At 69.2% G+C, this 42,840-nt stretch carries 38 protein-coding genes and 1 tRNA gene; 9 read left to right on the forward strand and 30 right to left on the reverse strand.

The features are described from left to right. The first annotated feature begins 125 nt into the window (after positions 1–125). Positions 126–773 (forward strand): class F sortase, encoded by a 648-nt coding sequence (locus ACZ7IB_RS32840; RefSeq protein WP_266356023.1) that lies wholly within the window; start codon positions 126–128, stop codon positions 771–773. Here ACZ7IB_RS32840 and ACZ7IB_RS32845 read toward each other — a convergent pair. Next, on the reverse strand, positions 748–1,542 hold the full coding sequence (locus tag ACZ7IB_RS32845) for an MMPL family transporter (RefSeq protein ID WP_470917564.1): 795 nt from the start codon (positions 1,540–1,542) through the stop codon (positions 748–750). The genes ACZ7IB_RS32840 and ACZ7IB_RS32845 overlap by 26 nt on opposite strands. 585 nt (positions 1,543–2,127) lie before the next feature. Between ACZ7IB_RS32845 and ACZ7IB_RS32850 the strand changes: the two genes are divergently transcribed. Next, the gene (locus tag ACZ7IB_RS32850; RefSeq protein WP_470917565.1) at positions 2,128–2,481 is read left to right on the forward strand and encodes a UBP-type zinc finger domain-containing protein; all 354 of its coding nucleotides are present in this window, start codon (positions 2,128–2,130) and stop codon (positions 2,479–2,481) included. Here the strand turns inward: ACZ7IB_RS32850 and ACZ7IB_RS32855 are convergent. From ACZ7IB_RS32855 to ACZ7IB_RS32885, 7 genes are all read right to left on the reverse strand, one after another. Then, positions 2,375–3,346 (reverse strand): ATP-grasp domain-containing protein, encoded by a 972-nt coding sequence (locus ACZ7IB_RS32855; RefSeq protein WP_470917566.1) that lies wholly within the window; start codon positions 3,344–3,346, stop codon positions 2,375–2,377. The genes ACZ7IB_RS32850 and ACZ7IB_RS32855 overlap by 107 nt on opposite strands. Continuing rightward, positions 3,343–4,278, reverse strand: a complete 936-nt coding sequence (locus ACZ7IB_RS32860; protein ID WP_470917567.1) for an ATP-grasp domain-containing protein — start codon at positions 4,276–4,278, stop codon at positions 3,343–3,345. Before ACZ7IB_RS32860 ends, ACZ7IB_RS32855 begins: the two co-directional genes overlap by 4 nt. 496 nt (positions 4,279–4,774) lie before the next feature. Then, positions 4,775–5,164 (reverse strand): D-ribose pyranase, encoded by a 390-nt coding sequence (rbsD, locus tag ACZ7IB_RS32865; protein WP_093896175.1) that lies wholly within the window; start codon positions 5,162–5,164, stop codon positions 4,775–4,777. Then, complete coding sequence (locus ACZ7IB_RS32870) at positions 5,161–6,081, reverse strand: ribokinase (RefSeq protein ID WP_470917569.1); 921 nt, start codon at positions 6,079–6,081, stop codon at positions 5,161–5,163. The genes rbsD and ACZ7IB_RS32870 overlap by 4 nt, the downstream gene beginning before the upstream one ends. Positions 6,082–6,121: 40 nt before the next feature. Then, positions 6,122–8,095, reverse strand: a complete 1,974-nt coding sequence (locus ACZ7IB_RS32875) for an ABC transporter permease/substrate-binding protein (protein ID WP_470917570.1) — start codon at positions 8,093–8,095, stop codon at positions 6,122–6,124. Then, positions 8,085–9,647, reverse strand: coding sequence for a sugar ABC transporter ATP-binding protein (locus ACZ7IB_RS32880; protein WP_470917572.1), 1,563 nt, complete (start codon positions 9,645–9,647; stop codon positions 8,085–8,087). The genes ACZ7IB_RS32875 and ACZ7IB_RS32880 overlap by 11 nt, the downstream gene beginning before the upstream one ends. Further along, entirely contained in the window at positions 9,644–10,660 is a 1,017-nt protein-coding gene (locus ACZ7IB_RS32885; protein ID WP_470917574.1) for a LacI family DNA-binding transcriptional regulator, read from the reverse strand. Before ACZ7IB_RS32885 ends, ACZ7IB_RS32880 begins: the two co-directional genes overlap by 4 nt. A 430-nt stretch (positions 10,661–11,090) precedes the next feature. Here ACZ7IB_RS32885 and ACZ7IB_RS32890 point away from each other — a divergent pair, with 430 nt between their 5' ends. Further along, complete coding sequence (locus ACZ7IB_RS32890) at positions 11,091–12,551, forward strand: amino acid permease (RefSeq protein ID WP_470917576.1); 1,461 nt, start codon at positions 11,091–11,093, stop codon at positions 12,549–12,551. A gap of 359 nt (positions 12,552–12,910) precedes the next feature. Here the strand turns inward: ACZ7IB_RS32890 and ACZ7IB_RS32895 are convergent, their stop codons facing one another. Then, positions 12,911–13,915: a helix-turn-helix transcriptional regulator gene (locus ACZ7IB_RS32895; RefSeq protein ID WP_470917577.1), complete on the reverse strand. Its 1,005-nt coding sequence runs from the start codon at positions 13,913–13,915 to the stop codon at positions 12,911–12,913. A 260-nt stretch (positions 13,916–14,175) separates the two neighbouring features. On the opposite strand from ACZ7IB_RS32895, the gene ACZ7IB_RS32900 reads away from it, so the two are divergent. Further along, positions 14,176–15,402, forward strand: a complete 1,227-nt coding sequence (locus tag ACZ7IB_RS32900) for a M48 family metalloprotease (protein ID WP_470917578.1) — start codon at positions 14,176–14,178, stop codon at positions 15,400–15,402. A gap of 211 nt (positions 15,403–15,613) precedes the next feature. Here ACZ7IB_RS32900 and ACZ7IB_RS32905 read toward each other — a convergent pair. From ACZ7IB_RS32905 to ACZ7IB_RS32990, 18 genes are all read right to left on the reverse strand, one after another. Next, positions 15,614–15,698: transfer RNA gene (locus ACZ7IB_RS32905), tRNA-Leu, on the reverse strand. A gap of 547 nt (positions 15,699–16,245) precedes the next feature. Beyond that, positions 16,246–17,397, reverse strand: a complete 1,152-nt coding sequence (locus ACZ7IB_RS32910; protein ID WP_470917580.1) for a sugar phosphate isomerase/epimerase family protein — start codon at positions 17,395–17,397, stop codon at positions 16,246–16,248. Between the two features lie 49 nt (positions 17,398–17,446). Continuing rightward, complete coding sequence (locus ACZ7IB_RS32915) at positions 17,447–18,853, reverse strand: nucleotide pyrophosphatase/phosphodiesterase family protein (protein ID WP_470917581.1); 1,407 nt, start codon at positions 18,851–18,853, stop codon at positions 17,447–17,449. After that, the gene (gene eboE / locus ACZ7IB_RS32920; RefSeq protein ID WP_470917582.1) at positions 18,850–20,025 is read right to left on the reverse strand and encodes a metabolite traffic protein EboE; all 1,176 of its coding nucleotides are present in this window, start codon (positions 20,023–20,025) and stop codon (positions 18,850–18,852) included. Before eboE ends, ACZ7IB_RS32915 begins: the two co-directional genes overlap by 4 nt. A 4-nt stretch (positions 20,026–20,029) precedes the next feature. Then, positions 20,030–20,878 (reverse strand): TatD family hydrolase, encoded by an 849-nt coding sequence (locus ACZ7IB_RS32925; RefSeq protein WP_470917584.1) that lies wholly within the window; start codon positions 20,876–20,878, stop codon positions 20,030–20,032. Next, the gene (locus ACZ7IB_RS32930; RefSeq protein ID WP_470917586.1) at positions 20,878–21,543 is read right to left on the reverse strand and encodes an EboA domain-containing protein; all 666 of its coding nucleotides are present in this window, start codon (positions 21,541–21,543) and stop codon (positions 20,878–20,880) included. The genes ACZ7IB_RS32925 and ACZ7IB_RS32930 overlap by 1 nt, the downstream gene beginning before the upstream one ends. 21 nt (positions 21,544–21,564) lie before the next feature. Further along, positions 21,565–22,422 carry a sugar phosphate isomerase/epimerase family protein gene (locus ACZ7IB_RS32935; protein WP_470917587.1) on the reverse strand — a complete coding sequence of 286 codons (858 nt, stop codon included), beginning with the start codon at positions 22,420–22,422 and terminating at the stop codon, positions 21,565–21,567. Beyond that, positions 22,419–23,456 carry an SCO3242 family prenyltransferase gene (locus ACZ7IB_RS32940; RefSeq protein WP_470917589.1) on the reverse strand — a complete coding sequence of 346 codons (1,038 nt, stop codon included), beginning with the start codon at positions 23,454–23,456 and terminating at the stop codon, positions 22,419–22,421. The genes ACZ7IB_RS32935 and ACZ7IB_RS32940 overlap by 4 nt, the downstream gene beginning before the upstream one ends. Further along, complete coding sequence (locus tag ACZ7IB_RS32945; RefSeq protein WP_470917591.1) at positions 23,453–24,571, reverse strand: inositol-3-phosphate synthase; 1,119 nt, start codon at positions 24,569–24,571, stop codon at positions 23,453–23,455. Before ACZ7IB_RS32945 ends, ACZ7IB_RS32940 begins: the two co-directional genes overlap by 4 nt. 129 nt (positions 24,572–24,700) lie before the next feature. Continuing rightward, positions 24,701–28,423 carry a ThuA domain-containing protein gene (locus ACZ7IB_RS32950; RefSeq protein ID WP_470917592.1) on the reverse strand — a complete coding sequence of 1,241 codons (3,723 nt, stop codon included), beginning with the start codon at positions 28,421–28,423 and terminating at the stop codon, positions 24,701–24,703. 368 nt (positions 28,424–28,791) lie between these two features. Further along, entirely contained in the window at positions 28,792–29,796 is a 1,005-nt protein-coding gene (locus ACZ7IB_RS32955; protein ID WP_470917593.1) for a sugar phosphate isomerase/epimerase family protein, read from the reverse strand. A 12-nt stretch (positions 29,797–29,808) separates the two neighbouring features. Next, on the reverse strand, positions 29,809–31,050 hold the full coding sequence (locus ACZ7IB_RS32960; RefSeq protein WP_470917594.1) for a Gfo/Idh/MocA family protein: 1,242 nt from the start codon (positions 31,048–31,050) through the stop codon (positions 29,809–29,811). A 68-nt stretch (positions 31,051–31,118) separates the two neighbouring features. Then, positions 31,119–32,156, reverse strand: coding sequence for a substrate-binding domain-containing protein (locus ACZ7IB_RS32965; RefSeq protein WP_470917596.1), 1,038 nt, complete (start codon positions 32,154–32,156; stop codon positions 31,119–31,121). A 100-nt stretch (positions 32,157–32,256) separates the two neighbouring features. After that, positions 32,257–33,306 (reverse strand): ABC transporter permease, encoded by a 1,050-nt coding sequence (locus ACZ7IB_RS32970; protein ID WP_266356074.1) that lies wholly within the window; start codon positions 33,304–33,306, stop codon positions 32,257–32,259. Continuing rightward, positions 33,303–34,829, reverse strand: a complete 1,527-nt coding sequence (locus ACZ7IB_RS32975; protein WP_470917597.1) for a sugar ABC transporter ATP-binding protein — start codon at positions 34,827–34,829, stop codon at positions 33,303–33,305. Before ACZ7IB_RS32975 ends, ACZ7IB_RS32970 begins: the two co-directional genes overlap by 4 nt. 141 nt (positions 34,830–34,970) lie before the next feature. Then, on the reverse strand, positions 34,971–36,152 hold the full coding sequence (locus tag ACZ7IB_RS32980; RefSeq protein WP_401995822.1) for an ROK family transcriptional regulator: 1,182 nt from the start codon (positions 36,150–36,152) through the stop codon (positions 34,971–34,973). Between the two features lie 209 nt (positions 36,153–36,361). Then, entirely contained in the window at positions 36,362–37,021 is a 660-nt protein-coding gene (locus tag ACZ7IB_RS32985) for an NUDIX domain-containing protein (protein ID WP_470917599.1), read from the reverse strand. Positions 37,022–37,051: 30 nt separating this feature from the next. Next, entirely contained in the window at positions 37,052–37,837 is a 786-nt protein-coding gene (locus tag ACZ7IB_RS32990) for a DeoR/GlpR family DNA-binding transcription regulator (RefSeq protein WP_470917601.1), read from the reverse strand. 222 nt (positions 37,838–38,059) lie between these two features. On the opposite strand from ACZ7IB_RS32990, the gene ACZ7IB_RS32995 reads away from it, so the two are divergent. Both ACZ7IB_RS32995 and ACZ7IB_RS33000 read left to right on the forward strand, forming a co-directional pair. Further along, complete coding sequence (locus ACZ7IB_RS32995; protein WP_470917602.1) at positions 38,060–38,248, forward strand: hypothetical protein; 189 nt, start codon at positions 38,060–38,062, stop codon at positions 38,246–38,248. A gap of 69 nt (positions 38,249–38,317) precedes the next feature. After that, positions 38,318–38,842, forward strand: a complete 525-nt coding sequence (locus ACZ7IB_RS33000; protein WP_470917604.1) for a GNAT family N-acetyltransferase — start codon at positions 38,318–38,320, stop codon at positions 38,840–38,842. A gap of 1 nt (position 38,843) precedes the next feature. Here the strand turns inward: ACZ7IB_RS33000 and ACZ7IB_RS33005 are convergent, their stop codons facing one another. Then, the gene (locus tag ACZ7IB_RS33005) at positions 38,844–39,245 is read right to left on the reverse strand and encodes a hypothetical protein (protein ID WP_470917606.1); all 402 of its coding nucleotides are present in this window, start codon (positions 39,243–39,245) and stop codon (positions 38,844–38,846) included. A 361-nt stretch (positions 39,246–39,606) separates the two neighbouring features. Here ACZ7IB_RS33005 and ACZ7IB_RS33010 point away from each other — a divergent pair, with 361 nt between their 5' ends. Further along, positions 39,607–39,855, forward strand: a complete 249-nt coding sequence (locus ACZ7IB_RS33010; RefSeq protein WP_470917608.1) for a hypothetical protein — start codon at positions 39,607–39,609, stop codon at positions 39,853–39,855. Positions 39,856–40,097: 242 nt separating this feature from the next. On the opposite strand, the gene ACZ7IB_RS33015 is transcribed toward ACZ7IB_RS33010, so the two are convergent. After that, positions 40,098–40,241, reverse strand: coding sequence for a hypothetical protein (locus ACZ7IB_RS33015; RefSeq protein WP_470917610.1), 144 nt, complete (start codon positions 40,239–40,241; stop codon positions 40,098–40,100). Between the two features lie 64 nt (positions 40,242–40,305). Between ACZ7IB_RS33015 and ACZ7IB_RS33020 the strand changes: the two genes are divergently transcribed. Beyond that, complete coding sequence (locus ACZ7IB_RS33020; RefSeq protein ID WP_470917611.1) at positions 40,306–40,911, forward strand: hypothetical protein; 606 nt, start codon at positions 40,306–40,308, stop codon at positions 40,909–40,911. A gap of 69 nt (positions 40,912–40,980) precedes the next feature. Beyond that, positions 40,981–41,358 carry a transposase family protein gene (locus ACZ7IB_RS33025; RefSeq protein WP_470917690.1) on the forward strand — a complete coding sequence of 126 codons (378 nt, stop codon included), beginning with the start codon at positions 40,981–40,983 and terminating at the stop codon, positions 41,356–41,358. Between the two features lie 9 nt (positions 41,359–41,367). Here the strand turns inward: ACZ7IB_RS33025 and ACZ7IB_RS33030 are convergent, their stop codons facing one another. Then, the gene (locus ACZ7IB_RS33030) at positions 41,368–41,931 is read right to left on the reverse strand and encodes a hypothetical protein (protein ID WP_470917613.1); all 564 of its coding nucleotides are present in this window, start codon (positions 41,929–41,931) and stop codon (positions 41,368–41,370) included. Between the last annotated feature and the right edge of the window lie 909 nt (positions 41,932–42,840).

Here is a 42,840-nt window from a genome sequence, read left to right on the forward strand (position 1 = left end):
CCCCCCCCCCCCCCCCCCCCCCCCCCCCCCCCCCCCCCCCCCCCCCCCCCCCCCCCCCCCCCCCCCCCCCCCCCCCCCCCCCCCCCCCCCCCCACTGCCCATCTCCGTCCCGTTCTGGAGCCCCCATGTCCCGTACGCCCATGCCGCTTTGGCATGTCGCACTTCCGGTGCTCGCCTGTCTCGCTCTCACCGGCTGCTCCTCCGGCGCCGTGGATGCCTCGTCCGCCGCATCACACGCAGGCGGCGGTTCATCCAGCGCCCCGGGCTCTCTCAACTCTCCGAAGGACACGGGGCCCGAGGAGACACAGAAGTCCGGGAAGCCGAAGTCCGCGGCGAGCCCCACCCATGTCAGCATCCCTTCGATCGGGGTGAACAGTTCGCTGATGCGGCTCGGTCTGAACGAGGACGGCACCGTCCAGGTCCCGCCCGCCGAGAAGGGCATGACGGTCGGCTGGTACACCGGTGGCGCCGTCCCCGGCGAGCGTGGCGCCGCAGTCCTCATCGGGCACAACAACACCCGCTTCGGGAAGGCCGTCTTCCACGATCTGAAGAAGATCGGCAAGGGTGCGGACATCGCGATCCGCAACGACCGGGGGGCGGAGATCCACTACAGGGTCACCGGCACGGAGACCGTCAGCAAGAAGGCCTTCCCGACCAAGAGGGTCTACGGCGCCACCAACGAGCGCGTCCTGCGTCTCATCACCTGCGACGGCGCCTTCGACGCACAGGGCCACCCCGTGGACAACCTCATCGTGTACGCCGCCCGGAGCTGACGGCGACCGCGACCGCCTCCCTGGGCGCGTCGTCGACGGTCTGCGCTGCCGTGTCCCGGCCCACCGGGCGGCCCGGCCACCAGAAGGCGGGGCCGACGTCGAGGGCGAGCGCCGGAACGAGGACGGAGCGGACCACGAAGGTGTCGATCAGTACGCCGATCGCCACCACGATGCCGATCTCGATGAACGCCACCTGTGGAGCGCTGGTGAGGGCGGCGAACGTCGCCGCGAGGACCGCGCCCGCGCCGGTGATGACCCCGCCGGTGGAGGTGAGGCCGGACAGGACCCCGCTCCGGTGGCCCTGATGCCCGACGTCCTCACGGATGCGGTGGATGAGGAAGATGTTGTAGTCGACGCCGAGGGCGACCAGGAACAGGAAGCCGATCAGCATGACCTGAATGTCGACGGCGGGGAAGCCGAGGGCGTGCTGGAACAGCTGCCAACTGATGCCGAGTGCGGCGAAGTAGGAGAGCACCACGGTCGCCATCAGCAGTACCGGCGCGACCAGGGCCCTGAGCAGTGCGATCAGGATGACGAAGACCACGACGAGCACCAGCGGGATGACCACCCTGCGGTCGTGTGCCTGCGCCTCGGCCTTCTCCTGGGCCATGGCGGTGGGACCGCCGACCCGTGCGTCGGCTTCGGGGATGTCATGGACGGCGGTGCGGATCCGGTCCACGGTGCGAGCAGCGCCCGAGCTGTCCGCGTCCGCCTTCAACACGGCCTTGGTGTCGGCGAGTTCACCGTCGGTGGAGATGGTGGCGGGCACGACCTCGAAGACCCCGTCGATGTGCTTCAGTGCCTCGGCGACCGCCGGTGCGGCCGCGGCCCTGCTGGTCCGATCAAGGCTGCAACAGCTGGCGGTTCTACTTTGACGGGGAGCTGTAGCACCCCTTCCTGTGGTTCCGCCCCGCTCCCGGCGCTGACCGTGTGCCCCGGGTCTTCGGGGTGAGTCTCGCGGCCCTCTGTCGTTGCGACGGCAGGGGGCCGCTTGCTGCCCCAGTTGTTCAGCGGGGGTTGCTGAACCCGTGTCCGGGCGGTGTCCGGGTGCGTCCGGACAGGGGACGATGGAGCGTGGTGGAATGAGCGTCCGCCCCGTGATCGTGTCCCCGCCGAGTCCGACCGGTGGGGGCCGGGTGCGCGTGGACGGGGAGATCCTCGGCCTCGCGTACGACCTGGGCTTTACCGATCACCTCCCAGTTGTCCGGTTCGCTCGTTAGTAGTGAGATCCGGGTCGATGCGTTCGCTTTTACCGAACGTGGAAGGCTTCTATGCCACCGAGGTGTGTGAGAAAGCGCGGCTCGGTAGCGCCGATCAGGACACGGCGACCTATCTCTACGGCAGAAGGACATTGATGTCGCAGGCCATTGAGGGTATCGACCCGACGGTGCCGCCCAGCGGAACCGTCTGTGTGGAATGTGAAGCGGCGCAGGGCTGGTGGCTGCATCTGCGCCGCTGCGCCCAGTGCGGGCACGTCGGTTGCTGTGACACCTCCCCGGAGCAGCACGCCTCCCGGCACTTCGCCGACACCGGGCATCCGTTCATCCAGAGCTTCGAGCCGGGCGAGGACTGGTTCTGGGACTTCCGCACCAAGGAGATGTTCAGCAAGGGCCCGAACCTGGCGCCGCCGCAGCACCACCCGCAGACGCAGTCGGTGCCCGGCCCGCACGAACGGGTGCCTCTCGACTGGCAGAGGCACACCCACTGAGGCCAGGCCCCACCGGTACACCGCCCCTGGCAGCGAATTGGCTGGGGCTGGGCCGGGGGCGTCGCAGTGCCATGGCCGCCAGCGCCGCGGGGGCGCCCTCCGGTCCGCGGATGCCGGGGAAGGCGTTGATGTCGACGACGACGGGCGCCCCCTCGCGGTCCAGCAGGTCGACACCGTAGACGTCCAGGCCGAAGACCTCACCTGCGTGGAGGGCTGTCTCGGTCCAGGCCGGCGGCAGGTCACGGACCAGGGGCGCGGACTGCGCACTGTCCGGCGGGGCGCCCACCGGTGCGGGGCGCACCGCCGCGAACACCTCCCCCGCGATCACCCACAGCTTGTGGTCCCAGCCGCTGTTCGCGACGAACTCCTGCAGGACGACGGGCTCGTTGGACCACTTGGCGGCGAGGTCCTGGAGCTCGGCCGGGCCGTCCACGCGGGCGACCAGGTCCGCGCGCCGGCTGTGGCGGCTCTTGACCATGAGCGGATAGCCGCTCTCCGGCCGCTTCGCTCCGTGGAGGGCCTCGGACAGCGCGTCCAGGGTTCTGGTCCGGGGCATCGGCAGGCCGGCGCCTTCCGCCACGGCGGCGATCCGGCTCCTGTCCTGGCACAGCTCCGTCGCGGCGGCGGAGTTCACCACCCGGGCGCCGTGTGCTTCGAGGAAACGGGCCAGCACCAGTGCCCGGGGGGTATGAGCCTTGAGGAGGTAGACGTCGGCGAGATCATCCGCGATCACCAGTTCCGACGGGGATCCCGTTCCGGTGTCCGGGTTCAGGAACGTCACCTGGTGCTCCGCCTCGATCAGTGCGGAAGAGGCTGCGGCGAGCAGCGGATGATCCGGCTTGTCGGTCAGTAGACACACCCTCATATCTGGGCGGCTCCCGGTGCGGCCGCCAGCATGTCCGCTTCGGGGTGCGGGTGGGGCTGTCCGTGGGGGATCTGCGGCTGCGCGGGAATGCGCGGAGCGGGGGCGAGCACGCCCGTCCGGGCAGCGCCGCCCGTCCTGGCCAGGTCGAGGACGGCCCCGGCCAACCGGGATACGGCGTCGGGGACCTGACGGAAACTCGGGAAGTCGTTGATGTCGACGATCACGGGACCGTCGGGGCCGAGCACCACGTCGATGCCGTACAGATCGAGGCCGAAGACCGCTCCCACCTTCGCCGCCGCTGCGGCCACCTCGGCGGGCAGGGGGACGGCTCCCTCGTCGACCGGCCCGTCCGGGTGGAGCGGGGAGCGGCGCAAGGTCGCGTGGAACTCGCCCGCGAGACAGTAGACCTTCAGGTCGGAGCCCGGGTTGGACACGTAGGGCTGTGCGATGAGTTGGCCCTCCCCCGCCTGCTCCGCCTCCGCCAGGCGCCCGGGGTCCGGCACGAGCCGCACCCCGCGCCCCGAGCTGCCGTCGGCGGGCTTGACCACCAGGGGGAAGAGCTCCTCGGGGACATCCGCGAACAGCGTGGCCCTCGGTGCCGAATAGGTCACCGGAACCGGTAGCCCGTGCTGTCGCGCGATGACCGATGTGAGGACCTTGTCGCGCACCGCGCGGATCGACCGCGCGTCGTTCACCGTGGTCAGGCCCACAGCCGCTGCGGCCTCCAGCAGGGTGAGCCCGGGGCCGCCGGACACGGTCTTGAGTACCCAGGCGTCATGGGTCCCCGCCCGCACCTCTTCCGAGATCCGCAGTAGTGAGCCGCCGGGGCGCACCACGTCCACCTGGTGTCCCCACGACAGCAGTCGTCGGACCACGTCAAGCGGCATGCCGTCATGCCGGTACAGCTCTTCGACGAGGAAGCAGAGCTTCATCCCAATACCCCTCGGTGCCCCCATGACTGATGAGGGCACAACGGTGCCTCGCGATGCTCTTCCGAACACCACCAAAAGGGCAACGCTACGTCACGCTCGCCCCAAAGCAACCGCCACCGGGTGTTACTGATGATGCGTTCCTCATCCAAACAGATCTCCGTCGGGCGGGTCACGGAGTGGATGGCCCCGCACCGGCCGAGTCCGCCACCGGGTCGCGGAATACGGATCTGTCTTGAGGAGCCGGCATCGTGGGGCGCACGGGCCGACCCGCGGGTGCACCCTGGGTCACGAGAGGGATGGGTCGGGCAAGTGGACCATCAGTACTGTCGACGGTTCACTGGGATCCTCACCATCCGCGGCAGCGCATACACGTGATGGGCCGCTCCCGAAGAGGGATGCGGCCCATCAGCTGCGCGGTGATCGCGCCAGAGACCGCGGTGACCACCGCGCAGACCCGTCGTCCGTGATTCGCACGCCCGGTGTCTGCCGGCCTCTGTCAGAAGAAGACCCCGCACCGCAACAGCACGTTCGCGTACGGCCGCGCCTCCCCCGTCCGCACCACCAGCCGGGCACCCGCCGAAAGCGCCTTGAGCTCCTCGTGCGGTACGTGGGCGAGTTCCGGGAGTCGCTCGTCCAGGAGGCGTGCGGCCTCCGGGTTGGCCTCCCGCACCTCGTGCGCCGCTGTCGCGCCCTCCACCACCAGTTCGTCCAGCAGCCCGTCGAGCACGTCGGCGAACGACGGGACACCGGCCCGGAAGGCCAGGTCGACGACCCGGGGGCCGGCCGGGATGGGCATTCCCACGTCGCAGATCAGTACCCCGTCACCGTGGCCCAGCTCGGCCAGTGCTCCGGCGAGATGGCGGTTGAGGATTCCTGCCTTCTTCACAGCGCGGAGACTTCCTCTGCGGTCGGGAAGGACGCCTGCGCGCCCTGCCTGGTGACGGCCGCCGCACCCACCCTGACGGCGAACGCGGCGGCCTCGGTGAGCTCCTCGCCCAGGCCGAGCCGCCAGGCCAGGGCGGCGGTGAACGCGTCACCCGCCCCGGTCGTGTCGACGGCCTCGACCTTGAGGCTCGGTACGCGTACGACGCCGCCCCTGCGGCTGTCGGCGACAAGTGCGCCCGCCGCCCCCAGCGTGACCACTACCGACTGCGGGCCGAGCTCGAGGAGTGCTCGCGCCCACTCCTCGGGCGTGGTGCCTGCGGCTTCGCCCAGGATGTAGCGCGCCTCGTGCTCGTTGACCACCAAGGGGTCGCATGCGGCCAGCACATGGTCCGGCAGGGGTGCGGGCGGGGACGGATTCAGAACCAGTCGGGTGCCGGGTGACATTGCACCGGCCACCTCGGCGACCGTCTCCAGCGGGATCTCCAGCTGTACGGAGACGACCCGGGCCGCCCCGAACAGGGCTCCGGCGCCCCGGATGTCCTCCGGGGTCAGCCGGGCATTGGCCCCCGGCGACACCACGATGCTGTTGTCACCCGAGGGGTCCACGGTGATCAGCGCGACTCCGGTCGGTGCCCCGCCCACGAGGACGCCGCTGGTGTCCACACCCGCCGCCCGCTGCGATTCCAGCAGCAGGCGGCCGTGGGCGTCGTCGCCGACCCGGGCCAGCAGGGCGGTGACGGCCCCGAGGCGGGCGGCGGCCACCGCCTGGTTTCCTCCCTTGCCGCCCGGATGGACGACAAGATCGGAACCGAGCACGGTCTCACCGGGTGCGGGGCGGCGCTCCACGCCGATGACCAGGTCGGCGTTGGCGGACCCTACGACCAGCAGGTCGTACCGGTCGTGGTCGTTCTCGTGCATTGTTCCTGCTTTCCGTGGTCAGGCAGTGTTCAGGTCCCGCTCAGGAGAAGTCGGCGACGTTCTTCCCGGTGACTACCTTGACCGGCACCTTCACCGTGCTGTCGACCTTCTTGCCCTCTGCGGCCTTCACCGCGTTCTGCACCGCGATCTTGCCCAGTTCCTTCGGCTGCTGGGCCACGGACGCGTACAGCGTGCCTGCCTCGACCGCCTTCAGGCCGTCCGGAGTTCCGTCGAACCCGACGACGGACACCGACTTTCCTGCCTTGCTGCCGAGTGCCTTGACCGCGCCGAGCGCCATCTCGTCGTTCTCGGCGAAGACGCCGGTGACACCGGGGTGGGACTGGAGCAGATTGGTCATGACGTCCAGGCCCTTGGTGCGGTCGAAGTCCGCGGGCTGCTTGGCCACGACCTTGATGCCGGGGTACGCCTTGATCCCTTCGGCGAAGCCCGCGCCGCGCTCGCGGCTGGCGGAGGTACCCGCGGTGCCCTGCAGGACGACGATGCTGCCCTTGCCACCGAGCTTGTCGGCCAGCGCCGCGGCGGCGAGCTTGCCTCCTGCGACGTTGTCGGAGGCGACGAGCGTCGCGGTCTTCGCCTTGTTGACGCCTCGGTCCGCGGCGACCACCGGAATGTCCGCCTTGTTGGCGCTCCGTACGGCGGGGCCGGCCGCGTCCGAGTCCACCGGGTTGACGATGATGGACTTCACCCCGGAACTCGTGAAGTTCTGGAGCTGGTTGGCCTGTTGTGAAGCGTCGTTCTGCGCGTCGGTGACGGTGAGGTCCACCCCGGCCGCCTTCGCCTCCGCCTGTGCGCCCGCCTTCATCTGCACGAAGAAGGGGTTGTTGAGCGTGGAGAGCGACATGCCCACCTTGGTGTTGCCGCCGGAGGAGCCGGAGTTGAAGTAGGACACCGCGCCCACGACAACGGCCACGCAGAGTGCGGCGATCCCGAACTTGACCGCTCCCGCTCGCTTGCCGCCGGATCCCGGCGATCCCGGTGCGCCGGAGGAACCGGTCGAGGCGGCGGCTTTGGACCCGGCCCTGCGGCGCAGCGTGTCCAGCAGCACCGCGAGGGCGATGACGACACCGATGACGACCTGCTGCCAGAAGGCGGACACGGACAGGAGGTTGAGTCCGTTGCGCAGCACGGCGAGGATGAGCGCGCCGATCAGGGTGCCGGACGCCTTGCCGACGCCGCCGGCGAGGCTGGCGCCGCCGATGACGACTGCGGCGATCGCGTCGAGTTCGTAACCCTGCGCGGCCTGCGGCTGCGCGGAGGTCAGACGGGAGGCGAGAACGATGCCCGCGACCGCGGCGAAGAGGCCGGACAGGGCGTAGATGGCCAGCTTCTGTCGCTTGACGCGCAGTCCGGAGAGCCGGGCCGCTTCCTCGTTGCCGCCGATCGCGTACATCGAACGGCCGATGTAGGTACGGGCCAGGATCAGTGCCGTGATCAGGCCCATCGCGATCATCACGAGGACCGGTACGGGCAGCCAGCCGCCGAGCGTGTCGCCGAGCACGGAGACCGAGTCGGGGAAGGCGATCGGGCTGCCCTGGGAGATGACCAGGGACAGACCGCGCGCGATGGAGAGCATGGCCAGTGTCGCGATGAACGGCGGCAGTTTGCCGTACGAGACGAGGGCGCCGTTGACGAATCCGCAGGCGATGCCCGTGGCGACGGCAAGGATCACCGCCAGCCAGACCGGCACACCCTCCGACGTCGCCGACCAGGCGAGGACGGTCGCGGAGAGCGCGGCCACCGAGCCGACGGACAGGTCGATGCCGGCCGAGACGATGACGAAGGTGACGCCGAACGCGAGGATCGCGGTGACGGCGGCCTGCACGCCGACGTTCAGGAGGTTCTGGGTGGTCAGGAAGTCGCCGGAGAGCAGCGACATCGCCACCAGCAGGACGACCAGGGCGCTCAGGGCGCCGTTGTCGAGCAGGAGGCGGCGGACGGTACGTCCTGCGGCGCCACTCGCGCCCGTATTGCTCTTGAGCGTGTCAGTGGCCACGGGGGCTCTCCTCTTCGTTCACAGCCGGCGTCGTTGCCGGAGTCGTTACGGGAGTTGCTGTGGGGGCGGTGCTGACGGCGAGCGCCATCACCGCGTCCTGGGTCGCTTCGTGCGCGGGGAGCTCTCCGGCGATCCGGCCCTGGGCCATGACCAGCACCCGGTCGCTCATGCCGAGGACCTCGGGCAAATCGCTGGAGATCATCAGCACGGCGTGGCCGGAGGCCGTCAGCTCGTTGATGAGCTGGTAGATCTCGACCTTGGCGCCGACGTCGATGCCGCGCGTCGGTTCGTCGAGGATCAGCACTCTGGTGTCGGCGAGCAGCCACTTGCCGATGACGACCTTCTGCTGGTTGCCACCGGAGAGGGTGCGGACATGCTGGCCGAGGCCCGCCATCCGTACCCCGAGCTGTTCGGCGATCCGGGCGGCGGCCGTGCGCTGTCCCTTGAGATCCACGAGCCCGGACCGGCTCGCCGAGCGCAGGGTGACCAGGCCGAGGTTCTCCTGCACGGACGCGTCGAGGACCAGGCCCTGGGCCTTGCGGTCCTCGGGCACGAGACCGATCCCGGCGCCCATGGCCGCGGTCACGTCGTACTTGGCCAGCCGCTCGCCGCGTACGTCGACGGTGCCCGCGTCATAGGGGTCCGCTCCGAAGACGGCACGGGCGACCTCTGTGCGTCCGGCGCCGACGAGGCCGGCGAGGCCGACGACCTCACCCGCCCGCACGTCGAAGCTGACGTCATGGAAGATGCCGTTCCGGGTCAGCCCGCGGACGGCGAGCAGGGACTCTCCGGCCTTCGGGCGCTGCCGCGGGTACTGCTGCTCGATGCTTCGTCCCACCATCAGCCGTACGAGCTCCTCCTCGGGGGTCGAGGCGGGCACCTGGTCGATGCTGCGGCCGTCGCGCAGCACCGTGACCCGGTCGCCGAGCGCCGCGATCTCTTCGAGGTGATGGGTGATGAAGATGATCCCCACACCCTCCTCGCGCAGCTGCCGCACGATCCGGAAGAGCTTCTCGACCTCCTCGGACGTGAGGACCGCCGTGGGCTCGTCCATGATCAGGACACGTGCGTCGAGACTGAGCGCCTTGGCGATCTCCACCATCTGCAGCCGGGCGATGCCCAGTTCACGCACCTTGGCCTTCGGCGAGACATGCAGGCCGACCCGGCGCAGGAGCACCTCGGCGTCCGCCTCCATGCGACGCCGGTCGATCATCCCGAAGCGGCGCGGCTGCCGGCCGAGGAAGATGTTCTCGGCGACCGTGAGATCGGGTACCAGGTTGAACTCCTGGTAGATCGTGGCGATTTTGAGCCGTTCGGCGTCCTGTGCGCTGTGGATGCGGACCTCACGCCCCTGGGCGAAGATCCGGCCGCTGTCCGGGCGGTAGGCGCCGGAGAGCATTTTGATGAGGGTGCTCTTGCCCGCTCCGTTCTCACCGAGCAGGACATGCACTTCGCCGCCGCGCAGGTCGAAGTCGACGCTGTCGAGCGCGACCACGCCGGGGAAGGTCTTGCGTACGCCTTCGATGCGCAGCAACTCGTCCTGAGTGCTCACAGGTTGCTCCTCGGGTTCGAAGCGTGCTCGCCGCAGGAACTGCGTACGACAAGGCGGGCGGGAAGGGTGACGGACTGCGGGGACCGTCCCTCGATGAGGTCGACCAGCGCCCGCACGGCGGCTCGGCCGAGTTCGCCGGTCGGCTGGGCGATGGCCGTGATCGGCGGGTCGGTGTGCAGGAACCACGGGATGTCGTCGAAGGCCGCGAGCCCGATGTCCTGCGGGACGCGCAGCCCGCGTGCGCGGATCGCGTCCAGCGCGCCGAGTGCCATCAGATTGTCGGCGGCGAATACGACCTCGGGCGGTTCGGGAAGGGCCAGAAAGCGCTCGGTGGCGCGGCGCCCGCTGTCCGCCTGGAAGTCGCCCTGCCCGATGTAGGTGTCGGGCAGCGCGAGTCCGTGCTCACGCAGCGCCTCACGGAAGGCCTCGACTCGCTCGTTGCCCGTGGTGGTGGCCGCCGGGCCCGCGATGATCGCAAGCCTGCGGTGGCCGAGGCGGTGCAGGTGGCCGACCAGGTCCCGGATGGCGTCGCGGCCGTCGGCACGCACCACGGGGACGTCCACACCCTGGATCCAACGGTCCACGAAGACCATCGGTGTGCCGCTGCCCACAGCGCCCGGCGCGAGCGGGGAGCTCCCGTCGGCGGGGGAGACGAGGAGTCCGTCGATCCGGCGGTCGAGGAGCGTGCGGATGTGATGTTCCTGCAGGTCGGGCTGCTCGTCGGCGTTCCCGATGATGACGCTGTAGCCCAGTGCGCGGGCCTCCTCCTCGACGAAGCGGGCCAGTTCGGTGAAGTACGGGTTGAGTACGTCACTGATGACCAGGCCGAGGGTGCGCGTCTGATCGGTGCGCAGCGAACGGGCGACGGCGTTGGGCCGGTAGCCGAGGACGTCGACAGCGGCGAGGACGCGTCTGCGCGCGTCGGGGCTGACGGAGGGATGGCTGTTGAGAACGCGGGAGACCGTGGCGACGGACACTCCCGCCTCGGCCGCGACATCCTTGATGCTCGCCATTTCCGGACCACCTCCTTGTGGTTTCCGTGAGCCTCGAAACCAGCGGTCCAGAGCCGTGGAATCGATTACAGCGATGATTGGAATCGATTACATGGCCGAAAACAAGACCTCACCTGGCCTCCGAGACCGGATTGTGACTAAGACCGACCGGCAAATGGGAGGGTGGGAGAAGGAGCGGGGCTGGGTGCGTGCAGCTGCAAGGCGGAGGTGGGAGGCAACGCGGAGGGTCGACCTGTCCCTCGTGAGGACCCTCTTGCTTACCTGCCCGTAACCTCTGATGTACCTCAGATTTGTTCCTGAGTGATGTGGAGCACTGCCAGAATCACAGGATTCCCGGATGATGTGTCGTTGAGCCGTGCCACGGTGACGACTCCCTGGCCGGCCATGGCCGGGACCGCCCACCTTCCCCTCACAAAGGCGAATCTCCTTCATGAGTGACCGCACCACTGCGGCCGATACGCTCGCCGCCGCCCCACCGGCGACGAGCTCCCCCCACCGGGACGCCGGCGACGCCGGTTACAGCAAGGACCTCAAGTCCCGTCACATCAACATGATCGCCATCGGCGGCGCGATCGGCACCGGCCTGTTCCTGGGCGCGGGCGGTCGACTGGCCGGCGCGGGTCCCTCGCTCGCCGTCGCCTATGCGGTCTGCGGTGTCTTCGCCTTCTTCGTCGTCCGCGCGCTCGGCGAGCTGGTCCTCTACCGGCCGTCCTCCGGCGCCTTCGTCTCGTACGCCCGGGAGTTCATGGGCGAGAAGGGCGCCTTCGCGGCCGGATGGCTGTACTTCCTGAACTGGTCGACCACCGCCGTCGCCGACATCACCGCGGCCGCCACCTACGCCCACTTCTGGGCGATGTTCAGCGACATCCCGCAGTGGATCCTCGCGCTGATCGCCCTCGCCGTCGTCCTCACCGCCAACCTCATCTCGGTGAAGTACTTCGGTGAGATGGAGTTCTGGTTCGCGATCATCAAGGTCTCCGCCCTGGTTGCCTTCATGCTCATCGGCATCTTCCTGGTGGTCACCCAGCACCCGGTGGACGGTCACACGCCGGGCATCTCCACCATCACCGACAGCGGCGGCATCTTCCCCACCGGCATGCTCCCGCTGCTGATGGTGATCCAGGGCGTCGTGTTCGCGTACGCCTCCGTCGAGCTGTGCGGCGTCGCCGCGGGTGAGACGCAGAACCCCGAGAAGATCATGCCCAAGGCGATCAACTCGATCATGTGGCGCGTCGGACTCTTCTACGTCGGTTCGGTGGTGCTGCTGGCCCTCCTGCTGCCGTACACCTCGTACTCGGCGGACCAGAGCCCCTTCGTCACCGTCATGGACAAGCTCGGTATCCCGGGCGCGGCCGGTGTGATGAACCTGGTCGTGCTGACCGCGGCACTCTCCAGCCTGAACTCCGGTCTGTACTCCACCGGGCGCATCCTGCGCTCCATGGCGCTGGCGGGCTCCGCGCCCCGGTTCACCGGCCGGATGAACAAGGGCCAGGTGCCCTACGGCGGCATCCTGCTGACCGCCGGTTTCGGTGTACTGGGCGTCGTGCTCAATTACGTCATGCCGGGCCAGGCGTTCGAGATCGTCCTCAACTTCGCGTCGATCGGCATCCTCGGCACCTGGGGCATGATCATGCTCTGCTCGCTGCTGTTCTGGCACCGCTCGCGGGACGGCAGGGTCACCCGCCCCTCGTACCGGCTGCCCTGGGCCCCGTACACACAGATCGTCACGCTGGCGTTCCTCGCCGCGGTCGTGTTCCTGATGTGGTGGGGCGGCGGAGTGGGCCGTACGACCGTGCTGTGCCTGCCACTGATCGCGGCGGCCCTGGTCGGCGGCTGGTTCGTCGTCCGCGGCCGGGTGAACAGCCTGGTACAGGAGCGCAAGGACGCCTGACGGCTCTCGGCAACGGCGGCTGCTCCCGCGGAGACACCTTCCGCGGGAGCAGCCGTTCCCGTGCTACCCGCCCGGAACGCAAAGAGACCCCGGATGAAGCGCCACCGCTGGACCGATCGGACGCTGACCCACAACTCCTTCGCGATCACGGCATTGCTCTGGCCGCACGCAAACAACTCGGCCGCCGGCACGTGCGCTACGCGGGCTCGGTACCGCTGTTCCTGCCGCGCATCGTGGAGGAGGCCCGGTCAGTCCAGTCGGCCAAGCCCTCAGAAATATCCACGAAGGGATTCTGCCGGCACGGCATCACACCCGGCGAACGTTTCCGGACACAGCACCGGGCGACGGGGCTTGCTCGCTCAGAGCCATCCGCGGCGGCTGGCCTGGACGCCGAGCTGGAAGCGGGTCTGCGCGCCCAGGACTTCCTGGAGGCGTGCGATGCGACGCGCCACCGTCCGTTCGCTGACGCCGAGTTCGCGGGCGATGGACTCGTCGGTGAGTCCGCCGCTGAGGTAGGTGAGAAGCTGCCGGGCGTCGTCGGTGGGGGCGGCACCGACGTCGCCCATGGGCTCGTCGCCGGCGGGGAGCGGAACGGCCATCTGCCAGTGCGACTCGAACATGCCGATGAGGCCGTCGAGCAGGGCCGATCGCTGCACGACTATGTGGTGGCGTCGCTGGTGATCGCGCGTGGGTGCGGAGACGACGGCGAAGCGGTCGTCACAGATCATCAGGTTCAGCGCGACGTTGGGGAAGACGCGGGCGCGTTCACCGAGGTTGACGCAGGTCTGGATGGCCTCCCGGCCTATCGCGTCACGCAACACCTGGGTGCCGTAGACCACGGAGTACGCGACGCCGCGCGCGAGTGCCTCCAGACAGCCTGGCGCCACCGTCGGGGGCGCGGCGAGGTGGCCGGAGGGGCCGATGGACAGAGCACGGACCTGGTGCGTCGCCTCGTCCTGCACACGCCGGACAAGCGCTTCACCGGCCTCGTCCGTCCGGACTATCTCGATGTATCCCGGGGCTTCGGTGTGGTGGTCGCGCCAGAACCGGGCGAGTTCGTCGGCGCTGTCGCGCAGGGCTCCGAGTTCCTTGGCGCGGATTTCCGCGAGGGCGTCGAGCGCGGTGCGCGGGGGGCAGGCGACGAGTCCTTCGTCGTCCGGTTCCACCAGGCCCAGTTCGGTCAGTTCGCGGGCCGCCTCGACAACGGCATCCGGGGCCACACGCAGGATGCCCGCCAGCGCGGCCGGGGTCGTCGGGTCGCGCTGCACGAGCGCGAGGTAGACGTCCTCGGCGGTCGCAGTGAGGCCGATGGCGCGGAGCGGATGCATATTGCAAGCATTGCACGTATATGCGATGTGCTCCATGTGAAGATCGTGTCCACATGGTGGCTACCACCGGGTAGGGGCGCCCGGAGTGACAAGTCGTCAGATCGGGATGGTCACATCGGGCGTGCACGTGACTGCATGGCATCTGTCACCTTCCTGCCATGCCGGATTCAGACAGCACCGACAGCTTCTCCGGAAGGTGCTTTCTTTGCAGACTCTTGGCTCATGGCAATCCGACCGCCTCTCCCGTCCCACAAGGACGAATGGCGCGTCGGCTTCGACCCACCAAGGAGTTGACTGTGAAGAAGTCCCTCGCCTGGGCCGTCACCCTCGTGACCGCGGCCACGTGCACCCTTGGCACCGTCCTGCCGGCAACGGCCGCTAACGACACGACGGCCACCGCCGCCGCCTCAGCCTCCTACGGCTCTGCGATCGACACCTCCAAGCTCGACCCGCAGACGAAGGCCCTCGTCGACCAGATCCTGGCCGAGCTGCCGGCCGACTGGCAGGAGCGCCTCCAGGCAGCCAACGCCAAGTACGGCATAGGCGACGCCCAGTGGACGGACATCCGCAACAGCGTCATCAACCCGGGCGACTACCAGTGCCAGAGCACGGAGCTGACGGCCTACGCGAACAATCTGCTCGAGGGCGCCGAGGACCCCTTCACGATCTTCATCCTCTCTCTGCTCGGCGGGTTCGACCTCCCCACGTACGATGCGCTGCTGTTCGGCAGCGAGTCCAAGTCCAACACTTACGGTGTCAACGGCGAATACACCAACCAGCTGACGTCCGAAGCCAAGGACCTCAAGAGGTTCTGGGACATCTACTCCGACGACATCCAGCTCATGCCGATGCACGGCGCCGACGTCTTCTCCTCCCCGGAGCGGCTCGCCCGCACCCTGTCCGTGCTGTACGGCGGCACGACCGAGAGCAACCTCGGCCTGGCCGAGCTCTTCATCTCGCTGGTCGGCTCCGAGCCCGTACTGAAGGGCGGCGCCAACCCGATCTTCACCTTCAACGCGTTCGCCTACTCCGAGAAGGGCGACCCGCAGCCGCTGGGCATCTCCGACCGCATCGTCATGGGCGACGGCATCCTGGAGGCCACGAAGGCCATCGGCCTGGGCGGCACCGCCCCGCGCGCCATCCTCGCCCACGAGTTCGGCCACCACGTGCAGTACGAGGACAACCTGTTCGACAACACCACGCTCACCGGGCCGGAGGCCACCCGCCGCACCGAGCTGATGGCGGACGCGTTCGGCACGTACTTCCTCACGCACTCGCGCGGCGAGGCCCTCAACACCAAGCGGGTGCTCGGCTCCGCCCAGTCCTTCTACCAGGTCGGCGACTGCAGCTTCAAGAGCAACGGGCACCACGGCACGCCCAACCAGCGCCTCGCGGCGTCCACATGGGGCGCGAGCGTCGCCAACGAGGCCCCCGACCAGGGCCACATCCTGCCCTCGCTGAAGCTCGACGAGCTGTTCGAGGCGAAGCTTCCCGACATCGTGAAGCCGGACGCGACGAACTGAGTACGGCGCCTCGGGTGCGCGGCCCGGTCGGCGCGCGACGGCCGAAAGGCCGCGCGCCGACCGCCCACGGCCGCGCAGCGGGGCCGCGCCGGCGTCCGGGCGGCCGCAAGATGCACCGTCGGCGCGGCACAGCGCACCTTCGGCCTTACGCTGACCTGCAACACGAAAACGCGGGCTGTGACTGTAGAGTCACAACCCGCGTCATCCGCTGTGTCCGAGGGGGGACTTGAACCCCCACGCCCGATAAAGGGCACTAGCACCTCAAGCTAGCGCGTCTGCCATTCCGCCACCCGGACTAGGTGATCGGCCCCGGTCTCCCGCGGCGACAAAGAAAACAATACCAGGGGTTTGGGGTGCCTCTCACCTGCATATTCGGTGGTCAGTGGGGGGTGGCAGGCACAGGGAAGCCGTTGGCCTGCCGTGTGTACGGTCTGTCGTCGCTCGTGCACGTGCAGTACGTCCGGCGGATCGCCGGGCGGCGTCCGGCTGCCGCGAAGACCGGGCCGCTCGGCGGCAGGGGGTCGTCCTGCGGCTGATCCCCAGGATCGGGGACTACGTGGTGCCGGGGACGCCGGTGCCGGCCGGTCATGGAACATTGTGGTGGGGGCGTGGGACCACAAGGGCGCGTTCGTCATCGCCGGATCGGGGAGAACGACCGGCGGATCCCCGACCGGTCCCGGGGTCGGTCGCGCAGTTCGGGGTGCTGGTCAGGCACCGTACGCTCCTGGTGACTGCCGTGGAGCGTACGGTGCCTGACGTCACCGGGCGGGCGATTGCGCTGTTCCCCGGTCTTCAGGAATTCGGGGTGCGGCGCGGACCGCCCCTCCGGTGCCGCCGATGGTCCTACTTGCGCAGCGCCGCCAAGTTGTCGTAGCCGGTCCGCGCATGGTTCAGGGACTGCGCGGGGACGGTCGAGCTCGGTGCGTTGTCCTGCTCGACCATCGGGTTGTGGTAGTTCTTCGCCCCGACGCGGCGGAAGAACGTCCGGTAGTCGATGACCCCGGTACCGAAGGGGACCATGTCGTAGCCCTGGCCGCTGGTTGTGTTGACGATGCCGTCCTTGGCGTGGAACAGCGGGTAGCGCTTGGTGTTGCAGCGGACCAGTGCCGCCGGGTCGAAGATGTTCTCCTGCTGCGATCCGTCGTGCGCGGTGTAGGTGTGGAACTTGTACTGAGCGACGTGCGCCCAGAAGATGTCCATCTCCAGCCACACGGACTTCGGGTCGGTGACCTGAAGGAAGTACTCGAGCTTGCGCATGCCGGAGCTGCGGGTGGGGCGGCCCTGTGCGTCCAGCGGACCGCCGTCGAGCAGGAAGCCGTAGGCCGCGTCGTGGTTGTGGGTGTACAGCTTGATGCCCGCGCCCTGAGCGATCCGTCCCAGCGTGTTCCACTTGTCGGCAGCCACGTCCCAGTCGCCGCGGTAGGCGCTGCCGGTGGGGTCGCCACCGGTGCCCATGTGTTCCATGCCGAGGATGTTCGCTATCTCGAGGTGGCGCTTGAACTGGTCCAGGTCGCTCTGGTTCAGCGGCCAGGACGACGGGATGAAGCCGTGGTTGCCCTGGGCGCGCAGACCGTAGTCGTCCAGCCACGAGCGCAGCAGCTTCGCGCCTTCCACCGATTCGAGGTTGCTTCCGCCGGGTGCGTTGGCGTGCTGGCCGTACCCGGCGAACTCGACCTGCTTGTAGCCGTAGCGGGCCAGCTCCCTGAAGACCTCACGGAAGCCCGAGGGAAGGTCGGTGCTGAGCGGATCCCGGCCCGTGGCGTCGCGCACGGTGTAAAGGATGATTCCTCGTCGCTCCGCCGGGACCAGAGCCTGGCCGACGCCCCGCCCCTTGCCGGAGGCGGTCTGGGCGAGGGCCGGCGAGGCGCCGAAGGCGGGCGCGGCGATCGCCGCTGTCGCAGCGGCCGTGCAGGTGCTCAGAAAACGGCGGCGGCTGACGCCGAGGCTGCGGCGCAGGGCGCCGTCCGTTCCGGATTCGTCGTTGTACGCGGTCACGGTCTCTCTCTTTCTCGAAGATGCTCGAAACGCCGTCTGCGGACCGACCTCATGCGAGGCCGGCAAGCGTGAGGAGCAAGGACTTCACCTCGGTGGCCCGGACGGGTCCGGTGAACGCGTGGGGGGTGGAGCACAGGATGAGCGGACCTTCTTCGTCACTCATGGGGAGGCGGCCGTGGCTGCCGCGAACAGGTGACGGGTCCAGCGGTACGACCGCCATGCGGTAGCGCATGCCGAGCTTCTTGCGGGCGACGGCCGCGGCGGCCTTGACCCGGACGTACGGGTCCTGGGGGTCCAGGAAGAGTTCGACCGGGTCGTAACCGGGTTTGCGATGGATCTCGACGAGCTGCGCGAAGTCGGGGGCGCGCGCGTCGTCGAGCCAGTAGTAGTACGTGAACCAGGCATCCGGGTCCGCGACGGCGACCAGTTCGCCGGAGCGCGGATGGTCCAGGCCGTGTGCCTTCTTGCCCTCGTCGTCGAGGAGCTGCTCGATGCCCTGGAGGTCCTGGAGGGCTTCGCGCGTCGCTTCGAGGTCCTCGGGGCGGCGTACGTAGATGTGGGCGAGCTGGTGGTCGGCGACGGCGAAGGCGCGTGAGGCCATCGGGTCGAGGTATTCCATGCCGTCCTGGGTGTGGACCTCCAGGAGACCGGCGCGGCGCAGGGCCCGGTTGATGTCGATGGGCCGGTCGACGCGGGTGATGCCGTACTCGGAGAGGGCGACGACGGTGCGGCCTTCGCGGCGGGCATCGTCCAGGAGGGGTGCCACGGCCCGGTCCAGATCGGCCGCGGCCCGGTACGAGCGGGGGTCGTCGGGGCCGTAGCGCTGCAGGTCGTAGTCGAGGTGCGGGAGGTAGCACAGGGCCAGGTCGGGGTGGCGGGTGTCGAGAATGTGCCGAGTCGCGTCGATGATCCACTGGGAGGAGACGAGGTCGGCGCCGGGGCCCCAGAAGTGGAAGAGGGGGAATGTGCCGAGTTTTTCGGTGAGTTCGTCGTGCAGGGCGGGCGGCCGGGTGTAGCAGTCGGGTTCCTTGCGGCCGTCGGCGTAGTAGACGGGGCGCGGGGTGACGGTGATGTCGGTGTCGGCGCCCATCGCGTACCACCAGCAGATGTTGGCGACGGTGTAGCCGGGGTGAGCGCGGCGGGCGGCGTCCCAGAGCTTGTCCCCGGCGACCAGACCGTTGTGCTGGCGCCAGAGCAGGACGTCACCGAGCTCGCGGAAGTACCAGCCGTTGGCGACGATGCCGTGCTCGGCGGGCGTGGTGCCGGTGAGGAAGGTGGACTGGGCCGCGCAGGTGACTGCGGGGAGCACGGTGCCGAGAGGGGCGTGGGTGCCGGACTGCCCCAGGGCCTTGAGGTGCGGCATGTGGTCGAGGAGCTGTGGGGTGAGCCCGACGACGTCGAGAACGAGAAGCGGGGTTGGTGCGGTGGGCGTGGTGGCCTGCTCGGCGGCGGTCATGGGAGCTCCTTGAGGCCGAGGTCGACCAGGAGGTCGCGGGCGAGGGTCAGTTCGGCGGCGATGCCGTCGGCGAGCTGGGTGCGGGTGCGGGGGCGCAGTGCGGCCGGGAGCGCCTGCCAGGTGTACGTCTCGACCTCCAGGTGCCTGGTGAGTGGCCGTGTGCCGCCGACCAGCCGGGTCAGCGTGGACCTGAGCACGGGAAGGGTGGAGGTGAGCGGTGGTGCGGGAGGTGCGTGCAGGGGGACGTGGAAGTGGGCGCGCCACGGGGCGCCGTCGGGCAGGGCCCGGCCGGTGACCGCCTCGTCGAGGTCGTCGGTGCCGCGCAGCCCGGCGGCGGTGCTGGTGCGGGTCTGGTGGAGGAAGCGGGGCTCGGCGAAGGCGGCGAGTGCGGTGCGTACCTCGGGGAGGTGGGGGTGTTCGGCGTGCAGTGCGGCGGAGAGCTGGGCCTTGACTACCGGGATGCCCGCTGTGTCGAGCGCGTCGACGGCGGTGTCGGGGTCCTCGAAGGAGGTGGCCAGGTGGCAGGTGTCGATGCAGATGCCGATGCGCCGGTGTCCGACGGCGGTGAGCGGTGCGATGGCGTCGGCGGTGGTCTCGACGGTGCAGCCCGGCTCGGGTTCGAGGCCGATGCGGATGGACTTGCCGGTGAGCTCGGCCAGCGCGTCGAGGCGTTCTGCGAGGGTGGTGAGCGCGGTGTGTGCGAGAGGGGCCGCCCCGGCATCGGAGTCGAACGGGGTGCGCCAGGCGATCGGGAGGGTGGAGATGGTCCCTTCGGTGACGTCGTCGGGGAGCAGACCGGCCAGGAGCCGGGCGAGGTCGGTGGTGTGGGCGAGCCGCTCCGGGTCCGTCCAGTCCGGCTTGTACACCCGGTACTTGACTTCGTCGGCACCGAATCCCTCGTACGGGAAGCCGTTGAGGGTGACGACTTCCAGGCCACGGCGGTCCAGTTCGGCGCGCAGGGAGCGCAGCTGTGACGGGTCGTTGATCAGGCTGCGGGCCGCGTCCCTGGCGAGCCAGAGGCCGATGCCGAGCCTGTCCCGGCCGAGGCGTTTGCGGACCGGTTCGCAGTGGTCGCGCAGTTGGTTGCGGACCCCGTCGAGTGTCTCTGCGGGGTGGACGTTGGTGCAGTACGAGAGGTGGACGGTGGAGCCGTCGGGATGACGGAAGCGCATCGCCTCACTCCCCGCCACGCAGGATGGAGTTGCCCTCGTGGAGTGGTTCCGGCGCGGCGATGTCGAGCTGCAGCCGGCCGCTCTGCCCGTAGAAGGCGACGGGGTTGCGCCAGAGCACCTGGTCGACGTCGTCCTCGCTGAACCCGGCGGCGAGCATCGCGTCGCCCACCTTGCGGGTCTTGAGCGGGTCGCTCCTTCCCCAGTCGGCGGCCGAGTTGACCAGGACCTTCTCGGTGCCGTGGGTCTTGAGGACCGCGATCATGCGGTCCTCGTCCATCTTGGTGTCGGGGTAGATGGAGAAGCCGGCCCAGCAGCCGCTGTCGATGGCGTCCTTCACGGTCGTCTCGTTGAGGTGGTCGAGCAGGACCCGCTCCGGGGGGAGGTGGGATTCGCGGATGACGTCGATGGTGCGGTGCAGTCCGGCGAGCTTGTCGCGGTGCGGGGTGTGCACGAGTGCGGGCAGGCCGTGGTCGGCGGCGAGCTGGAGCTGTGCGGCGAGGGCGGTGTCCTCGGCCGGGGTCATGGAGTCGTAGCCGATCTCGCCCACGGCGACGACGGAGTCCTTGACGAGATAGCGGGGCAGGGCGTCCAGCACGGGGGTGCAGCGGGGGTCGTTGGCCTCTTTGGGGTTGAGGGCGAGCGTGCAGTGGTGGGCGATGCCGTACTGGGCGGCGCGGAAGGGTTCCCAGCCGAGCAGGGCGTCGAAGTAGTCGAAGAAGCTGGCGGGCGAGGTGCGGGGCTGGCCGAGCCAGAAGGAGGGTTCCACGAGGGCGCGGACACCCGCGTCGTACATCGCCTGATAGTCGTCCGTGGTGCGGGAGGTCATATGGATGTGGGGGTCGAAGATGCGCATCAGGACTCCTCCGTGGGGGCGGCAGGGCCGGGGGTGGTGAGATCGAGCACCCGGGTGAGGTCGGCGGGGACGCTGCGGCCCGCGGCGATGCGTTCGGCCGCGAAGTCACCGAGCATGCGGGCGAGTTCCGCGTCTCCGCGCGAGCGCCGTGCCAGTTGGCCGACGGCATCTACAGGGACACCGGTGAAGAGGCATTTGAGAATGGCGTGGCGCCAGTTGTGCGCGTCGAGATGGGCGGCGGCGTACGGGCCGACGGCCGCGGCGACCAGCCGGGTGTCATTGGTGCGCAGGGCGTCCTCGACGAGCACAAGGGCGGTGGGGCCGAGGTCCAGCCGGTGCAGGGTGAGCAGGACGGCGCGTCGTTCGGCGGCGGTGCCCTGCTCGTAGAGCCTGGTCAGGGCGGGCAGCGCGGCGCGGGCTTCGACGAGCAGCAGGGCGCGTACGGAGTCGGCGTGTTCGAGTCCGCAGTACCGGCCGGCGGCGGCGTACCGCAGTTCCCACGACGGTACGGCGTACGGGCCGCGGGGCTGTTCGGAGTCCTCGTGGGAGGCGGCGTGTTCGGCCTCGGCGAGGGCCTCGTCGAGCCAGGCGCGCGCGGCTCCGCCGAGCTGTGCGTCGAGTTCCTTGCGGGTCAGCAGCGGGGAGGTCGTCGGGGTCATCGGCATGCGTTGCTCCCTTCGGCGGTTTCAGCGGCTCGACGGACCGTGCTTGCGGAGGAACTCGATGGAGGTGCGGGCGAGTTCGGGGCCGGCGTGGGAGTGACGGGGCAGCTCGACGACGGTGAGGCCGCGGTAGCCGGTGCCGGAGAGCGCGTCGAGCGCTTCGAGTACGGGCGGGAAGTCGATCTCGCCTTCACCGAACGGGAGGTGTTCATGGATGCCCCGGCGCATGTCCTCGATCTGGACGTGCCGCAGCCAGGGGGCGGCCTCGCGCACGCAGTCGACGGGCGGGGCGGGCTCCAGGCATTGGCAGTGACCGATGTCCAGGGTCAGTCCGAGCGGTGGTGGATCACCGCTGAGAACGCGCAGATGGTGGAAGTCGGCGAGGTTGGCGAGGAGGTGTCCGGGCTCGGGCTCGATCGCCAGGGGGATGCCCGAGCGGTCGGCGGCGTCCAGGACCGGGGCGAGCGAGTCGGTGAGCCGCTGCCAGGCGGTGTCGGGGGTGGTGTCCGGTGGGGTGATGCCGCTGAAGCAGTGCACGGCGTGCGCACCGAGGTCGGCGGCGATGCCGACGGCCCGGACGAGCAGCCGGGTGCGGGCTGCGCGGGCCTCGGGGTCGGGGTCGAGGAGCGACGGGCCGTGCTTGCGACGGGGGTCGAGGACGTAGCGGGCCCCGGTCTCCACTGTGACGCCGAGGCCCAGCTCCTGGAGCCTGGACGCCGCGTGGCGGGTGCGCGCGGCGACGTCGGGGGCGAGGGGGTCGAGGTGCATGTGGTCGAGGGTCAGCCCGACCCCGTCGTACCCGAGATCGGCGAGGAGTGCGAGGGCGTCGTCCAGGCGCAGGTCGGTGAGCCCGTTGGTGCCGTAGCCGAGGCGGATGGTCATGTGAGGCTCACCTTCCGGGCGAGGGTGCGGGCGAGCGGGACGAGTCCCATGACGGCGAGCCCCGAACCTGCTGCTCCGGCACGGGCGGCAAGGGCTGCCTGGAGCGGGATCATCGCCCGGATGCCCCCGCCGACGGCGCGCTGGGTGAGGGGCGGGGACGGGTTGAGGGCGGCGTGGAGGAGGGGACCCGCGGCCGTACGGAAGTAGGAGCCGGTGAGCGCGGTGAGCAGGAGGCGGGAGGCGGTGGCGGCGGGGGTCGCCGGGGGCCGGTGCGACCGTCCCGCATCCGGGGTCGCGTCCCCGGGTCCGCGCTGCTCGCGCAGGGACGCGGCGCCCAGTGCGGCAGTGACCGCGAGCGCGGCGAGGGGTGCGGTCGTGGATCCGCCCTGCGCCTCGTGCCGTGAGACGGCGGTGACGGCGTAGGTGTGCGCCCCGAGCAGGCCGGCGGCCGGGAGGGCGCCGCGAACGAAGCCACGCGAAGCCGCGGACGAACCCGTGCGCAAACCGGAAGCCGAAGCCGCACTCGAACCCGAGGCCGTAGGCGACCCCGATCCCGTACGCGACCCCGTGCCCGCCGTCCTTTTCACCGCGCCGGTGGCGGTGGCGCCGAGCAGCAGATCCAGTCCTCGTGCCGCCGCCATCGCCGCCGGTCCCGCCGGGGTGTGCTTGAGGCGGAGGTCGTACGCCCAGACCGTCGCCGCCAGCCCGGTGGCGACCGCGAGGGCCGGTCGGCCGGCCCGTGCGGCGAGGCCCAGTCCTGCGGCCGTCAGCGCGCCCGCCGCCGCGAGGGCCGCGCCGGGGGCGATGCGGCCCGAGGGGATCGGCCGGTGCGGGCGGTCGACGGCGTCCTCGTCGCGGTCGGCCCAGTCGTTGAGCGCCATGCCCGCCTCGTACAGGCAGAGCGAGGCGCCGACGGCGAGCGCGGTGCCGCGGTCGGGGCGCCTGCCCGTCGCCGCTGCCCCGGCGAGTGCGTCGCCGGGGACGGTGAACAGCGCCGACACCCGCAGCAGCTCCGCCCAGGCCCGTACCGTCACTTCTCCCCCCGCAGCGTTTCGGCGAAGGCGAGCAGCGCCGTGTACTGCTCGAAGAGTGCGGCAGGGCCGCCGTCCGGGTCCTTGAAGTAGAAGCCGAGCTGGGGCAAGGGGCCGGTCAGCCCCTTCTCGTGGGCGCGGGCCACCAGTCTGGCCAGGTCCAGGACCAGGGGTGCGGCCAGTGCGGAGTCGCACCCCTGCCAGGTCGTCTGGAGCACCATGCGTGCCCCGAGGAATCCGTCGAACGCGATGTGGTCCCAGGCCGTCTTCCAGTCGCCGAGGGCCGGTACGTCGTCGATGTGGACCTCGCCCTCGGGCGCGGTTCCCAGCGTGTCGGCGAGGACGCGTTCCTTGCCCGCGTTCTTGGCCGCGGCCGCGCCCGGGTCGGCCAGCGCCGCTCCGTCCCCGCCGCCCAGCAGGTTGGTGCCCGACCAGGCCCGTACAGGCAGGGCGCGTTGCACGAACATCGGGGCGAGTACGGAGCGGAGCAGCGTCTGGCCGGTCTTGCCGTCGCGGCCCGCGTGAGGAAGTCCGCAGCCCGCGACGGCGTCCTGGAGGGCGGGGGTGCGCAGCCCGGTGGACGGGGTGAAGTTGATGTACGGGCAGCCGGCCCGGAGCGCTGCCGCGGCATAGAGCGAGCTGGCGGGCAACCGCCGCTCGCCGGGGGCCGGGACCGGTTCCGTGGAGGCGACATTGATCACGACCGTCCTGGCCAGGTCGTTGCGGTGCCCGAAGTCCGCAAGGTCGGCGGCGAAGGCGGTGATGAGCTCCTCGTCGCTGCGGGTGTCGCCGGGCAGTGGGCCGCCGGGCCGTATCTCCGCGTCGGCGGCGGCGAGTTCGGAGCGTACCGCCGAGGGCAGGCCGTGCGGCAGCACTCCCCCGGTGGCCAGTGCCTCGGCCCGTTTGGGCAGCGGACAGCCGACGGTGTCGTGTCCGCCGAAGACCAGTGAGGTGAGGGTGGGCAGCCCGCTCTCGGCGAACGGCGGTGTTTCGGTGACCATGCCTGCCGCCTGGTGGAGCCCTGCTGCGACCGCCGCGCACCCCGCTGTGGCGGTGGTGGCGACGGAGCCGCGTGCTCCGATGAACCAGACTCCGGTACGAACGGCGGGTGCTGACACGGGCTGCCTCCCTGGCTGGGGGTCCTGGCTGGGCAGAGCAAGTGGCGCTGTGCGACGAGGGTCGGGATCGGGTGGTGACGGCGGGCGGGGAGGTTGTCCTTCCCCGCCCGCCGCCGGCCGGAGTGCGCCCTACGCCGAGGGCAGTTCCTTCAACTGGATGTTGCGGAAGGACACATGGTCATTGGCACCGTGGTTCTGGATGCCGATGTAGCCGTCCTTCAGGCTCCGTACCGGATCGGTGTTGGTGAAGTCGTTGATCTTCACTCCGTTGAGGAAGACCTGGAGACGTTCGCCCTGGACCTTGATCTCGTAACTGTTCCACTGGCCGGGCGGCCGCAGGACCTGGTCACGGGCCTTGATGTCCGCCGCCTTGAAGGTGTAGACGGAACCCGTGGTGCGGTCGGGCGCGTCGGTGGCGTCGATCTGGACCTCGTAGCCGTTGTTCACCGCGGACCAGGGGTCGTCGGACTCCGGGAAGCCGACGAAGACACCGGAGTTGTCGTCGCCCTCCATCTTCCAGTCGAGCTTGAGCGAGTACGACCCGAGCTCCTTGGCCTGGTAGGTGAGCAGGCCCATGCCGCCCTCGGAGCGCAGTTCACCGTCGACGACGTTGAACTTTCCGGGGCCGGCCTGCTTCCAGCCTTCGAGCGTCTCGCCGTTGAAGATCGACCGGTAGCCGGTGCCGGGCTTGCAGTCGGCCTTCACCTGTCCGGCCGCGTACCGCAGGCCGCCGAGAAGAAGCCCGCGGAAGTCCGTTTCGGCGTAGGACTCCTTGGTGTGGCCGAGGCCGGTGTAGAAGGAGCGGCCGCCCTGGTAGCTCTGGCACCAGGTGATCGGGTGGTCGCCCTTCATGGTGCCGCCGGTGTAGGTCGTCTCGTCGAGTGTGGCGAGCACCTTCACCTTCCCGCGCGGGTTGGTGCGGTAGTTGTACAGCTCGTCGGTCCGGTTCCAGGCGTCGTCGAGGTGCGCGGTCGCGGGGTGCTTGTGGTCCTCGACGCGAACGGTGACGGGCTGGATGGCGGGGTGTCCGGCGAAGTACGCACCGACGAGCTCCCCGTAGAACGGCCAGTCGTACTCGGTGTCCGCCGCCGCGTGCACGCCCATGTAGCCGCCACCGGTGGTCACATAGTTCTCGAACGCCTTCTGCTGCTCGGCGTTGAGCACGTCACCGGTTGTCGAGAGGAAGACGACGGCGTCGTACCGTGCCAGGTTGCTGGTCGTGAACTGGCCGGCCTCCTCGGTCGCGTCGACGGTGATGTTGCTGTCCTTGCCGAGTTCCTTCAGCGCGGCGATGCCCTCGGGAATCGCATCGTGTCGGAAACCGGCCGTCTTCGAGAAGACCAGGACCCGCTTGGCGGTCCGGTCGGGGGCGCTGTTGGAGAGCTGGAAGTCGTCGACGTCGTACAACGCTCCGGCGCCTCCCTTGAAGACGAGGAAGAGTTCGGTGGCCTTCTTGGGAACGCCGCGCAGCGGTACGTCGATGTCCTGGAAGGTCTCCCAGCCGCCGGTCACCGGCACCGGTGCGGAGCCGAGGATCGTGCCGTTGGCCGATCCGGACCGTACCTCGAGGAAGCCGCCCGCGCCGCCGGACGAGATCCGGGCGGTGAGCTTGGTTGTTCCGTCGAGGATGTACGGCTTGAAGGCGATCCAGTCGTCGTTGTTGATGTCGCCGACGGTCTTCCCGCCGTGGGCGGCCGCCTTGTCGTACGTCTTGATGCCGGACGACGAGGTGAAGTGCTCGGCCTGCCGGTGGCGGGGCTGGAGCTGCGACTGGTCGTGCCCGGACAGCGCGGCCTGGCCGCCGCCTCCGTTGTCGGTGTAGGAGGCGTCGATGACTCCGAAGATGTTGGCGTTCGGGTCGTGTCCGCCGTCGATCGCGGTCTTGATCGTGCCGGAGCACCCGTTGACGGTGGTGATGGGGTGTCCGTGGCTGTCGTGGCCGAGGACGAAGCGCACCTCGACCTTGGAGCAGTCGATCGTGCCGTCCTCGGGATCGGTGACGGTCACCTTGAACGGGATTTCGTCCCCGAAGTCGAACAGCTGCCCGTCACCGGGGAGTTCCAGGTTCACCTTGGGTGCCGTGTTGCCCACGGTCACATGGACGCTTGCCGCGCCGGTGCGTCCGGTGGGGTCCTTGGCGGTGACGGTGGCGGTGTAGGTGCCGTTCTTCTTGTACGTGTACGTCGGGTTGGCGGCCGTGGAGGTTCCGCCGTCGCCGAAGTCCCAGGCGTACGTGAGCGCGTCGCCGTCACCGTCCGTGGTGCCCGCGGAGGAGAACTGCACCTTCAGCGGTGCGGTGCCGGATGTCTTGTTGACCGCTGCCTCGGCGACGGGTGAACGGCCACCGGTGGCGTTCTCGATGCGGTAGAGCGCGGAGTTCTCGTCGCCGCCGAACCAGGACAGGCCGTAGTCCAGGACGTACAGCGCCCCGTCGGGGCCGAAGGCCATGTCCATTACCTGGGTGCCTGACCAGGGGATGTTGTTGATGGACTTGACCGTGCCGTTGTCGTCCTGCTCGATGCGCTTGATCCAGCGCCGGCCGAACTCTCCGGCGAAGAAGTCCCCGTCGTACGCCTCGGGGAACTTCACCGGGGAGTCGAGGTTGGGGTCGTAGTGGTAGACCGGGCCGCCCATCGGGGACTCCGATCCGGTACCGAACTCGGGCACGGAGCCGCCGTCGTACGGAATCCAGGCGGGCTGTGCCGCGGGCAGGTCGACCAGACCGGTGTTGTGCGGCGAAGTGTTCTTCGGGGCTGCGCAGTCGAAGGCGGCGCCGGAGGTCTTCGTCGCGAAGTCGTAGTCGACGTAGGCGTCGTTGTTGCCCGTGCAGAACGGCCAGCCGAAGTTGCCCGGCTTGGTGACCCGGGCGAACTCGACCTGTCCGGACGGTCCGCGCTTGGGGTCGGCCGCGCCCGCGTCGGGGCCGTAGTCACCGACGTACACAATGCCGGTGGCCTTGTCGACGCTGAAGCGGAACGGGTTGCGGAAGCCCATCGCGTAGATCTCGGGGCGGGTCTTGTCCGTACCCGGCGCGAAGAGGTTGCCGTCCGGAATGGTGTACGAACCGTCGTCGGCGACCTTGATCCTCAGGATCTTGCCGCGCAGGTCGTTGGTGTTGCCCGAGGTGCGCCGGGCGTCGAACGCCGGGTTGCGGTCGGGGCGCTGGTCGATGGGGGTGTAGCCGTCGGAGGCGAACGGGTTGGAGTCGTCGCCGGTGGACAGATACAGGTTGCCCTGGGCGTCGAAGTCGATGTCGCCGCCGACGTGGCAGCAGATGCCGCGCGACGTCTTGACGTCGAGGACCTTCTTCTCGCTGGCCAGGTCGAGGGTGCCGTCCTCCTTGAGGACGAAGCGGGAAAGCCGGTTCACTCCGTCGAACTTGGCGAAGTCGGCGGCGGTCCCGGTCTCGGGGGCGTCGCCCGCAGGGGTGTCCAGCGGGGGCGCGTAGAAGAGGTAGATCGCCCGGTTCTCACTGAACTTGGGGTCGATGCCGACGCCCTGGAGGCCTTCCTCGTCATGCGAGTAGACGGGGAGGACACCGGAGATCCTGGTGTTGCCGGCGCTGTCGGTGATCCGCAGCTCGCCGTTGCGCGAGGTGTGCAGCACGCTGCGGTCGGGGAGCACGGCCAGCGACATGGGCTCGCCGGTCTCGGCCGCGCCCTTGGCGAGGGTGACCTGCTGGAAGTCCTCGGCCGCCGCGTCGACGGCGGCCGGCGAGGACGGTCCTGCTGCGGCCGCTCCGGGCGAGGCGCCCAGGGCGAGGGTGGCCGCCGCGAGCAGTCCACCGGTGAGCAGCGCGAGGGATTTACGGACGCGGAGCCGCGTTCTGCTCCTGCTTCTGGTTCTGTGCACGAGTGTCCTCCGGAGAGTGCCGGTTGTACGGGCGGGTGCTGCCGTGCCGTTCTGCGCGGGGACTGCCGCGCAGGTCATGCGGGGCCTGTGGGGCGCCGGTGACCCGGGTCATGTCATGAACACGTTGGGGACGGTAGACCTGTTCGTCCGGGACGGAAAGCCCTTACGCAGCGGTCTTGTTGAACTTCTTCCTGCATCAGGACAAAGCGGGGTGAGGGCAAGGGTGAGCGCGGGGTGGCGGCGGGCGCACCCCTGCCCCGCCGCTTCCCGGACCGGGGCTCCGCCCCGGACCCTTCAATCGCCGGACGGGCTTGGTTTTCGGCGATCGAGGAGCGGAGGCCCGGGGGCAGCGCCCCCGGAAGGACCCGTCAGTCCCCGCCCCCGAACGCCGCGTCGAACGACGCCGACGGCGGCTCGAAGTCATACCGCTTCAGCGTGGCAAGCGCTTCCGGCGCACCCGCCAGCCGGTCCATCCCCGCGTCCTCCCACTCGACGGAGATCGGCCCCTCGTACTCGATGGACCGGAGCATCCGGAAGACGTCCTCCCACGGCACATCACCATGCCCGGCGGACACGAAGTCCCAGCCCCGCCGCGGGTCGCCCCACGGCAGATGGGAGCCGAGGCGCCCATTGCGGCCGTCCATCCGCCTGCGGGCCTCCTTGCAGTCCACGTGGTAGATCCGGTCCCGGAAGTCGTACAGGAAGTTGACCGGGTCGAGGTCCTGCCAGACGAAGTGGCTGGGATCGAAGTTCAGCCCGAACGCGGCTCGGTGGCCGACGGCCTCCAGAGCGCGGTGCGTGGTCCAGTAGTCGTACGCGATCTCGCTGGGGTGCACCTCGTGGGCGAACCGCACGCCCTCCGCGTCGAAGACGTCCAGGATCGGGTTCCAGCGCTCGGCGAAGTCCTCGTAACCCCGCTCGATCATCTGCGGCGGGACGGGCGGGAACATCGCGACCAGGTGCCAGATCGAGGAGCCGGTGAAGCCGATGACGGTACGCACCCCGAAGGCGGCGGCCGCACGGGCGGTGTTCTTGATCTCCTCGGCGGCCCGTTGGCGCACCCCTTCGGGTTCACCGTCGCCCCAGATCCGTGCCGGCAGGATCCCCTGGTGCCGTTCATCGATCGGGTTGTCGCAGACGGCCTGGCCGACGAGGTGGTTGGAGATCGCCCAGCACTTCAGTCCGTACGTGTCGAGCAGCTGCCGCCGCCCGTCCAGATAGCCGGGGTCGGCCAGAGCCTTGTCGACCTCGAAATGGTCGCCCCAGCAGGCGAGTTCGAGCCCGTCGTATCCGAAGTCCCGGGCGAGCCGGCAGACCTCCTCCAGCGGCAGGTCGGCCCACTGGCCGGTGAAGAGTGTGAAGGGACGGGGCATGCGCAGGACCTCCTAGAGAACTACGGGGGTGTGTACGGAGTTCTTCTCGGCGCTCTCCTCCACCGCTGCGAGCACCCGCTGCACCTGCAGTCCGTCGGCGAACGACGGTGCGGGAGCGGTCCCTTCGGCGATCGTCCGCACCAGGTCACGGGCCTGGTGGATGAAGGTGTGCTCGTAGCCCAGGGCGTGGCCCGGCGGCCACCACGCCTCCAGGTAGGGGTGTTGGGGTTCGGTGACGAGGATGCGCCGGAACCCTGCCGTGGTGGCGGGTTCTGTGTGGTCGTGGAAGGACAGCTCGTTGAGCCGTTCCAGATCGAAGGCGAGCGAGCCACGCTCCCCGTTGATCTCCAGCCGCAGCGCGTTCTTCCGACCGGCCGCCATCCGGGTCGTCTCGAACGAGGCCAGCGCCCCGGAGGCGAGCCGGCCGGTGAACAGGGCCGCGTCGTCGACGGTCACCGCTCCTCGCGCGGCCGAGTCCGCGGCGCCGGAGAGCCCGGCCGACGGACCGTCGAGCAGCGGCCGCTGCGTCACGAACGTCTCACTGACCGCCGACACCCCGACCAGCAGCTCCCCCGCCAGATACTGGGCCAGGTCGACGATGTGCGCCCCCAGGTCACCGAGCGCTCCCGAGCCGGCCCGCTCCCGCTTCAGCCGCCAGGTGAGCGGGGAATCGGGGTCGACGAGCCAGTCCTGGAGGTAGGTGGCGCGGACATGCCTCAGGGTGCCGATCCTCCCCTCGGCGATCAGGTGCCGGGCGTACGTGATAGCGGGCACCTTGCGGTAGTTGAAGCCCACCATCGCCACCTGGCCGCGGGCCGCCGCGCGCTCCGCCGCCTCGGTCATGGCCTCGGCCTCGGCGACCGTGTTGGCGAGCGGCTTCTCACACAGCACGTGTTTGCCCGCCTCCAGGGCGGCGATGGCGATCTCGGCATGGCTGTCGCCGGGGGTGCAGATGTCGACGAGCTGCACATCGTCCCGGGCGATCAGGGCCCGCCAGTCGGTCTCCGCCGCCGCCCAGCCGTGCCGGGCGGCCGCCGCCTCGACCGCTGCCCGGTCGCGTCCGCAGATCGCGGCGAGAGCCGGTTTCATCGGCAGCTCGAAGACGTGTCCGGCGGTGCGCCACCCCTGCGAGTGGGCGGCGCCCATGAACGCGTATCCGACCATGCCGACTCCGAGCGTCGGCGCACTCGTCATCGGCCGATACGTCGGCGGCGGCGCTGCGGCCTCCTGATCCGTCTCTTCCCTACGGGCCATCCGGGCTTCCTCCTCGTCGGTCGTTCGATGGGTGCGGCAGGAGGGTCAGCACCCTCCTGCGGGGCGGATCAGCTGAAGCCCGTCGGCAGGTACTGGTCGATGTTCTCCTTGGTGACCACGGCCGAGTAGAGGGTGAGACTGGTCGGGATCTCCAGTTCGGCCAGGCCGCCGATGCCCTTACCCTGTCCGAGGGCGCGGGCCAGGTCGATGGCGGACGCGGCCATCGACGGCGGGTAGAGAACAGTGGCCTTCAGCACGCTGTTGTCGGCCTTGATGGCATCCATCGCGGACTTGGCACCGGCGCCGCCGACCATCAGGAACTCGTCGCGGCCCGCCTGCTGGATGGCTCGCAGCGCGCCCACACCCTGGTCGTCGTCGTGGTTCCACAGGGCGTCGAACTTCTTCTGTGCCTGCAGGAGTTGGGCCATCTTCGCCTGGCCCGACTCGACGGTGAAATCGGCGGCCTGACGGGCCACCAGTTTGATGTTGGGGTAGTTCTTCAGCGCGTCGGCGAAACCCTGGCTGCGCTGCTTGGTGAGCTCCAGGTTGTCGATGCCGGCCAGCTCGACGACCTTGGCGTTCGCCTTGTCCTTGAGCTGCTCGCCGATGTACATACCGGCGTTGAGGCCCATGCCGTAGTTGTCGCCGCCGACCCAGCAGCGGTACGCCTGCGGCGAGGCGAAGATCCGGTCCAGGTTGACGACGGGGATGCCCGCCTTCATCGCTTCCAGACCGACCTGGGTGAGCGCCTTGCCGTCGGCGGGGAGGATGACGAGGACGTCGACCTTCTTGTTGATGAGGGTCTTGACCTGGCCGATCTGGGCGGCGGTGTCGTTGGAGCCCTCGGTGATCTCCAGAGTCACTTCGGAGTACTTCGCCGCCCGCGACTTGGCGTTCTCGTTGATGGCGTTGAGCCAGCCGTGGTCGGCCTGCGGGCCCGCGAAGCCGATGGTGACGGGCTTGCCGGGCTTGTCGTCGGCGGCGGGCTGATTGCTCTGCGCCGTCTCCGACTTCTTGGGCTCGTTGCTGGTACAGGCGGTGAGGAGGGCGCCCGCGGAGACGGCTGCGGTGCCGAAGAGCAGTCCTCTGCGGCTGGTTTCTGGCATGGCTGTCAAACCCTTCATCCGGTGCGCGACATGTCACATATGGCATTCGGGGCGGTGGGTGGGATGGAGAAGCGGAGCTGCCGGGAGTGCGCCCGGGGGCTCAGGTCTCCCCGTGCGCCGATGTGCGGCGCTGGACCAGGACGGCGGCGACGATGATCGCGCCCTTGGCGATCTGCTGGACGTCGCTCTGCAGATTGTTGAGAGCGAAGATGTTGGTGATGGTGGTGAAGACGAGGACACCGAGCACGGAGCCGACGATGGTGCCGCGTCCGCCGCTGAGCAGGGTGCCGCCGATGATCGCGGCGGCGATGGCGTCGAGCTCGTACAGATTGCCGTTGGTGTTCTGTCCCGAGCCGGAGAGGATGATCAGCATGAAGGCGGCGATGCCGCAGCACAGCCCGGAGAGCAGATAGAGGTAGAGCCGCTGCCGTCGTACGTCGATACCGGCCAGCCTGGCCGCTTCCGCGTTGCCGCCGACCGCGACCGTACGCCGTCCGAAGGTCGTGCGGTTCAGCACCAGCCAGCCGATGACGGTCACCGCGGCGAACATCATGACCAGGGGCGGGATGCCGAGGACGTACGAGTCGGGCAGGCCCAGGTCGAGGACCGACTTGACGGTGACGATCTGGGTCTTGCCGTCGGTGATCTGGAGGGCGAGCCCGCGGGCCGAGGCGAGCATGGCCAGCGTCGCGATGAAGGGCACCATCCGGCCGTACGCGATGAGCACCCCGTTCACCAGCCCGGCGCCGAGTCCCACGATCACGGCGGTGAACAGAATCCCTGCGAAGCCGTACTCCTGGGTGGCGAGCGTGGTCGCCCAGACGGAGGCGAGCGCGACCATCGCACCGACCGACAGGTCGATGCCGCCGCTGGTGATGACGAAGGTCATCCCGACGGTGACGACGCCGATGACGGACGACTGGGTCAGGATCAGCTGAAGGTTCCCGGTGTCCAGGAAGGCATCGGGCTCGGTGAATCCGCCGACGGCGACAAGTACGGCGAGAACGCCGAGGAGCGAGAGGTTACGGACGTCCGCGCGCAGGCCGAAGGTGCGCGAAGGTCCGTCCTTCTTACGGGGTTCGGCGACCGGGGCGGGGGCGGCCCCCTTGTCCGGCCCGCCCTGCTGCGCCGAGGAAACGGGCTGCGTCATGACGTCGGGCTCCCTTCCATCACGAGGTCGAGTACGCGGTGCTCGTCGAGCTCCCGGGCGTCCGCCGCATGCACGACGCGGCCCTCGCGGAGCACCAGCACCCGGTCGGCGAGGCCCAGCACTTCGGGCACCTCGCTGGAGACGAGCAGCACGGCGAGGCCTTCGTCGGCCAGCCGGCGGATCACGGCGTAGAGCTCGGCGCGGGCGCCGACGTCGACACCGCGGGTCGGTTCGTCGAGCAGCAGCACCCGGCAGCCGCGCAGCAGCCAGCGGGCCAGGACGGCTTTCTGCTGATTGCCGCCGGAGAGCGTGCGGACAGGGGTGTCCGGGTTGTCGGGGCGCAGGGAGAGCTCGCGGGTTGCGGTGCGGGCCGCCCGTCGCTCGGCCCCCCGGTCGAGCCAGCCTGCTCTGGAGAAGCGGGACATGGAGGAGACGGAGACATTGCGGGTGACGGATTCGAGCATCAGCAGGGCCTGCGCCTTGCGTTCCTCGGGGGCGAGGCCGATGCCTGCGGCGACGGCCGCGCGGACGCTGCCGGGCCGGAGCTGTCTGCCGGCCACGGTGACCCGTCCGGCGCTGGGCTTGCGGGCGCCGTAGACGGTCTCCAGGATCTCGGAGCGCCCCGATCCGACGAGTCCGGCCAGGCCGACGATCTCGCCGGGCCTCAGCTCGAGGTCCAACGGGTCGAATTCGCCCTTCCTGGCCAGTCCTTCGACCTTCAGTACCGGCTCCGCCACTGTCGCTCCCGCGCTGCCCGTGGTGCGCGGCGGGAAGACGTACTCGACATTGCGGCCGGTCATCATGGCAACGATGTCTCGTGTCGGTGTGGACTTGGCGGGCAGCCCCACGGCGACGGCCCGGCCGTCCTTGAGCACGGTCACCCGGTCGCCGATCCGGCGGATCTCCTCCAGGCGGTGCGAGATGTAGACGACGGCGACCCCGTCGGCGGTGAGGGCGGCGACGATACGGAAGAGGTTGTCGACCTCGTCGGGGTCGAGTGCGGCGGACGGCTCGTCCATCACGATGAGCCGTACGTCGTGGGAGAGCGCCCGCGCCATGGAGACGATCTGCTGCTGGGCGGCGGACAGTTCGCCGACCGCCCTGCCCGGGTCGATCTCCGGGTGACCGAGACGCTTCAGCAGTGCGGCGGCCGCGGTGCGGCCCTCGCGGGTGCGGACGACGAAGCGGGCGGTGGTGGGTTCATGGCCGAGGAAGACGTTCTCGGCGACCGACAGGCCCTCGACCAGGTCGAGTTCCTGGTAGATGGTGGCGATGCCCAGGCGCATCGCGGCGATGGGCGACTTGAGCGCGGCCGGTTCACCGCGCCAGGTGATCTCGCCGCCGTCGGGCTGATGGGCCCCGGCGAGCACCTTGATGAGGGTGGACTTGCCGGCGCCGTTCTGCCCGAGGAGACAGTGGACTTCGCCGGCCTGGACCTCCAGGTCCACGCCGTCGAGGGCGCGTACTCCGGGGAACGACTTGGTGATGCCGTCCATGGTGAGCAGGGGTGGTTCCGGTGCCATGACAAATCCCCTCGGCGAGTGGGGTCTCCCCTGCTCGAGCGCAGCCGAGAGCTAGGGGAAGGCCGGTGAGCGGGCAGGGCTGTACCAGGTGCGGTGGTGCGGGTGTTTCCGGACCGTGCCGATGTGCTGCCGGCCCGAGGGTCAGGCCGGTGAGAACAGGTGGTCGCTGATGAGGCGGGCGGCGCCGATCACTCCGGCGGCCGGTCCCAACTCGCCCAGCACGATGGGAAGATTGCCGGTGGCCAGCGGCAGCGACTGCCGGTAGACCTGGGTCCGGACGCTGGCGAGGAGCGTGTGACCGAGGCCGGTCACACCGCCGCCGATCACCACCAGTCCGGGATTGAAGAAGCTGACGAGTCCCGCGATGACCTGGCCGACCCGGTTGCCGCCTTCGCGGATCAGGTCGAGCGAGGTCGCGTCACCGGCGGCCGCGGCGGCGGCCACATCGGCGGCGGTGAGCCTTCCGGCCGCCTCCAGCCGGCCCGCGAGTTCCGCCGACTGCCCGGCGCGCGCCGCGTCCTCGGCGTCACGGGCGAGCGCGGCACCACTGAAGTGGGCTTCCAGGCAGCCCCGGTTGCCGCAGGCGCAGGCGCGTCCTTCGGGTTCGACCTGGATGTGGCCGATGTCTCCGGCGCTGCCCGTGGTACCGCGGTGGACCTCGCCGCCGACGACGATGCCGCAGCCGATACCCGTACCGATCTTGACGCAGAGGAAGTCGCCCACGGAGCGCGCAACACCCGCGTGCTGCTCCCCCATCGCCATCAGGTTCACATCGTTGTCGACCATGACGGGGCAGCCCAGTTCCTGGCTGAGCGCCTCGCGGACCGGGAAGCCGTCCCAGCCGGGCATGATCGGCGGTGCGACCGGAACCCCTTCGGGGAAGCGGACCGGTCCGGGTACGCCGATGCCCGCGCCGTCGAATCCTTCGGCGAGCCCGGAGGCCCGGAGCTTGGCCGCCATGGACAGCACCTGCTCGAAGATGGCGACGGGCCCTTCGCGTACGTCCATGGGGTGGTTGAGGTGACCCAGGACCTCCAACTCGGCGTTGGTGACGGCCACATCGACAGATGTGGCACCGATGTCGACGCCGAGGAAGCGCAGCTGCGGGGCGAGCCGGATGTTGTGCGAGCGACGTCCTCCGCGGGATGCGGCGAGTCCGTCGGCCACGACGAGTCCGGTCTCCAGCAGCCTGTCGACCTCGACGGCGAGCTTGGAGCGGGAGAGATCGACCTGATCCCCCAGCTGTGCCCGTGAGTTGGGTCCGTCGTCGCGCAACAGCCGGAGCAGTCGCGCCTGATGCGCATTCGCGGGTCGTGCCGTCATACGTCTCACGCGCCCCTCCCCGCCACATCGGCCTGTCCGTCGGGCTTTCGAGGGGAACGTAGCAGCGGTTGCCGGGAGTGGGAAGAAGTTGCGCAGGAATCCACTACAACTTTCTCCACACCGAGGACAAAGCCGTTCGGCCGGGTCATGGTCCGGCCACCGGCGCAGGTGACGTTCGTGGCGTGTACCGGGGCGGGTCGGGTCGGAGGTCAGCGGTGCCGGAACGGGCCGTCCAGGGCGGCCCACTGGAGCAGCATGATGGTCTTGGCGTCGGCGATGGACCCGCCGCGGACCATGGCGAGCGCCTCCTCGAAGGGGAGTTCCACGGTCTCGATGTCCTCGCCCTCGGCCGCGACCCCGTGCACGCCGGCGGTGTCAACCGCCGAATGGTAGGGAGCGGCGAAGAAGTGCAGGCGTTCGGTGACCGAGCCGGGGCTCATGTAGACGTCGAAGACGCGCTCGGGCGTGCCGACGAGGTGCCCGGTCTCCTCGGCCGCTTCCCTGCGGATGGCCTCCTCCGGGCTGTCGCCGTCGAGCAGCCCGGCAGCGGTCTCGATCAGCATCCCGTCGTGGTGCCCGTTGACGTAGGCGGGCAACCGGAACTGACGGGTCAGCAGAACGGTGCGACGACCGGGATGGTAGAGCAGAATCGTGGCGCCGTCACCCCGGTCGTAGGTCTCGCGCTGTTCCCTGCTCCAATGGCCGTCACTGTGCTGATAGTCGAAGGTCGTCCTGCGCAGGACGTACCAGTCGCAGGACAGTACCTCCACATCACTGATGCGCACCCGCGGATTGCCGGTCAGGTCGCGGCCGTGCCGGTCGAGACCGGTGCGACCGCGGCGGTCGGGGGTGTCCAGGCCTGCGGTCATGATGTGCGCTCCTCGCGGTGGATCCGGTTCTCAGGCCAGGACGGTGTGGACGCCCGCATCACGCAGGGCGGACAGCGTCAGCGGGCCATTGGGGTGGGTGGCGGCGTCCTGTGCCGCGCTGTCGGTGACGAACACGTCCACCGCGCCCACGGCGGCGACCTGACTGAACGCGCGCACCCCGAGTTTGGTCGCGTCGGCAACGGCGATGGTCCGGTCCGATTGCGCGAGCGCGGCCTGCTTGACGGCCGCGTCGTCCAGTGAGAACTCCGACCAGCCGTACTCGGCGTGCACACCGCCGATGGACAGTACGAAGCAGTCGAAGGCCAGGGCCTCGACGGTACGCAGGGCCAGCGGGCCGACCAGCGACTGTTCACCGGGGCGGGACCGGCCGCCGACGATCAGCAGCTCGATCCCGGGCCGGTCCGCCAGGCGGACCGCGGCCTGAAGACTGAGCACCGCCACCGTCAGGGGCGCCCGTTCGGCCAGGTGCTCGGCGACGTGCACGGTGGTGGTGCCCGCGTCGAGAAGAACCCGCGATCCCGGCTCCACCATCGCGGCCACGGCCGCACCGAGCCGGTCCTTCGTCGCGGCCTGCCACGGCTCACGGGCGGAGAAGCCCGCGCCCTCCTCCCGCGCACGCGTGGCGACCGCACCGCCGTGCACCCTGCGCACCAGCCCCTGCCGCTCCAGTGCGTCGAGATCCCGGCGGACGGTCATTTCGGAGACCCCCAGGCGATGGGAGAGCTCCGACACGGAAACCCGGTCGGAGCCCTGCACCAATCGCAGGGTCAGGTCCAGACGATTGGCGACACCCATGACTCATTTCTAACACATCGATGTTCGATTGAACATGTGGGTGTGAGAAAACTGGGCGGTTCCAGGAACCAGGACGGCGCGGAACGCGGAAAAGGGCCTGGGTTCAAAGCCCAGACCCTTCCCTCACGACGCCGTTCGGTCTAATCCGTAGGCTAAGAGCGGTTCGGCAGGACGAGCAGTCCGGCAGATCGTTCGAGTGGTGGTGGCCGTGCACGGTGCCGGGTGGATGCATACGTTCGGCTTGGCGCCGCCGGTGACTACCTACTGGTCGAGGACAGCCTGGCGAAGCGGGTTACCCTCCGGGAGTTCCTCCGGAGCAGCCCGCATCAGTACCAGCTCGACACCCGGTACCTGGACTTGTTCGGCGAGAACACGAGCTGCGCGATCGACTCGATCCTCCGGCGGGCGTAGGATGCGGCGGCGCGGGCACCCTCGCATAGGCCGGCCGTCTCATCCGGCGCACCGCGACGAGGATCAGCCATGCGCAGCAGCACCAGGATCCGCCTGATCGAGCCCACCGACGCCGCCCCGATCACCGCGCATCGGGTGCGGGACTTCGAGGCTTTCCGGCCGTGGGAACCGGCCCAGCCGGCCGACTTCTTCACCCCGGAGGGCCAGGCGGAGCGGATCGACAGCCTGCTGGCCGGATACCGGGCCGGCGCGGTCTGGCCGGGCGTGGTGCTCGCCGACGACCAGGTGATCGGGCAGGTCACCGTCGGAGGCATCCTGCCGCAGCCGCACCTGCGCCGCGGCTCCATCGGATACTGGATCGCCAGCGTCGCCCAGAATCAAGGGCACGCCGGGCACGCCGTCGGGCTTGTACTCCGGGTGATGAGGGACGAACTCGGGTTGCACCGCGCCGAGGCGTCCACCAATCTGGAGAATCTGCCGTCGCAGCGGGTGCTGCGCCGCAACGGGTTCAGCCCGTACGGCGGGCACTCCTCGATCTTTCTCGACGGGAGCTGGCGGGACGGGCTGCTGTGGGAGCGGGTCCTCGGCGACTAAGCTAAGGCTCGGCCGTTTCGGCGGCAACTCCTCGCATGCTTTCCAAGATGCGTTCGGCGTGCTCCATGTCAGCCGCGTGCGCGAGTTCCAGCAGCTTCTTCTTCTGTGCCGGGTTCTTCGTGCTCTCGGCGAGCTGAAGTAGTTGCTTCCGGCGCACCTTGTACTGCCAGTACTTCAGCTTGGCGTCGGCAGCGTCGATCAGTACGCCGATCAGCCAGGGCAGGATGAGGACCAGCCAGGGTGACGACCAGGTGCAGATCTTTCCGGGCCAGGTGTTGGTTCCGAGCGAGACGCCGACCGAGACCATGAGTGTGGCGATGCTTGCCCCGCTGACATCGGCCGCTGTGATGACTGGCTTGCGCTTCTTCCCTGTGCCTGCGGCCGTGCTGTTTCCCTCAGCCATGGTGCCCGTCCTTCGGCCGAGGAATGTCTGAGAACCTTCCTTGCAGCATTACCCGCCTAAGCGAGGCGTCGAGTGTCCTCTTCCTGAGGAGGAAGCGAGTCACCAGCGTCACCAGCACCGGAAGCACCGTCCCACCAGCGCCGAAGATGACGAGGGGCCAAGATGGGTGGTCCATGGCCTAGCTCCTCCGACCCTGTCCCTGCGCAGGTTCCTTCATGGCCATGTCCCTCTGTGTCGCCGGTAGTTCGGCTATAGATCATGCCGCACCAAGGCTTGTCGCGTGAGCAGGATGACCATGCGTGCTTCCCTGCCGTAGGGCCGCCGGCGTGCTGCGGCCAAGGGGCTCGCATACCTTCACCTCATGGACTTCAACATCACCTCGGAGGAGGAGGCCGTCGTCTTCCATCTCGCCGGCTTCGTTCACGCTGGCCATTCCCCCACGGATGACGACCTGGCTGAGGAGCTAGGAGCAGAGGTCCGCCCACTGCTGCAATCGCTCCTTGACAAGGGTTGGCTTGTCGTTCGCGAGGATCGTGAGCTGGCCTTGTCCGTGATCGCGCGAGTCGCGGTATCGAGCCGTAGGGATGCCGAAGGCCCGCAGAAGCGGTGAAGTCTCAGCCCGGCTGGAATCAAGTCCTGTCTACTCGGTCCCCGCCACCAGAACAGGCGAGGAAGGCACGCCGCGTACCGTGGCAAACTACCGCTGCCCCCAGCGGACAGCGCGATGCTCCGCAACGTGCGCGGTTCACTGAGCCTCCGTCAACTTGAAGTCGCAGGTCAAATGGCTGGTATGACCAGCTCTCGGGGTGCTCACCCTGGTCGTGGGCGGCAGTCTGCGGCGTAGATCGTTTGTCAGCGGTTGACTTCGAGGTTCGTCAGGACGAGCAGAGCGCGCAGGAGGTGGGTGGCGCGGGCGGGGTCGGTGCGAAGTTTGGTGAGGGTCCACCAATTCTTGAGGTGAGCGACCCGGTGCGACCTATGAGCCCGCCATGCCATCTCATTGGGTAACAGTCCGCACCCAGGGGGAGTAATGAATCATCGCTCAGGCCGTGTACTCGGTATGACTGCCGCCGCGTTAATCGGCCTAGTCGGTTGCGGCAGCGGTAAGCCCTTCGACGGCCCTGCGCCCGAGTCCCGCTCGTCTGCCGTACCTGAGTACGTTGCTGCCTACCGTGCCGGATACACCGCGGGCAAGGCCGTCTACGACTCCTCGGGCAAGGGGGCGGCCGTGCGCGAGACCGTATGGGGCGGCTGTACCCGCCGGGCCCTGCAGGCCGGCAGCGCCGCCGAGATGGATCGTGGCTCCTGGGTGCGAGGTTGCCTCAACGGCGTCGCCAACGCCCCTGAGCAGTTGCCCACCGGCCCCATGACCAAGCGGACCACGGATGCAAAGATGCTGGAGCGGTACCGTGCCTGGGCTCGCACCAAGGGTGAGGCGCAGCAAGTCGACCACGTCCGCATGCTGGCCACAGTCCAACTGACCGAACAGGACTATGACGTTGAGTTGAGCACGGACTACTCGGCAGGGTCCGGAAATCCTGGATCTGAATCGCTTGCCCAGAGTTTCGTCGAGTGGTGGGACGGCGATCACGGCCGGGACGGTACCGCCAGGAACATTCTGGTCCTTGGGGCAGATGGAAAGAGGCTGACCGCACAGCGCATCTGAGGAGCGTCAACGGCCCCGTAGCGCTGGCTCTTCGGCAGCCGAAAGTGCCGAAGAGCCGGTTCCTGCGCGCTGCAGCGCCGCCCCGGCAAGGCGAACCCCCGGCCCGGTCGCACCCACGACATCACCGCCGCCCGCCACGACCATGTCCTGGCCCACCTGCGCGCCGCCGGTCTCGGCGCTCTCGCGGACCTCGGCTTCCGCGGCCTGGACAACGACATACGCGCCCCCGTGATCGTCACCGGCTTCACCGCCACCCGGGCCCACAAGCTCACCCCCGGCCAGAAGACCGCCGACCGAATCCTCGCCACCGGACGCGCACCGGTCGAACACGGCTTCGCTCACCTCAAGAACTGGCGGACCCTCACCAAACTCCGCACCAACCCCGCCCGCGCCACCCACCTCCTGCACGCCCTGCTCGCCCTGACGAACCTCGAAGTCAACCGCTGAGCTTGTGATTCAACGTCTGCTTCGAGGATCGGCCAGCTGGTTAGGGAGATACACCGACGCATCGTCACTCACAGAGGCCACCGCAAGGTCACGGCGCATCACGGTCCTCAGGGCCCGCAGCAGGTCCCAGAGCTCCGCCTGAGCCCGGAACGCAGCGGCCATCGTCTCCCCAGGTTCGGGCTCTTCTCGCTCAAGACGTTTGACCTGGCCGTATACCCTGTTCAGGGCTTTGTTGACCTCACTCGCAGATACGAGCACGTCGTCAGGGACGATCATCTGCGCTTGGGAATACGTGTCGCGATGGGCTCTTTTTGCCTCATCGAGTTCTGCCCGGTCGGGCTCCTCAACCCTACGTTCCTGCATGACATGCAGAAACTGGCTGAGCGCCGTTGTGAACTGACGTGCATCCCGATTGAGCTCCACATAGCAGGTGCGTCGGAGAAGTAGGTTCTCGCGGACCTCTTCATGGTCCCGAACCAGCTCTATCTCCCGACGTTTTGCCCGTTCAGAGGCACGTTGAGTAAGGAACGATCCCCCCAGTGTTCCGGCCACACCTGCCACCGCGATGATCACAGAGCCGAGATCCACAGCACCCCTCGAAGCCACTTACAGTCCACTGATCAAGTTCCAGTCGTGTTCGACACCAGACGTTAAGCGACAAGCTGACGGACGATCTACTCCGCAGACTGCCACCCACGACCAGCGTGAGCACCCAGGAAGACCGTCACGCCAGCCCTTTGACCTGCGACTTCAAGTTGGCGGAGGCTCACTGGAGGGCACCAGCAACTGCCCGTTGGATGGGTTCGCCGATGGCCTACCACACCATGATGGAGTCAACTGACTTACATGTTCATAGATTTCGATGACGTTCCTTTCAGCCCGGTAGGGGCGCAACACATGGTGTGCGGCGCTATCCCCGCCGGCTTCGGGGCGCCGGAGTATGTCGAGAGCCCGGAGGGTCAACCGAGCGAAATCTTGAGGAGCCTGCTGCAGCAGTACCCGCACCTACCGAAGGGGCTGCGCAACGTCGCCCAGCTCAAAGCAGCGGGGCTGCACCCGCCAGACCTATTCCGTCCTGATGCCTACGCGCTTGACCCTCCACAGCAGGTCACCATCCCCGGGCGCACCGCGAGCACGGGCAGCACGGAGCGTGGGTGGCACGAGACCGTGTATGCGCCTTCTCCGGTCTACTATGCGGATCGTGCAGTCGCGTTCTCTACGCGACCGCATCCCGACGACGCCCGAGCAACACGTCGTGCGGTGACCCGGTGGGCGCAGGACGTCCTCGACGATCCGGACACCGTCATCCTGGCCGTCAAGTCCATCGGATCGCTCGCCCCATCCACGCCCCCGCTCGAACGAGCCACGCCCTACGAGATAGCCCTCACCTCGGCCAGCGTCGTGGGGGGGGGGGGGGGGGGGGGGGGGGGGGGGGGGGGGTGGGGGGGGGGGGGGGGGGGGAGGGGGGGGGGGGGGAGGAGT

The organism is Streptomyces sp. NPDC037301 (genome assembly GCF_055602785.1).

Bases quoted from the DNA above. Each gene is read 5' to 3' on its own strand.
- ACZ7IB_RS32840 (WP_266356023.1), top strand. From the start codon at position 126: ATGTCCCGTACGCCCATGCCGCTTTGGCATGTCGCACTTCCGGTGCTC.
- ACZ7IB_RS32850 (WP_470917565.1), top strand. From the start codon at position 2,128: ATGTCGCAGGCCATTGAGGGTATCGACCCGACGGTGCCGCCCAGCGGA.
- ACZ7IB_RS32855 (WP_470917566.1), bottom strand. From the start codon at position 3,346: ATGAGGGTGTGTCTACTGACCGACAAGCCGGATCATCCGCTGCTCGCC.
- ACZ7IB_RS32860 (WP_470917567.1), bottom strand. From the start codon at position 4,278: ATGAAGCTCTGCTTCCTCGTCGAAGAGCTGTACCGGCATGACGGCATG.
- ACZ7IB_RS32870 (WP_470917569.1), bottom strand. From the start codon at position 6,081: ATGCACGAGAACGACCACGACCGGTACGACCTGCTGGTCGTAGGGTCC.
- ACZ7IB_RS32885 (WP_470917574.1), bottom strand. From the start codon at position 10,660: ATGGCGAGCATCAAGGATGTCGCGGCCGAGGCGGGAGTGTCCGTCGCC.
- ACZ7IB_RS32890 (WP_470917576.1), top strand. From the start codon at position 11,091: ATGAGTGACCGCACCACTGCGGCCGATACGCTCGCCGCCGCCCCACCG.
- ACZ7IB_RS32895 (WP_470917577.1), bottom strand. From the start codon at position 13,915: ATGGAGCACATCGCATATACGTGCAATGCTTGCAATATGCATCCGCTC.
- ACZ7IB_RS32915 (WP_470917581.1), bottom strand. From the start codon at position 18,853: ATGACCGCCGCCGAGCAGGCCACCACGCCCACCGCACCAACCCCGCTT.
- eboE (WP_470917582.1), bottom strand. From the start codon at position 20,025: ATGCGCTTCCGTCATCCCGACGGCTCCACCGTCCACCTCTCGTACTGC.
- ACZ7IB_RS32925 (WP_470917584.1), bottom strand. From the start codon at position 20,878: ATGCGCATCTTCGACCCCCACATCCATATGACCTCCCGCACCACGGAC.
- ACZ7IB_RS32930 (WP_470917586.1), bottom strand. From the start codon at position 21,543: ATGCCGATGACCCCGACGACCTCCCCGCTGCTGACCCGCAAGGAACTC.
- ACZ7IB_RS32935 (WP_470917587.1), bottom strand. From the start codon at position 22,422: ATGACCATCCGCCTCGGCTACGGCACCAACGGGCTCACCGACCTGCGC.
- ACZ7IB_RS32955 (WP_470917593.1), bottom strand. From the start codon at position 29,796: ATGCCCCGTCCCTTCACACTCTTCACCGGCCAGTGGGCCGACCTGCCG.
- ACZ7IB_RS32960 (WP_470917594.1), bottom strand. From the start codon at position 31,050: ATGGCCCGTAGGGAAGAGACGGATCAGGAGGCCGCAGCGCCGCCGCCG.
- ACZ7IB_RS32965 (WP_470917596.1), bottom strand. From the start codon at position 32,156: ATGCCAGAAACCAGCCGCAGAGGACTGCTCTTCGGCACCGCAGCCGTC.
- ACZ7IB_RS32970 (WP_266356074.1), bottom strand. From the start codon at position 33,306: ATGACGCAGCCCGTTTCCTCGGCGCAGCAGGGCGGGCCGGACAAGGGG.
- ACZ7IB_RS32975 (WP_470917597.1), bottom strand. From the start codon at position 34,829: ATGGCACCGGAACCACCCCTGCTCACCATGGACGGCATCACCAAGTCG.
- ACZ7IB_RS32980 (WP_401995822.1), bottom strand. From the start codon at position 36,152: ATGACGGCACGACCCGCGAATGCGCATCAGGCGCGACTGCTCCGGCTG.
- ACZ7IB_RS32985 (WP_470917599.1), bottom strand. From the start codon at position 37,021: ATGACCGCAGGCCTGGACACCCCCGACCGCCGCGGTCGCACCGGTCTC.
- ACZ7IB_RS32990 (WP_470917601.1), bottom strand. From the start codon at position 37,837: ATGGGTGTCGCCAATCGTCTGGACCTGACCCTGCGATTGGTGCAGGGC.
- ACZ7IB_RS33000 (WP_470917604.1), top strand. From the start codon at position 38,318: ATGCGCAGCAGCACCAGGATCCGCCTGATCGAGCCCACCGACGCCGCC.
- ACZ7IB_RS33005 (WP_470917606.1), bottom strand. From the start codon at position 39,245: ATGGCTGAGGGAAACAGCACGGCCGCAGGCACAGGGAAGAAGCGCAAG.
- ACZ7IB_RS33010 (WP_470917608.1), top strand. From the start codon at position 39,607: ATGGACTTCAACATCACCTCGGAGGAGGAGGCCGTCGTCTTCCATCTC.
- ACZ7IB_RS33015 (WP_470917610.1), bottom strand. From the start codon at position 40,241: ATGGCATGGCGGGCTCATAGGTCGCACCGGGTCGCTCACCTCAAGAAT.
- ACZ7IB_RS33020 (WP_470917611.1), top strand. From the start codon at position 40,306: ATGACTGCCGCCGCGTTAATCGGCCTAGTCGGTTGCGGCAGCGGTAAG.